At 33.7% G+C, this 43,964-nt stretch carries 42 protein-coding genes, 2 pseudogenes and 1 other annotated feature; of the genes and pseudogenes, 17 read left to right on the top strand and 27 right to left on the bottom strand.

Annotated features, from left to right (window positions below; all coding sequences use genetic code 11):
- Positions 1-441: 441 nt before the first annotated feature.
- Together ACHABW_RS18570 and ACHABW_RS18575 are read left to right on the top strand one after the other, a co-directional pair.
- The gene (locus ACHABW_RS18570; protein ID WP_435757467.1) at positions 442-1,050 is read left to right on the top strand and encodes a hypothetical protein; all 609 of its coding nucleotides are present in this window, start codon (positions 442-444) and stop codon (positions 1,048-1,050) included.
- Positions 1,051-1,501: 451 nt separating this feature from the next.
- On the top strand, positions 1,502-1,702 hold the full coding sequence (locus ACHABW_RS18575; RefSeq protein ID WP_435757547.1) for a GNAT family N-acetyltransferase: 201 nt from the start codon (positions 1,502-1,504) through the stop codon (positions 1,700-1,702).
- Positions 1,703-2,103: 401 nt separating this feature from the next.
- Here the strand turns inward: ACHABW_RS18575 and ACHABW_RS18580 are convergent, their stop codons facing one another.
- The 3 genes from ACHABW_RS18580 to ACHABW_RS18590 all read right to left on the bottom strand — a co-directional run bounded on the left by ACHABW_RS18580 (position 2,104) and on the right by ACHABW_RS18590 (position 3,650).
- The gene (locus ACHABW_RS18580) at positions 2,104-3,087 is read right to left on the bottom strand and encodes an HD-GYP domain-containing protein (RefSeq protein ID WP_435757469.1); all 984 of its coding nucleotides are present in this window, start codon (positions 3,085-3,087) and stop codon (positions 2,104-2,106) included.
- 95 nt (positions 3,088-3,182) lie between these two features.
- Positions 3,183-3,455, bottom strand: coding sequence for a hypothetical protein (locus ACHABW_RS18585; protein ID WP_435757471.1), 273 nt, complete (start codon positions 3,453-3,455; stop codon positions 3,183-3,185).
- 24 nt (positions 3,456-3,479) lie between these two features.
- Positions 3,480-3,650: a hypothetical protein gene (locus tag ACHABW_RS18590; RefSeq protein WP_435757473.1), complete on the bottom strand. Its 171-nt coding sequence runs from the start codon at positions 3,648-3,650 to the stop codon at positions 3,480-3,482.
- A 478-nt stretch (positions 3,651-4,128) separates the two neighbouring features.
- Here ACHABW_RS18590 and ACHABW_RS18595 point away from each other — a divergent pair, with 478 nt between their 5' ends.
- From ACHABW_RS18595 to ACHABW_RS18620, 6 genes are all read left to right on the top strand, one after another.
- Positions 4,129-4,497, top strand: a complete 369-nt coding sequence (locus tag ACHABW_RS18595; protein ID WP_435757475.1) for a hypothetical protein — start codon at positions 4,129-4,131, stop codon at positions 4,495-4,497.
- 1 nt (position 4,498) lies between these two features.
- The gene (locus tag ACHABW_RS18600; protein ID WP_435757477.1) at positions 4,499-4,633 is read left to right on the top strand and encodes a hypothetical protein; all 135 of its coding nucleotides are present in this window, start codon (positions 4,499-4,501) and stop codon (positions 4,631-4,633) included.
- A gap of 122 nt (positions 4,634-4,755) precedes the next feature.
- The gene (locus ACHABW_RS18605; RefSeq protein WP_435757479.1) at positions 4,756-4,962 is read left to right on the top strand and encodes a hypothetical protein; all 207 of its coding nucleotides are present in this window, start codon (positions 4,756-4,758) and stop codon (positions 4,960-4,962) included.
- Positions 4,962-5,342: a hypothetical protein gene (locus ACHABW_RS18610; protein WP_435757481.1), complete on the top strand. Its 381-nt coding sequence runs from the start codon at positions 4,962-4,964 to the stop codon at positions 5,340-5,342. Before ACHABW_RS18605 ends, ACHABW_RS18610 begins: the two co-directional genes overlap by 1 nt.
- A 298-nt stretch (positions 5,343-5,640) precedes the next feature.
- Entirely contained in the window at positions 5,641-6,114 is a 474-nt protein-coding gene (locus tag ACHABW_RS18615; RefSeq protein WP_435757483.1) for a hypothetical protein, read from the top strand.
- Complete coding sequence (locus ACHABW_RS18620; protein ID WP_435757485.1) at positions 6,111-6,599, top strand: hypothetical protein; 489 nt, start codon at positions 6,111-6,113, stop codon at positions 6,597-6,599. The genes ACHABW_RS18615 and ACHABW_RS18620 overlap by 4 nt, the downstream gene beginning before the upstream one ends.
- Before the next feature lie 517 nt (positions 6,600-7,116).
- On the opposite strand, the pseudogene sigK reads toward ACHABW_RS18620, so the two are convergent.
- From sigK to ACHABW_RS18680, 12 genes and pseudogenes are all read right to left on the bottom strand, one after another.
- Positions 7,117-7,683 (bottom strand): annotated as a pseudogene (gene sigK / locus ACHABW_RS18625) (RNA polymerase sporulation sigma factor SigK); the annotation flags it as partial.
- Complete coding sequence (locus tag ACHABW_RS18630) at positions 7,631-9,268, bottom strand: recombinase family protein (protein ID WP_435757487.1); 1,638 nt, start codon at positions 9,266-9,268, stop codon at positions 7,631-7,633. The gene ACHABW_RS18630 and the pseudogene sigK, both read right to left, overlap by 53 nt.
- Before the next feature lie 255 nt (positions 9,269-9,523).
- Entirely contained in the window at positions 9,524-9,775 is a 252-nt protein-coding gene (locus ACHABW_RS18635) for a hypothetical protein (protein WP_435757489.1), read from the bottom strand.
- Between the two features lie 265 nt (positions 9,776-10,040).
- Complete coding sequence (locus ACHABW_RS18640) at positions 10,041-10,388, bottom strand: hypothetical protein (RefSeq protein ID WP_435757491.1); 348 nt, start codon at positions 10,386-10,388, stop codon at positions 10,041-10,043.
- Between the two features lie 406 nt (positions 10,389-10,794).
- Positions 10,795-10,971 (bottom strand): annotated as a pseudogene (locus ACHABW_RS18645) (type I restriction enzyme endonuclease domain-containing protein); the annotation flags it as partial.
- 124 nt (positions 10,972-11,095) lie between these two features.
- A complete protein-coding gene (locus tag ACHABW_RS18650) occupies positions 11,096-14,254 on the bottom strand; it encodes a type I restriction endonuclease subunit R (RefSeq protein ID WP_435757493.1) in 3,159 nt (1,052 codons plus the stop codon).
- A 22-nt stretch (positions 14,255-14,276) separates the two neighbouring features.
- A complete protein-coding gene (locus ACHABW_RS18655; protein ID WP_435757495.1) occupies positions 14,277-15,452 on the bottom strand; it encodes a restriction endonuclease subunit S in 1,176 nt (391 codons plus the stop codon).
- Positions 15,442-17,034 carry a type I restriction-modification system subunit M gene (locus ACHABW_RS18660; RefSeq protein WP_435757497.1) on the bottom strand — a complete coding sequence of 531 codons (1,593 nt, stop codon included), beginning with the start codon at positions 17,032-17,034 and terminating at the stop codon, positions 15,442-15,444. Before ACHABW_RS18660 ends, ACHABW_RS18655 begins: the two co-directional genes overlap by 11 nt.
- Positions 17,035-17,382: 348 nt before the next feature.
- Positions 17,383-17,685, bottom strand: coding sequence for a hypothetical protein (locus ACHABW_RS18665; protein ID WP_435757499.1), 303 nt, complete (start codon positions 17,683-17,685; stop codon positions 17,383-17,385).
- Between the two features lie 184 nt (positions 17,686-17,869).
- Positions 17,870-18,439, bottom strand: a complete 570-nt coding sequence (locus ACHABW_RS18670) for a hypothetical protein (protein WP_435757501.1) — start codon at positions 18,437-18,439, stop codon at positions 17,870-17,872.
- 240 nt (positions 18,440-18,679) lie between these two features.
- A complete protein-coding gene (locus ACHABW_RS18675; RefSeq protein ID WP_435757503.1) occupies positions 18,680-19,606 on the bottom strand; it encodes a hypothetical protein in 927 nt (308 codons plus the stop codon).
- 322 nt (positions 19,607-19,928) lie between these two features.
- Positions 19,929-20,342: a hypothetical protein gene (locus tag ACHABW_RS18680; protein WP_435757505.1), complete on the bottom strand. Its 414-nt coding sequence runs from the start codon at positions 20,340-20,342 to the stop codon at positions 19,929-19,931.
- Positions 20,343-20,875: 533 nt separating this feature from the next.
- On the opposite strand from ACHABW_RS18680, the gene ACHABW_RS18685 reads away from it, so the two are divergent.
- From ACHABW_RS18685 to ACHABW_RS18695, 3 genes are read left to right on the top strand one after another with little or no spacing between them, the layout of a single operon-like run.
- Positions 20,876-21,565, top strand: coding sequence for a hypothetical protein (locus ACHABW_RS18685; protein ID WP_435757507.1), 690 nt, complete (start codon positions 20,876-20,878; stop codon positions 21,563-21,565).
- A 13-nt stretch (positions 21,566-21,578) separates the two neighbouring features.
- The gene (locus ACHABW_RS18690; RefSeq protein ID WP_435757509.1) at positions 21,579-22,550 is read left to right on the top strand and encodes a hypothetical protein; all 972 of its coding nucleotides are present in this window, start codon (positions 21,579-21,581) and stop codon (positions 22,548-22,550) included.
- Between the two features lie 4 nt (positions 22,551-22,554).
- Positions 22,555-23,631, top strand: a complete 1,077-nt coding sequence (locus ACHABW_RS18695; protein WP_435757511.1) for a hypothetical protein — start codon at positions 22,555-22,557, stop codon at positions 23,629-23,631.
- A 164-nt stretch (positions 23,632-23,795) separates the two neighbouring features.
- On the opposite strand, the gene ACHABW_RS18700 is transcribed toward ACHABW_RS18695, so the two are convergent.
- The 4 genes from ACHABW_RS18700 to ACHABW_RS18715 form a co-directional block, all read right to left on the bottom strand.
- Positions 23,796-25,142: a hypothetical protein gene (locus tag ACHABW_RS18700; RefSeq protein WP_435757513.1), complete on the bottom strand. Its 1,347-nt coding sequence runs from the start codon at positions 25,140-25,142 to the stop codon at positions 23,796-23,798.
- Between the two features lie 541 nt (positions 25,143-25,683).
- The gene (locus ACHABW_RS18705; protein WP_435757515.1) at positions 25,684-26,394 is read right to left on the bottom strand and encodes a hypothetical protein; all 711 of its coding nucleotides are present in this window, start codon (positions 26,392-26,394) and stop codon (positions 25,684-25,686) included.
- A 136-nt stretch (positions 26,395-26,530) separates the two neighbouring features.
- Complete coding sequence (locus tag ACHABW_RS18710; RefSeq protein ID WP_435757517.1) at positions 26,531-28,363, bottom strand: AAA family ATPase; 1,833 nt, start codon at positions 28,361-28,363, stop codon at positions 26,531-26,533.
- A gap of 398 nt (positions 28,364-28,761) precedes the next feature.
- On the bottom strand, positions 28,762-29,370 hold the full coding sequence (locus tag ACHABW_RS18715) for a hypothetical protein (protein ID WP_435757519.1): 609 nt from the start codon (positions 29,368-29,370) through the stop codon (positions 28,762-28,764).
- Between the two features lie 715 nt (positions 29,371-30,085).
- Here ACHABW_RS18715 and ACHABW_RS18720 point away from each other — a divergent pair.
- Positions 30,086-31,093 (top strand): ATP-binding protein, encoded by a 1,008-nt coding sequence (locus ACHABW_RS18720; RefSeq protein ID WP_435757521.1) that lies wholly within the window; start codon positions 30,086-30,088, stop codon positions 31,091-31,093.
- Between the two features lie 334 nt (positions 31,094-31,427).
- Here ACHABW_RS18720 and ACHABW_RS18725 read toward each other — a convergent pair whose 3' ends face one another.
- Both ACHABW_RS18725 and ACHABW_RS18730 read right to left on the bottom strand, forming a co-directional pair.
- Positions 31,428-31,595 carry a hypothetical protein gene (locus ACHABW_RS18725; protein WP_435757523.1) on the bottom strand — a complete coding sequence of 56 codons (168 nt, stop codon included), beginning with the start codon at positions 31,593-31,595 and terminating at the stop codon, positions 31,428-31,430.
- 286 nt (positions 31,596-31,881) lie between these two features.
- The gene (locus ACHABW_RS18730) at positions 31,882-32,421 is read right to left on the bottom strand and encodes a hypothetical protein (protein WP_435757525.1); all 540 of its coding nucleotides are present in this window, start codon (positions 32,419-32,421) and stop codon (positions 31,882-31,884) included.
- A 214-nt stretch (positions 32,422-32,635) separates the two neighbouring features.
- Here ACHABW_RS18730 and ACHABW_RS18735 point away from each other — a divergent pair, with 214 nt between their 5' ends.
- On the top strand, positions 32,636-33,706 hold the full coding sequence (locus ACHABW_RS18735) for a GGDEF domain-containing protein (protein WP_435757527.1): 1,071 nt from the start codon (positions 32,636-32,638) through the stop codon (positions 33,704-33,706).
- Between the two features lie 70 nt (positions 33,707-33,776).
- Here the strand turns inward: ACHABW_RS18735 and ACHABW_RS18740 are convergent, their stop codons facing one another.
- Positions 33,777-34,355: a recombinase family protein gene (locus tag ACHABW_RS18740; protein ID WP_435757529.1), complete on the bottom strand. Its 579-nt coding sequence runs from the start codon at positions 34,353-34,355 to the stop codon at positions 33,777-33,779.
- Positions 34,356-34,485: 130 nt separating this feature from the next.
- Here ACHABW_RS18740 and ACHABW_RS18745 point away from each other — a divergent pair, with 130 nt between their 5' ends.
- Complete coding sequence (locus ACHABW_RS18745; protein WP_435757531.1) at positions 34,486-34,797, top strand: AbrB/MazE/SpoVT family DNA-binding domain-containing protein; 312 nt, start codon at positions 34,486-34,488, stop codon at positions 34,795-34,797.
- Between the two features lie 702 nt (positions 34,798-35,499).
- On the opposite strand, the gene ACHABW_RS18750 is transcribed toward ACHABW_RS18745, so the two are convergent.
- The 3 genes from ACHABW_RS18750 to ACHABW_RS18760 all read right to left on the bottom strand — a co-directional run bounded on the left by ACHABW_RS18750 (position 35,500) and on the right by ACHABW_RS18760 (position 38,394).
- Positions 35,500-36,705, bottom strand: a complete 1,206-nt coding sequence (locus ACHABW_RS18750; RefSeq protein WP_435757549.1) for an ATP-binding protein — start codon at positions 36,703-36,705, stop codon at positions 35,500-35,502.
- A gap of 800 nt (positions 36,706-37,505) precedes the next feature.
- On the bottom strand, positions 37,506-37,772 hold the full coding sequence (locus tag ACHABW_RS18755) for a hypothetical protein (RefSeq protein ID WP_435757533.1): 267 nt from the start codon (positions 37,770-37,772) through the stop codon (positions 37,506-37,508).
- Entirely contained in the window at positions 37,765-38,394 is a 630-nt protein-coding gene (locus tag ACHABW_RS18760) for a hypothetical protein (RefSeq protein ID WP_435757535.1), read from the bottom strand. Before ACHABW_RS18760 ends, ACHABW_RS18755 begins: the two co-directional genes overlap by 8 nt.
- A gap of 634 nt (positions 38,395-39,028) precedes the next feature.
- Here ACHABW_RS18760 and ACHABW_RS18765 point away from each other — a divergent pair.
- A complete protein-coding gene (locus ACHABW_RS18765; protein WP_435757537.1) occupies positions 39,029-39,211 on the top strand; it encodes an aspartyl-phosphate phosphatase Spo0E family protein in 183 nt (60 codons plus the stop codon).
- Between the two features lie 137 nt (positions 39,212-39,348).
- On the opposite strand, the gene ACHABW_RS18770 is transcribed toward ACHABW_RS18765, so the two are convergent.
- Entirely contained in the window at positions 39,349-40,410 is a 1,062-nt protein-coding gene (locus ACHABW_RS18770) for a DUF3231 family protein (RefSeq protein ID WP_435757539.1), read from the bottom strand.
- A 349-nt stretch (positions 40,411-40,759) separates the two neighbouring features.
- Between ACHABW_RS18770 and ACHABW_RS18775 the strand changes: the two genes are divergently transcribed.
- Positions 40,760-41,770 carry a DUF3231 family protein gene (locus ACHABW_RS18775; protein ID WP_435757541.1) on the top strand — a complete coding sequence of 337 codons (1,011 nt, stop codon included), beginning with the start codon at positions 40,760-40,762 and terminating at the stop codon, positions 41,768-41,770.
- Positions 41,771-42,200: 430 nt separating this feature from the next.
- Here the strand turns inward: ACHABW_RS18775 and ACHABW_RS18780 are convergent, their stop codons facing one another.
- Positions 42,201-42,362 carry a hypothetical protein gene (locus ACHABW_RS18780; protein ID WP_435757543.1) on the bottom strand — a complete coding sequence of 54 codons (162 nt, stop codon included), beginning with the start codon at positions 42,360-42,362 and terminating at the stop codon, positions 42,201-42,203.
- Positions 42,363-42,971: 609 nt separating this feature from the next.
- On the opposite strand from ACHABW_RS18780, the gene ACHABW_RS18785 reads away from it, so the two are divergent.
- On the top strand, positions 42,972-43,358 hold the full coding sequence (locus ACHABW_RS18785; protein WP_435757545.1) for a hypothetical protein: 387 nt from the start codon (positions 42,972-42,974) through the stop codon (positions 43,356-43,358).
- A 300-nt stretch (positions 43,359-43,658) separates the two neighbouring features.
- Positions 43,659-43,878 (bottom strand) — a binding site (T-box leader).
- Positions 43,879-43,964 lie beyond the last annotated feature (86 nt).

The following is a 43,964-nucleotide window of genomic DNA, read 5'->3' on the forward strand; positions in this document are numbered from 1 at the left end:
CATTTTTTACTTGCCAAATACACGTTCGTGTCCCGCACACTTTTCAATCATTCCGTACTCTCCGCCCCTTTACATACATGCCTTCTTTTAGATTTATGACTTATCGCCAATGCAGTTACCCATGGGTAACGAGTACGCGTATTTACAACGTTAAGGATTTTGAAAGATAAAAAAGCCTAATCCCTCCGCATTTTTAACTTGGAATTAGGCTTATCATCTTCCACAAACGCGCCTTGATTGTTGAATAATTAAAATTTATATAACGCATACTAATTTGAAATTAATTGTGGTGAACCTTACCATCCCTTATTTTTAACCATAGATTTAATTAAATGTTTCCTTAAGTAAACTTTTTTTACTCATTGACATATTTTTTTCTGTAGACTAAAGTTATTACCAAATACAAAAGGAGATTCCTTCCTTTTTAGGATGGTGTGTTAAATGAGTAATTATTTTGTGAAGTCATTAGGATGGAGTTCAAAAGTTACAATCTTAACCATATTACTAGCTGCGGTCTTTTCAACACTTTCCACAATCTTCTTATCAAAGTCTAATATTATAATAGGTATTATTATTGTTTTATTTTTTATTTCATTTGGAATTATATCAGATACAATTGGATTGTCTGCTGCTGCGGCAAAGGAAGTACCTTTCCATGCGATGGCATCAAAAAAAATAAAAGGTGCACGGGAGGCCATTCATATATGTAAAAATGTAGAGATCTTTTCAAGTTTTTTTAATGATGTGGTTGGAGACATTGCTGGAATTGTAAGTGGAACTGTTACAGCGTCTGTCGTGTTACAGCTAACACTCATGGCTGGCCAAAGCGATAATTCAATTTATTATTCAGTGACTGCCGTCGCATTCACCAGTGTTGTAGCTGGATTAACGGTCGGTGGAAAAGCATTATGTAAAACCTTGGCAATTAGAGGCTCAACAAAAGTTATTTTTACGATGGGGAAAATGATTTATTTTATGGAAAATAGGTTAGGTATTCTAGTAATTGCTCGTTTAAAAAAGAGTAAGGCGAAATCAGGCCAAGTTATCTAAATTAGTTTTAAAAGAAACAAGACTGACCGCATCAAACAATGAGGTCTCGGACTTTCAATATAGATTAAACTATCATACAAAGCGTATCTTCACCAGCAGATTTAAGTTTCGCTTTTATAATAAAGTTTGATCATTTTCTACATACGTTGTTCCACAATCGCGCAGATTGTTGCAGATAGAATCGATAGGAGTTAGGTACTAAAGGGTAGCTTGCTTCTTTCTAACGGATTGCGTTAGTGCAAGAAGCCATCGCCCTGTTGATGCGCTATTGCGGAGGTCAATTGAACTAGGAAACTATATTTTCAAAGGGTGGTAGTGTGCAATTTGATGGCATTGATATTAAATAACATCAAGACCAAATAGTTAAATTTCGTAAAGATTCATTTAAAATAGCTTTGGTGATAATTTAAATTTTGACGAAGAGGAGTATCTAAATTGGTTAGAAGGGAAAATAAACGATTTCTCTAAAGGTTTTGTTTTAGTTGAAGAAGGTGGAGAATACATTGGCCGACTTGAATTATCCATTCGTGAATATGAAGACAGAAACATCAGGTATGTACATCTGTATTATTTAATACCTGAAATACGTGGAAAGGTTAAAGGAACAGAATTACACAATTATGCAAAAGAGTTTTTAAGAATAATAAAGTAAGTGAGTATCATCTAAGAGTATCCCAAAACAATACCCCTACAATTAAGTTTTATAAAAAAATCGGAATGAAAGAAGTAGGTCCAGAGAAGTTGTAGGGAAAGTTATAAGAATGAAAGGTTGTTTATTAATCCCCTATTGCGCTAACCGTCCGTTAGTTTAATTAGAGAAATTGAACACGTGAAAAAGCACCTGTACAAACATAGAGCGATAGCGAAAAACGCTTTCGTTGCTGTTGTCGTAAGAACGGGGGGAAAATTCTAAAAGAAAAAACCGAAGTTATTTGAACTGTAACCTATAAAATGGACAGTTTATAGGTTACAGTTCAGTTCTCCAAAGCCTTTTTATATGATTTATGCTATTTAATGAATCCCCGTTAGCACTAAACATGGTTTTATTTAATATTAATAATTCATCAATTTTTTATTAAACTTTGAGGGTATTATTTTCTTGTTTAGATTTATTCGTTTATTTGATATCCATATTTTTTCTTCTTGAATCAAATGTTCGAAAATATCCACCAACTTAGGATCAAAATGAATCCCCTTATGTGTCTGTATAAAATTGATGGCTTCTATTGGTGTCCATGCATTTTTATAGGGTCTTTCAGAAGTTAATGCTTCAAAGACATCAACAATAGATAGAACTCTTCCGAACAAAGGAATTTTCTCTTCTTTTAATCCATCAGGATATCCATCTCCATTCCATTTTTCATGGTGTGAACGAATGCCTTCCGCAACTAAGTCCATATCACTAGACAAAGAAGTAATTAATTCATGTCCAATAACAGTGTGATTTTTTACTTCTTCAAATTCTTCAACTGATAATTTACCAGGTTTTAATAGTATTTTCTCCTTAACTCCGATTTTTCCTACGTCATGTAATAATCCAGACCAGTATAGTGCTTCGATATTTTGTTCTTTTAAACCTAGAGCATGTCCAACTAAAAGAGCATTATATGCGACTCTCTCACAATGAAATCCAACTTGTTCATCACGAACCGCCACCATCTTTGCATAATTAATTAATGTTTTACCTTGAATAATTGACATTTTTTCTAAAGTTTCCTGAACTCTTATCAAATGTAATTTAAGTAACGTTGATATACTTCCAACTATCCCTCCAATTAATATAAAGAAAATTGTACGATATATGTAAGCGTGAAATGATTGACTTATATTCTTTTCAACGTCTAAAGGCATGAATGGGCCAAGGACAATTCCTCCAATAATTGCTGTAATAATTCCACCTTTTACACCAAAAAGAAAGGCGGAAAAGACAATAGGAATATACATTAAATGAGGATATACAAACAAAGTACCACCTGTCAAATACACAATTAACCAAGTAAGGCCAAGCATCAATACAACAGATAAAATTGAAATCATCGAAAAGACCATGCTTGGTTCTCTCCACCTATCAAATAATTTTTGTATGACATTACTGATTTTATATGACACCTACCTTTCTGAGAATACTAATATTATAGAAATTGTACCATAATATTCAAATGATTCTGTGATATTCCATCTAAAAATGATAATTTTACCGAAACTTGGGTTAGGAACTCTTGCGTATTACTGATCGAAAAGTCAGAGCCATTTACTCCTCGGAAAGAAGCTGTGCCACATTCACTAATAACTATAGAAGGCTTTTTATACTTTTCCGCAATTCTTGAAGCAATAATCCCCATAATGCCTTTAAAATAATTACCGTGTACGACAATGATAGGTTGGTTTTGAGGCTTATTCTCCATAATTTGCTTCTCGCCAATGGAAAATTATTCTAATGTCATAGATTTACGTTTTGTATTAAGTTCAATTAAATCTTTAAAATCATTTACGATTGTTTCGTCACTTGTCAACAGTTTAACTGCCACATTCGGATCGTGAACTCGACCGATAGCATTTAAAATCGATCCTATGATAAATCCAGTCTTGGAACTACTCACATATTTTATATTTAATGCCTTTAAAAGTTTTTTAATGTTGATTTGTGGAGTTCTATGAACATTCTTTCTTCTATTCGCTATGAATTTTAAAACATTTAAAGAAAGAAATAACAGCAGAATATAAAGCTATTGAAATCGGTAAATTAAATACATAATGTAGTACAAAAGCTTTATTAAGAGCATGTAAAGAATAACACTTAAACAAGCGGGGGTGATAGTGGAAGAAGTCGTAGCTTCTATTATGGTGCTAACGGGGAGAATCCTTCCACAAAGGATTCCGTTCTTCTTATTGAACATACGCACCTTAGTGGAACAAGAATGATGAAAAACCAACTCACTTTTATGGTGGATTTGAAACATGATGCGACACAATAGGAATTTTATACGTAGTAAAGAAAAACAATAAATTTCAAGCAGATAGTATGAAAGTTTAACTCACTAATTATACTATCTACATTTTTAACATGGAGGTAAGCATTTGAATGATGGTTTAGTTGGCGCTATTATTGGTTACAGTCCTTTTGGATTTCACGCTTTACAATCCTACTCTCCCCCTGTAAGAGATATGGATCTTGAATCACAAGATATTATTTCTGATCATATTCATGTTCGTGAACGTACAGATTCAAGCATCGACACAACATCAGCATATACAGTAACATACGAAATTTTAGATAAATATGACTTTACAACAAATACGCAAGAGGTAATCGCAAACTATAATTCCTCGTTAAAATCATCATTTTATGGTGTGGTTAGTAAGCAGAGCGATATTGCTACTGGAGTATCCATCTTAGATAAACAAATGCTTGATGTTTTGGTACGTCTTGATGCAGGAGGCATATAATATGAATGAAATTAGAGAGCATTATAAGCGTATATTTAACTTATCGCAGTACCGACAATTAGTTGAACAGGCGAAAGTACGAATCGCTAACCCTACGTTTGATTACGCGGGGTTAGACTTAGATGAAGCGAAGTAGCTTAAAAAAGATGAAATGAATTACATGTGTGAAATAGCCATTGTAAAGGGGTTTACCTCTAGAAATAGCTATTTTTATAGAACGAATCGGGATGATCAAATTTAATATGGTTGGTCAGAAGGATGAGAGTTAACAGGAATACCACAATCACAAATATAATGTGGAAGACGGAAGACTTTGGTTATGTGGATCATACCAGAGATGAATGGCTTACAGTTTATTCAGAAGCTTTTGGACATAAGAAAGAACAATTGTTTAAGTATGACCAACTTAAAGAAATGACTAGTGGTTGCGAAACATTAGATGAAGTAAAAGGAGTTGCTTGGTAATGGAGATTATCTTTTCACGATCTGATGAATGTCTATCTAAAGTCATTCGTCAGTTCGACAAAGGTAAATGGTCTCATGTTTCTATTCGGATTGATGATAAACACATATTAGACTCACGCTTTCCAAGAGGGGTACAAGTACGAGAATTCGACCTCGAAGATTACGAGATTATCAGAGTTGACGGTGACGTTGAATTAGCGTTAAAACACGTAGGCAAGCGTTACGACTTGGTTAATTTTGTATGGTACGGATTTCGATATGGCGACAAGGCGTGGAACAATCCTAATGAGTACCTTTGTAGCGAGTTGGTAGCTGAAGCCATACACGATGAAAATGTAAAAGGAATGACCCCTAATGAACAATATAATTATTTAAAATGAGACTGAATAGACACATACTTCGCAGTAAATGTTCTCTTTTTTAGGATACTTTGTGAAAGAATGTACTTTACCTAATTACATACCGAATAAGTAAATCAAAAACTTTTGGAACATTATAATTGTTCTTCAACAAACGAAGATAAGAGTGGAACAAGGAGTTATCGATAGCGACAGCTCCTATTTTACTAAAGAGCAGGATAACTCAGTAATCTATGTTTAACGTTTTTAGGAAAGAATAGGAATAATTATTTACTCAGGACGAATAATAAGATTAAGAATATACGACTTGGAGGGTTTTATGGGGATTACAGTGTTTTTTTTCGCTTCTTGGCTAGTATGTGTGGCTTTTGCAGTTATGCCAAAAAAACTTTCGCTTGTAGAAAACACATTTGTTTACTTAATCATATTAATCGTAAGTATTAATTTTTCCTGGATAATTATTGAAGAATTTAAATTAATAACGCTTACGAAAAATGGTGTTGATTATACTGCGTATATTCTCAACCGCAGTGTAATAATTCCCATGTTAATAATAATGCAGTTGAATCTAATTCAAAAAAGTAATAGTGGCGCTAAGTCGGCTATAATTGTCATTTCTACTGTGGCAATAATGCTGGGGTTAAGTTTTCTCTCTACACAATTCAATATAACAACAAATAAAAAATGGAACTTTGGGTACGATGGTATATACTTTTTAACGCTTCACCTCATTGGATATTATGTTTTCAAAATGTTTAGGAAAATAGCCTATCATGAGGTGAATAACACATGATGTTATATTTGAATTTCGATAAAAACGAGATATATATCTTGTCAATGTTAATTATTGCATATGGTGCCTTTTTTCTTTTCCCTAAAAAACTACCTCGTGATGTTACATTAATGTTTTTGGTGTGGGGATTTGCCTATTCAACTTTATTTGACTTCACGATTGGTGGAAGTTTACTTGATTTCTATAAAGTAAATGACTCAAACAAGTACGAGTTATTTGACCTTTTAACTTATTTTTCATTTGCTACGTTCAGTTATTTTTTTATTTATTTTTATGAAAGACTTAAAATTGATAAAAAGAAATTTTTATTTTATGTAATTGGATGGACTATAATTGGACTGGTCATGGAGAGGGTATCAATATGGATGGAAGTAATCCAATATCAAAATGGTTATAAACAGTATTACTCCTTGATTGTTTTCCTGGTGGTTCAAACGGTTACAGGTCTTTATTATGAATTAATAAAGAGAAAACATAATTATTGACCACTTTATCTTGATTGTTATTGCACTAGAGGGAGCTTATGTTGATTAACAAAATCTAACAAAACGAAGCCATTTGCTGCGCAGTACAACTATACTGCGCATTCAAACAACATCTATTTGTACTAACTTTGTGAAAAAATGTACTTAAAGTAACGGGATAGTGTTAGTTCAATTACCTTTAATTTCAAAGAAGCCCAAATATGCATTATTTTATGCACATTTGGGCTTCGTATTTTATTCAGGAGTGCCTTTTATTTCATTGGTAAATGTACTGGCGATGTGTAGTAAATCTCTTGGCGTTCATTGGTAAAAAAGATGGCAAGGGTGGTAAAATCTTGTGTCCGTATTCAATATATGGAAGTTTCACAATCGAGGTATTTGAAAAACGTACAATGATGGTTTGTATAACTAAAATTGTTAGGGGCTAAGTATAATAGTATTGATCATTATCACCGTGAAATTTCAATCGAAAAGGATGGTAGATATCGATAACCGATATCTACCATCCTGTTTATTTCTAATCTGCTTCCCTCTTTAAAGCTGCACGTTGGTGTCGATAAAACTCATGGAATAACTTCATTAACGACCGTTTCTCAATTCGAGATACATAGCTTCTTGAGATTCCTAATTCTTTAGCTATTTCTTTCTGCGTTCTTTCTTTTTGTTTATCTAAACCAAATCTTCCTACGATGACCTCTTTTTCTCTGCCATCAAGAATATGAATATACTCATATATTTGTTTTTTCTCCATTTTTAACTGGATTTGCTCCGCCAAATCATCCGTGTCGGCCTGCAAAACATCAATTAAACTAATCTCATTTCCCTCTTTGTCCTGTCCGATCGGGTCATGAAGAGAAACATCCTTACGTACTTTCTTTAATGCTCTCAGATGCATGAGAATTTCATTCTCAATACATCTCGCTGCATAGGTTGCCAACTTTGTTCCTTTTCCAGAGGAATAACTTTCTATTGCTTTGATGAGACCTATGGTTCCAATTGAAATAAGATCTTCTGTATCTTCTTTCGTGTTCTCAAACTTTTTGACGTTGTGAACTAACTCCAACGTCAATTTCAGAATAAAGTTTATTAAATAATCCTACAGACGTTACATTTAGCTCTTCATCATCCCCAAATGTTAATATTATTTCATCGAAAAGCATTAAAATAATATCTCGCTTAGTTTTAAAGTCAATTCCGTTTACATCAGAGAGCATTTCTTTAAATTTTTCTATAACTTGCGTCATTTGCTCAACAGTAAGATCATGTAATTTCTGAGAATCAATTTTATCTTGATCATTTTTAACATTTAATTCGATTGCTTTAATTTCCTTTTTGTAATCATCTCTTCTTATTTTATAGCGTTCTAGATCATAATTGTCTTCGGCTTCAAAATATGCCGTATCAACTCTTTCAAGTGCTCTTTTTTTCTTTGTAAGATCTTTTTCAAACTGCAAAATCCGATCTCTAATTGCCTTTAAAGAGTCATCATTATTATTTTGCAGTCTTACTATAAACTTTTCTGGATCTGTAATGATTTCAACTGCTTTATCCCATAAATATCCTTCTATTTCTTCTGCTTTCACCGTAGGAACTTTACACTTAGAAATCTCAGGTCCATATTTTCTGGGGAACTTGTTGGGACACCGATAGCTTCTATATTTTTTTGATTCACCGGTCTTAGCATCTTTTCGACCACTGTAAGTAGTTGCATCATATGTTCTACCACAATGACCACACTTCAATATTGACTTCAAAAGATATTCATATTTTTTGCTGCCAACGTGCTTGTTCTTACTATTTTTATCTCTTTGTTGTTGGGCTTGATTCCACAGTTCTTCATCAACTATAGGTGGTATATCAATCTCCAACCACTCTTCTTCTGGTCTAAATTCATACGTTTTTTTGGGGTTTCCTCCAGCTGTTATTGCCCCCTTAACCTTTTTAGTAGCTCTTCGATTATAATAATATTTACCAATGTATATCTTAGAAGTTAGTATTCTACTGATACTGGATGCAGACCAATTTGAGCTTTCAGCTCTTTTTGGTTTCACCCCCATCTTATATAAACGACCTCCAATTTCCCGTAAGGTAAGTCTTTCAATTACGTACCATTCATATATCATTTGAACGTACTGTTTTTCTTGTTGATGGACGATTAATTGACCATCAACACTTTTATCATAACCAAATGGTGCGATTCTCATAGGCATTATTTTTTTCTCGTTCTTAACTTTTGAAAGTCTTCCACGAGTAGTTCGTTTCTTGATTAAATCTAACTCGTATTCAGCAATTGAAGAAAGTAAATTAAAATAGAATTTACCATTTATATCATTTTTAAACTCTGCATCTGTAAAAAACAACTCTACATTATTGTCTTTTATCTCTTCACAAACCGTTAATTTACCTAGCATACTTCGACTTAAGCGGTCTGGATGAGTACAAATAACAACTGAAAGTTTATCATTTGCCATATCTTTTCGCATTTCTTTAAATATTAACCTTGTATTAATATCTTCTCCACTTCTACCTTCTTCTCTATAAATTTTTATCTTTGACTTATGGAAACCTAGCTCGATTACTTTTTCCTTACATAACTTAACTTGCTCGTCTAAACTCGTATTGTCTGTTTGTTGAGAAGTAGAAACACGAGCATAAATTCCTATTGTCATTTTATCACCTTGTTTAATTAGAATTTATGTTGATTGTATACAAGGTACTAATAATTGTAAACCCTGTGAATTTTTCATCCAAAAGCATAATATTAAAGTGAAATAAAGCTAAAGCGCATATGATTTATAGTACAAATCACATACGCCTCTTTTCTTGTATAATAGTAGTCTCTGTATTTTACTGACTCTTAACTTCGATCATTCAACAAACTACTAGAATATATTCCAACTGAAAATATAAATTCATAATATTACTTATCCCTTAGAAGAAGATCTATTAATACTATTGAGTGATTCCTGAAAAATAGGCGAATTAATTAAATATTTAAAGAGTTCATCTTCTTTTTTACTAAGAAGTCTGCCAGAAGAATTTTCCTTGTCAGTAGGAATATAACTGATATTCAACTTTCTCTTCTTCACCTTGGTGACCACTCCCCCGTCACCCATTTTTATGCTACTTTGAGAATGTCCAATAACTTCTTTATTTATGTTTTTTACAGCACGCATGTTCGCTTCGCCCCTAACTTTAGATAATTGGGAGAACAACTCCATACGTCTTTAAAAATTCTCACGGTGCATGTGAGGAAATATATTTTTTATGGGACAAACTCAGCATGTTGAAAATTTTTCCAACCAAAACCCCTTTCCATTTAAAAAACTCCTCTTTAAAAACAAAAAAAGAGCACCTAATATTTCATCTCAACCTAAAAAAGGTCATTACTGAAATAATAAGTGCCAAATTTGAAAAATACCTCAACAGAGAAATTATCCCTCAGAGCGAAACAGGTTTCCATTCACTACATCTATCACTACTTCTAAATTCCGGATTACTTCCGTTTAGATTATATACACATGCAAATAGATAGCCTTGTTCAGCCATCAAAAGCGTTGAATCTAGATAACTGTTAATAACATCCTTGCGATTACCGATCTCATTATTATTGTTATTTAGTGCCGTCGCTTCAACATATATATCTTTCGGACCATAGAATAAACATTTACTAAGGGCGATACCATTAATCGATTCCGATGGCTTGCCAACCATAACGTATGAAATAAACACACAATAGACTTGTAAGCCAGCAAAATCTAAATTGGATGTAAACCCTATCTTCTTCATAAAGCCCTTCTAAGAGACTTGTGATGAGTTGTACGCTATATTTATTCAGAACCTTAACGTACTCGAAATTTAAAATCATACTTTTCATTATGCCGAGTGTTTTCATCACATTTTCTGCCAGTTTTTGATTTTGCTTTCGAATCGCTATTTTTACCGTATATCACTTTGATGCAACTCCTTCTATAAAAGACTTTAAGTGCTTTTAGGAGTGCATGATAACGTTAAAGGATTGGTATCACTACAAAATTCGTTCTTCAAATTAAATACTAAAAACACCTATCACATCGGTAAGCCTATAAAAAGGTCTTACTACGAAATGTAGGTGTGTTTTTAAAAAGTATCTCGATTAAGCGAATAAACCGTTGCTCTAAAATTCAGCATCAGAAAAAACTCTCATACCAAAGTTCTAGACCTCATTTTCCACCATCAACTCTGCTTGCTTGATTACCGTTTCAACTGCCATTTTTTGAAGATCTGGTGGATAGCCGTATTTCTTTGGCAACCTTTGAACTGTGACTCTCATCTTCGCTCTTGCTGATTCTTGTTTGTTCCAATCAATACTCATGTTCGCTTTAATGCCTTCCTATAGAATCCGAAAAAGCACCTACATTGTTTTACTGTAGGTGCTTCAGACTTAGTTTATGAAGAAACTTAATATGTTTACGTACTCTAACTCTTTCAAAAGAAACCATTAATTTCAAAACGATTTATCTTAACTCGTCATGCAAAGGTACAATGACTTCATTTAATGTTTCTCTCCACTGACGCTTCATTTCCGGTCCGTATTTCAACGGTATTGCATCTGGATGAACGGCTTTATACTTATCAAATTGCTTGCTGTTAATAATTCCTCCGATATTCGGAATAGGCTCTGTTCCTATCACATATTGAATAGCAGATGAATATAGCTCCCTTTCCTCCACAAACCAAGTGTTCGCAAATTCTTCAATCGCTTTATTATAGGATTCACTGAAGAAGAGTCGTTTCACTGCAAGAATATCTTGCTCCGAATCTATTTGTTCGGTATCAATAGCGTTTAACATCGTACGGTATACGTCTTTAACAATGTCTGATTTATTAAGTTTTTGAAGTGCTTTTTCGATCTCGTCACGGATATTCTGATTATTGGCTAAGTACGTTTCTAATAGGCGGTCAATATAGGTTGAGTCAATATCATAGATCTTAATCTCATTTTCTCCATAGAATTCAATATCTGAGAATCCTGGCTCCGTTCCACCTTGAACCCCTTCATCGACTAACGAACCTTTCACCGTGTTGTATACGCCAATATATTCTTCTAAGGTCTTCACCTGTTCTTGAAGTGCTTTTGATTTCTCCATATCATTGTTGTAATCATCATACGTAACTAAAGCTTCATAAGCATTATTTAGCTCTTGAAAAACTTTCACAAATTCAATCCGAGTTTCAAGCGGAGAATGCTCGTTCATATCGGTCGGGTTTGTCACAATTGTTTGCAATGTTTTGTGAGCCTTTTTGAAGCGTTTCTTCGATTTATCATACGTTGGATAAACAATCTTAGATTCCTCTTGTTCTTCAGAATATAACTTAGTGGCATAATTTACATTTTGTTCCATGGTCGAAGGTTTTCGGAATGTAACAATCAATCCCTTTGTCTTCCCTGGATACGTACGATTGGTTCGAGAAAAGGCTTGGATTAAATTAGCATAACTCAAATTTCGATCCACAAATAACGTTTGAATCATTGGCGCATCGAATCCTGTCAATAAGCGTTCTACGACAATGACAAGATCTATTTGATTCCCAGGTTCTTTAAACTCTGCTTTTTTACGTGCTAAACGATTGTTGATATCGCCATTGTATCGTTCAATATCTTCTATCGACCAAGCAGTGTCATAATAATTGTTATAGTCCTTGATAACTTCTTTCATTTCATCTTGAATTTGGTTGGAATTATCTTCGTTTTCTTGTGTCGAATAGGTGATGGCAATCCGTGGGAAATCTGGATCTTCAATCGTACGCCCCTTACGAATCGGGTGTCCAGCAAATTCTTTCGTTATCCATTCTGGATCTTTCGTCATTTCCTTGATTGTCTGATAGTAGCGTTTCGCCATATCAATGGAACTTGTTGTTAAAATGGCAGACTTTTGTGGGCGCCCATTTTGGAAATCAAATTTAGTATAGGCATTATCCGGTCGAAAAATTTTATGAATGACTTTTTGAATATGTTCATCTCTTTCATATGAAGATGGGTCAAGATAGGCTTCTTTTTCCATACCATCCATTTGATCGATCATATCGTTGATTTCATCATCACTAAAATGGGAGTATTTTTCCTTTTGGCGAAGTGTTTTATAAATATGATTATTTAATGAGGTTGATTCGATCGTATCTTCATGTTCTACTTGGAATCCTAAAACAGATCCATCTTCTAACGCATTTTTAATGGTATAGGTGTGCAACTCTTCTCCATATTGATCACCAGTGGTGCGAGCTAATCGGCCTTTAGCTTGTTTCTTATTTACATCAAATATCGGCGTGCCTGTAAACCCAAACCACGTCGAAGTTGGAAAGAAACCCTTAATCTCTTCCATCCCTTCTGAACTTAATGCTCTATGGCATTCATCAACGATAAAGACAATATGTTGTCCCATTAGTTTCTTAAAGCGCTGAGTGCCTTTTTGTTCTTCCACTCTTTGGGCATATCGTAAAGCAGATTCTAATTTTTGACGCGTAGTAATAATTACTGTATTAGAATTGGCATCAGATAGTAGAGTCTCACTTAATTCCCTCGCACTTCCGGTTCCGACAATCAAGCTATTAGACTTGGCATTACCAGAAGAAATACCCGTATTAAATTCTGAAGCAAATTTGGTGAATTCATTGGTCGTTTGATTGTCCAAGTCTTTTCGGTCAATCAGCATAATCGTACGATCTACACCTTGTTTCCGAGCTAATAACTTCGTAGAAACAAAACTTGTCAAAGTTTTTCCCGAACCAGTCGCATGCCAAACATATCCTGATTCATGTTTCATGGCAGATGTAAACAAGGCTTCAATCGCATGAATTTGATAAGGATGTAATACCATTAAGGCTTTGTTGTCTTGCTCTTCACTTACAATCGTATAATTGGCAATCAAGCGATGTGCATCTGGAATATTTAAGACTTGTTTCACAAATTCATAGAGAATTTCTACTTTTCGATTGTCTTTTGTTCGCCAGCTAAAGACAAATTTCTTATTCATGTCTTTTGGCATCGCATTGGCAAAATAGCGAGTCGTTTGCTCGTTGGAAATGACAAATAGTTGGACGGTAGAGAAGATATTATTTCTAAACATTCCCTCTTCTGTGTATTTCTTAATTTGATTATAGGCTTGAAATACACCGTCTTTGGCACTAACCTGTTTTAATTCAATCTGAACAATTGGCAACCCATTGATTAAGAGTGTCACGTCAAATCGGCGATCACGATCATCAACATTCGCTTTTTTTTTCGCAATTTGATGAACAACTTCATATGTAGAGATTCCGCCACCAATGTCTTGATTGGAGTACAACACCATCGACATTGAACCTAGAGACACATCATCACGTTCAATCGTAATACGAGCAATTCCATTTTCCCCTTTAAGCCATCTAGCAGCTTCAAAAGGTGTCTTCGTTTTCGATAATAATTCTGTTTTAATAGTGTCAAATTCTTTATAAGAAATGGGATGTTCCCCAATTTCTGATAAGTTATTTTGCGTGATTATTTTACGTAAGTTCTTCCATAGGTCTTCTTCTGATTTTAAATCAGGACGATAATTCCACTGATTATGACCTTCGCCTAACACTTCAATCAGCCGACGTTCCACTTCAGCTTCATCATTATATTTTAGCTTTGTCATGTTTTTCCCCCTTTCTATTTGGTTATATAAACATCTTTTGTAGGAATGCTTTTTTCGTTTCTATTAAGCCATCTAATTTACGTTGATGAAGTTTGATAATGTCGTCTAGTTGTTTGAAGAAGCTGCCGATTTTCTTTTGCTCAACTATATTAGTTGGAATATTTATTTTATATTTCCCTAATGCCGACTTTTGAATATTCGGCAACCCCGATCCAACTCTTAAGCGCATAATTTCTAGTTCATTAGCCTTTAACACTTGATACAAGTATTTTCTATCAACTACGTCTTCATCTGGATTGATTGTGTAACAATGACCGCCACTCCAAAAGTGTTCCTCAATATAATTAACATACCCACAAGAATTTCCACCTTCAGACAAAATGACAGTATTAGGCAAATTGTTATAAGACGTATGATACCCTGAAGGTTCTTTACCTCCGTTGTACACTGGAAATTTATTTTTGTCTATATCAGTTGCAAGATTCGCCTTATTTACCTGTTTCCCTTTTTCAATAGAACAAACTTTATTTATGGAAACCTCTTTCCATTCAAGAAACTCATTACCGTCTTCATCCTTAAACCGAATCTTCTTTGAAAATATTTTCTGTAAAAATCCTTGTTTTACTTGTTTGAGCATGGTTAGTTCTTGCTGATAAAGAGCGATAGTGTTGTCGAGGCAGGTGAAGAAAGCCGTAATTCTCTCCTGCTCAGGTATAGAAGGTATGCGACACAAAACCTTAATAAACGAGTCCCAATATAGTCTTTTTCTGAAGTCAGTGACTCCATAAGAGAGATTGTTCATCTGATTAATAGCTTCATCTCTACGTAAACAATAATCCATAAACAGAGGGTAAATCTGTGCACTGGGAAGAGCAGTAATATATGCAGGACTTACCATCCCTTCTGACTTTACGACTCCGATTGCCCCTTGCCACGCACGCATCATGTTAAGAACAAGATCACCGACATAAACATGTTTATATAGAGACTTATCTTCGCTTCTTCGCACTTTTTTCCCTAAAGTATCACTGTCTAATTCTTCGTTTGAAACACCATGATGGATGGAAACGGAATGGATCTGTAACGAACCGTTTCCTCGTTCTTTCCTCTCTGTGTATACTTCCCCCAACTTACGCTGTTCCCAATCATCTCCAGTAAATGCTGGAAATCGAATTTCAGGTGTACGATTATTTTTCACGATTAAACACCTCTAATGCACCTTTAATCCATTCAGCATTTTCTTCATCATATTGTAATGAAGAAATCATATCATAAAGACTAGATTCAAGTTCTGCCTTTTCTTTTCGAATTTCTTTGATCGTTGAGCCAATTGTAGCTATATCAACAGGTGCCTCTTCCTCAAAGGTCTCTACATATCGTGAGACGTTCAAATTGAAATCATTTTCTTTGATTACATCAAATGTAGCGACGTGAGCGTATCTCTCCACACCTTCTCGCTTTTTATACTTATCAACAATCTTATCAATAAGTTCTGTGGAAAGTTTATTTTGGTTCTTTCCTTTTATAAACTCTTTACTCGCATCAATAAATAATACATCACGAGTGGTACGATTTTTCTTCAAAATGATGACTGTGGTTGGAATCGATGTACCAAAGAATAAGTTTGCTGGCATACCAATTACAGCATCAATACTTCCATCTTCTAATAACTTCTTACGAATCACGCCTTCAGCAGCTCCACGGAACAATACCCCGTGAGGTAAGACGATTGCCATTGTTCCGGAATCTTTCAAATGATAAAGTCCATGTAAAACAAAGGCAAAGTCTGCTTTTGATTTTGGTGCTAATTTTCCGTAACGATTGAAACGGGGATCATCTAAGAAAGTCGCATCAGAAGACCATTTTGCAGAGTACGGAGGATTCATAAGTACAGAATCAAAGGTATAAGGTTCATCTGTCGGCCAATCTTGGTTCAATGTATCCCCATTGCGTAAGCGAATATCTTCTTTTTCAACACCGTGCAAGATCAAGTTCATCTTCGCTAAATTATAGGTTGTTGTATTTAGTTCTTGTCCATGGTACTTCACACTATCTGGGTAGTTGATATAGTTCCGAATATTCAACATCAAGGAACCTGATCCCATGGTTGGGTCATACACGCTAAACAATTTTTTGTCTTCTTGACCCATTGCGGCAATACGAGCCATCATAACAGACACTTGATGAGGGGTATAGAATTCTCCAGCTTTCTTACCAGCTTCTGATGCAAATTGACCAATTAAGAACTCATAGGCATCCCCAATGACATCCCCATCATGTCTTATCACGTCGATGTCATGTAGTTTCTTCAGGACATCTGTAATTGTAATATTACGCTGCTGATCATCTGATCCTAATTTTCTAGATTTCAAATCCAAATCATCAAATAATCCAGTGAATTGATCAAATTTGGTAGACAAATCGATAAAAGCTTTATTCAAGTCAGTCAACTGAAATGTGTTTTGTTTAGCTTGGTTGGCTAATACATTGAATAAATACTCTGGTTCAATATCATAGCCTAATGTATCTACTAATGTTTCAATCAAGTCATATTTTATCTCTTCATTTGTTAATAAACTCCTATACAATTGAGCTTGTTTTTCTTGTGTGTTGAACTCTACTGCCGATTCATCTGCTATTTCAACTACTTTTTCTAATACCTTATCAGATAAGTACTTGTAAAAGATCAATCCTAATAAATAGTTTTTGTATTCTGATGCATCCATTTTGCTTCGCAAGCTGTCTGCAGCACCAAATAATTTTGAGTTTAAATCAGCCATGTTGTAATTCCTCCATCTATCTATTGACTCTACCTAGCTAGTTTCTCTTATTTCTTATGTACAATCATATCACGAATTTACTTATCTTAGGAAAGCTCCTCTAGGTCACCGTGTCACCACTTTCGACTAGTCTTTAATTATTTTGACCAGCTACCGTTCAATTTAATAGTCTTCCATACTACCAACCAATAGTTATCAAGGTGATACAAATAAGGTTGCAGTTTATATTTATTATCCATCGTTTTTTACGAACCCATTCTTTATATCTTCATTCAGCTGCTCCGAGAATGACTTTCCCCATAAATAGCGATCCTTTTCGCATTGATAAAACATCTGGTACTGCTTCTTTTAAGTTTTGGCAGTATGATAAATAACCTTCCAAATATTATCAAAGTTGACTCGATTTTTTAATTTATGATGATCTCCGCCCAATTGTTCGCATACTCTCACATCATAAACAGTAAAATCATCTGGGTATAGGACAGTTAAAATCGCTGTAGCCATAGGTAATCTGAAATCCCACGCTTTCATCACGTAACGCAACTTCTCTTTTGCATTGCCTTTGCCCTTTATGCCCCCGATGCCCTTTATACCATTAGTTAGTGATAAGACCGCTTTCTCTAAATCACCTGACTTTGAATTATCTGTCAACTGGCTTGCTATTTTCGATTTGGCTCGATTGGCTTTCCAAATGACGATACAGAAAAAGTCGTAGGCCTATAAAAATCCTACCTCTTTATATCTGCTACTCACTGATTCAAAGAGGTAGTTTTCTAGGTGGTACTGTGTTAAATAATCCATAAGTATGCTCCTTTAATAGGATGTATCGTGGTCTTCAACGTTCATTCTCGAAATACATAAATAGGACCCCACCAATGGATGAACCATGAGCGATCTTGTTTGCAGTTACTTTATTTTGATTGATTACATATGAATGAATTTCGTCAAAATAAGCCTGTGCTTTACCCGTAGAGTTTGTTTTGAACACTAGCAGGGATTTCTCTACCTTATATGTATTTATTGCATAGGCGATCAGCTCTTCTATCCTGTCACGATCCTTTACATTCATAATACCAATAGTATTAATTGGAATGAATTCTCTTATTGAAAAAAGCTTATTTAAGGTTTCCTTGTCTTTAGTAAAAAGATTCTCCCGCTCCATATGTAATACAAAATCATGCCAGTAGTCATTTTCATAATTGCCCCACCATGTTAAGTCCATTGGTCTGTAAGTTCCATCGGATGTGTCCTCAGTAAAAGGATGAAACCCCAACATCGAGCCTAAAGTCGAAAAGTACTGAATTTCGGACATTGTAAATGAATTTTTACCATGCTGAACTGTCAGATTAAGTGTATGGTAGTTCCTGACGTAGCCTTCGAATAGCTTCATTAGATCTAGTTGCAATTTGGTCACCTCCAATAGATTTGATTCATACCCTGAGAGCCTTTCAAATCGATAAACGCATCGATGAAGATATACGAATGTATTATTAGCGCTTGCTTCTTTACCAACACTATTTATCAAGCTGAAACAAATAAAGTCGCTTTTTTAAAGATTTTTCTTGTGACGGTAATTGCTCTGTAAACACCAAATTTTTTAGAAAAATACTTCCTGAAAGAGAAGATATTGTTTAATTAATATGTTTTATATACCTCGATATTTTTCTACCACTTGCTTTCTATATGACGAATCATTTTTGATTTCCCTGAGATAGTCGACTTCTTTTCGATTTAGCATATCCCAAGCCATTTTACCTAATCTTTCTCCTAATAGATGGCTTATATATGAGGGGTCAACTCCTACCTCTCTAGCTAAATGAGAATAAGGTTTGTTAGTAGTTAGAACACCCTTTAATATTTTATAATCTCTCTCAGCACTAGTAAGTCTTGAAGTAGTTACCGAAGGTCTATTTCCTTTCTTACTCTTGATAGCTCCGTTAATCTTCCTAATCTCTTCGTTGGGTAATGAATCAAAAATATGTATATAACTTTGACCTTGCAATAAGGCTGCAATCACATGGTTATTAACAGCATACTTAATTGCGATTCGAGATATTATTATGTCCGTTTCTACAAACTCCTTGTAAATTGCTCTAACTTGCTCTTCTGTCAAATACCCCTTTTTTTCATGCGAGAAAGTACTTAAATTTTTCAACCTATATTCTTCTTCAGGAGTTAAATTAGGTTTTACATCTGCGTACATTCTTCCCTTCAGGATTGCTGTAGCAGTTTCCCTCGTCATGCCAAGTTCTTTCGCTATCTCAGATACAATCATTTTATCGTGCAATACCGCATGATAAAGTCTCTCTACATCATCATTTGAATGTTTTCTATTATTCTTATTGCGCTCTCCTATACTATTGTTTGAAGTCCTTCGTTTTTCTATCGCTTTCTTGATTTCGTCATCCAATTGTAAAGTGACTTTGGTGTATGTATAAAATACTAATATATCCCTTACCGCTGCTCCAGTTACTCCGTTTTCATTTGCTAACTCTGCCATGGATTTATCCCCGTTAGCATAATTCTTACACATGGCTAACACCTGCTCATCAGTAAATCTTTTTCTCCCCAATTTAAACCCCTCCATTTTAATATGATTTTCAGTCGAAGTTCCTACTCTAATAAATAGGTAACTTTATCCTAAATTTATCATATCCTATTAGGCAATAAGGCTCAATGGATATCTCTAATACTCGGTTGCTATTTATCAAAGTAAGACTTATTTCACTTTACTAGTTGGGATCTTTATGGAAAGCTGAGAGATTTTAATTCTACGGAGTCCATTTTTAGTCAAGTATTTACTTTGTGAAGCTATTTAAAAAGACAGAGCGTAAGCTCTGTCAGTTGTATATTCACCATACATTTTTACCACCCGGTCTCTAATTGATGGTGCTTTACTGATTTCCCTTATAAATTTCGCTTCTTGTTGATTTAGCATCTCCCAAACAGTCTTCCCCTGTTCTCTTTAAAAGGCTTATGTATAAGGGATCAACTCCTGCTTCTTTGGCTAATTGGGAGTAAGATTTTGTAGTTAATATACCTTTTAATATGTTGAAATCTCTTTCATGATCAGCAAGCGTTGTCGCAGTTACTGGCTCTTCAGTAGCACATGAAACTTCGCTTAATCCTTCCAGTCGATCTTCCTCTTCAGTTTTTAAATCTTGCTTTATATCTGCGTTCATTTTTCCTTTTAAAACAGCTGATGCCACTTGCCGCGTCATGCCAATATCTATTGCAGTTTTGGGATTTTCCCCGTGCGATACCGCAGATGAAGGCCTTTCTGCATGTTCTACAGTGTTACCTGCCAATGTTGCTTCCTTTATTTCTAATTATAATTGTGATGTGACTGTAAAGTACGTATAAAAGACCAGTATATCTCTTATTTCATATATTGTTTCTTCGTATTCTTTTGCTAATTCTGATAAAGGTGTGTCCAATGCGTATTTCATATAAATCTCTGAAACCTGTACTTTTGTTAGGTGTCTTTTTCCACATGACAGCCCTTCATCAAGTTTGTTTTTAATCCATTATTTGAACTGGTTGGTTATCAATTACTTGTCTTGTTTTATCATATCTTATTGAATATATGGGCTAAATAAGTTTCGGATTAGTTTGAATGATTTGAGTGGGAAACTAGTATTCTCGATTTGAGAGCGGAAGTGCGAGAAGATTAAACCCCAGAAGGGCGAGAGACCTTAGTCTTCAATGGGAATTATTTCTATAACTATCGCTTCTTTTCTCTACAAGTAAATTTGAAATGTTGTTGAGCGTTTACGGTATTTTTTGGAAAAAAGCATTGTAAATATGATAAAATAGTTACAATTAAGGGGGTGGAGATAAATTGATGCAAATAGAGCCATATGTTTATATAAATAAAGTGCTAATTCAAGATAAAGTAAAAGTTCAAGAGTTCTTTCAAAATCTTGAGGATGAGTCTGCAACTTCTAAAGAAAAAGAGGGGTACTATGGTTTTGAAACAACAGATGATCTATTATCATTAAATTACTATCGGATGAAAAACACATTTGACTTTTCAATAGATGATAAAACAAATGAAATTGTTTCTGATAAAACTCCCGAATTATTTAAAGCCGAAATCCAACTAAATTTTATAAAGAACATTTTAATAGTTTGGGGAAGACCATATATTATTAAATACTTAAATACACAATTTCAATCAGACAAGTACTTTAATATATTAAATGAAAAGGTAAACTTTTATGATTTCTATAAAAACTTTGATAGCAACGAATGTAATATTAATGAAGTTTCATTTAAAGATATTAAAGTTTTGGATAAGTACATATCGGTTGCAACCTTAACAACTGCAAGTAATAAAGATGCTCTATACCTCATTAAAGAGTTAGGTGCAGAGGTATCAACAGTAAAATTAAAGATTGTATCAGTTGAAAATGATATTGCAATGTTGGATATAAACTTAGAAGACGGTGTCATAAAGTTAAACATCCCAACTGCTAATAAATTCTTTATAGAGAATATAAAAGATCAAATTAATAATCTAGATATATAATGAGGTGCTAAAAATGTCAGAGCAACAACAGTTTGAAGGTGAAAGATGGACTACACAAACTATAAAAATTCTGAAAAATTTGGGATGGATACAAGTCGGGGATTCTAATTTTGATATTTCTTGTGTCAATAAGTCATCTCACAGAAGGGGAAAGAGCGAAGAAAGAAAAAATGACCACGGGGTAGATTCTTTATTTCGGTATCACGATCCTTATTTAAATGAAAACATAAATATAATTGTGGAATCAAAAAAACGTAACTGGGAGGGAATAAGTACTAGTAGTATCAAAAGTTTTGTTGACCAACTCCTAATGACTACTGAATGTGCAAACCTCTCGACAAAAATTCAAGAGTTAGGTTGTACGGGGGTTAACACAGGCTTATTGATGATCTGGTGTGATGAAAAAGATAACTATGAACATAGTAAAATAATAGAATATTTATCAAAATTGGAAGTCGTACAGAAAAGAAACCCAATTACATTATTTGTCGCAACTAACCACGAAATATTAAAGTGGTCTTCTCTCATTGAATACAAAAAAGAAATTGAAAATGAAAGTGAAACTTTTAACTTCTTTTATCCGAGTGATTATTATAGAAGTGGGAAAAGTATGAGCTCTCAAAAAAACTATGTGAATTTAATTCAACTGTTCTCAAGCTATATATTTGCCAAAAGCACCAAAAACATAACTATTGCTGGTCATACAATTGCACTATCTATTAATCACGTATTCTGTTTTGCTGAACCTACAAAAAAGGAATTAGATTTCATGTATCAATTATTAACTGATTTTCAATATGAAGATTCATTTCAATTACATATTCATTTTTATGGGGAACAAATCTTATACAGAGAAAATATTGCAGAATTTCTCCGACGAAAAAAAGAATATATTAAAGAGAATAAAAATCAACTTGAAATTGAAATAAAGTATATGAACGTATTAAATACTGTGCCAGAAAAATACAACGTTAAGGAGGAATAATACTTTGATTAAAAATTACCCGAAAAAATATAGCATTAGAAGAGTTATGAAAGACCACCTCTCTGCGAAAGATACAAAGGATTTTTTAAAGAGTCGCGGAATATTAGTTCACTGCATAAAAAAAAGCGATTTATCTAAAATTGGTGGAGACTTCTATTTAGATAGAGAAGGTTACAGTGATCTAAAACAAAGAATGGATGTAGAACAGAATTACGTAAAATCCGGTAGAATTTCATTCTCGAAGGAACATATGGGTGAACTTGAAGCTACTCTTATATCGTTAAACAACAAACTGATTAATCAAGAGGATAACACTAAATTATCAGTCTCAAAAGAAGGAAATGGTAATACAAACATAGTATTGAGTTATGACGAATATAAACCAAGTATGATTGATTTGTTGGACAGAACTACTCGCCATATAGACATTACTCTTAATAGTAACAGTGATGCTTGTAGTATCGATTACAATATACATTCTCCGAATGATTATAAAAAGGTTAAAGAATTGATAGCCTTTATCACATCTAATGATGATGACATAGAATATGAATTTGATGAAATCAACTTAAACAAATTAACTAAACCTAAAAGAATTGAACTGTTTGAACGTTTTTTTAATAGTATCAAAAGTCCATGGGAATTAGTTGAAATAAAAAAGCTTAAAGTCAAAAGAGATGAAAAAGAAGTGAAAGTTGCAGAAGACCAACTACAAGGTATAAATTCTGCTGTTCTTGATGGTGACAACCTTAAAGAAAACAAATTTGTAACTAGTACTTTAGATCAAGGTTTTTATTTTTCAATGGCATCAATGAGATTAGATCACATATCAGACCCATATTTCATTGATTTAGTTATAGATTTTAAAACAAGACCAGAAATGTGTGAAGTGAAAATTGTTAATTCGGGTGTCTACGCTTCTAAAGAGCATAATGAAGGCCTTAGAGAGCTAAAAAGTGTCATGGATGGTACAGAGCAAGATAGATTACTATTAGAATTTAAAAATACGTTACACGGGATTTTTGTCGAATTGTCTGGAGAAGAACTGTCTGAAATAAAAATTATAGAACCTAGTGAGTAAGTACTTTATGATTGAAAAAATACACTTAGCCTAGCATTATACTATTATGTTAGGTTATTTAATATAGTCAATCTATTGAATTTTCTTATGTGGAAGCTTCTATTCAATTTTCTACTAATATTTGTTGATTTTAAGAAAGCCATCAAAATACATCGCTAATATAATTAAATTTCATGTTTAGTAAACAAATCATCAAAAAACCCTCTCATCATCTCTAAACATTTTTTTCGATCCATAAATTCATACCCACCGAACCGATAGACATCATAACCATGCAGTTTAAGGTCTCTATCGGCAAAAACCATTTCTGCATACTTTTCAGGGCTGGATTTATCATCTATTGAATAGTGCTGTTTTCCATCGATTTCAATAACAACTCTCTGTTTGCTAGGTAGAATCATCAAAAAATCCATTCTTTGTCGTGGTAAATATACTTTTCCTTTTCTTTGCCACTTGGTGTAGGGGTCATAATGTAGGTAGACTTGTGGAATTAATGCAGGTAGGTTGTCTTTGTACTTTTTATTAAATAGATTATAATAATTTTGAAAGAATATCTTTTCAGGTGCAGAATCCAAAGACTCTTTCAATCTAAAATATAATGAACTTTGTAGTTCCTTTTTGTCTGCAAGGGAAGTGTTGGTAGCTCCCCACCAACTTACAAGGTCTTTCCAAAATAAACCTGATGTTGGTATAGGTTGATCATATACCAAACAATTTTCTTCATTTTTGACAATTTTAATATCATTATTAAGGGAATCACTAATCACAATATCAGGCTTTACACCAATAGCTGCGAAAATAAGATTCTTTACTGTCCCTCTCACACCTTCTTGAATTCTGTGTATTGTATAAATAGGATAACCTGATATCTCACTAGTTATTGAAACTTTATATCCGTCCTTTAGTAAATGTTTATTAAAAATATCAACTAGCTCCTCTTGTTCTTCTTGTTCTCTAACTGCAGGATGAACTAGTTCTTCCAAAAAACGAATAAACTTTCTATCATTTGCGGTCAATAACTCCAGGTACTCTTCGAACAAATATCTTTCATCATAGTCATCATTTCTCACCATGTGTTGCCATATATCTTCTGAAGCATTTTGATATCTGCCTGTTGATGGCATGTTATCTAGATCCCAAATTCTTGTTAGAAAAGGTATAATATCAACATTACCCCAAGTATTATTAAACTGGTAAAGATCATTCATGACATTTCTACGTGTTATTTCACTGATTGAAAATATACCTTGAGGATCAATACTGGCAACTAGTTTAGAAAGACCTTTTGCCTCTTCACCATAATCATCAATAATCCTTTTTGATAAATCAATTAGAAAAAGTTGACCTTTTCCTTTTAATCTCCTTTGAACATATACTCGTTTGCTATTGTTTGCTTCACTTTCATCTCCGATTTCTAACCCGTAACTAGTAGCAACTGTCGGTAAATCATAGGATTTCTCTTGTTTTAGAATAAAAGAAATTTCATCAATAATTTTATTTAAATTCGACATCTCTTCACCTCCAGAACTAGTCCACTTCTATTAACAAACATTTGCACTTTAACTAATAAATTTTCTTTCTTTCAATAAATCACACAATAGGAAGTCCATCATAGACACATTTAGTGCAAAAAATTCTGTAGGTCTCATCTTACCCCAATTAAAGAGTTAAAAGATCTGTATGCTCCTTATACACAAGATATTGCGCTCTAAAAATTAACCTCTTCTCCCAATGCTTTAATTACATTTGACCTGATAGGGATATCCTCAATACCATATAATCGATGAATCTCCTTGATAACCTTGTAGATCATGGAATTTTCGTCTTGTAAGGGATGGATATGAACCTCGTCAATAAATCTATTGATTTCATTACTAGTATCTCCAGAACCCATTTTTATTGGAACATTAAAACCATTTCTATCTGGTTCAGGATCACTGATCTTGTCGTATACCGATCTTTTGGGATAGATGATCCCTCGAACTTCTTTTTCATAACTATATTCTTCAGGTTTTATACTAAACGACGCTGAATTAGAACCTTTTCCATTCGTTAAGATATCCCAGGTTCGATCACTTGTTTCTTCTCTGGGTTTTTCAAGTTAGGTAAATAATGGACCTTTGAAACACCACTCTCATACCCCGATGCTTCTAGTTCATTTTTATTTTCACACAATACGGTTTCAAGCTTGGCTTTCGTCGTTCGAATAGCAACTGCCTCTACCCCACCTCCGAAAAGTTGCCACATAGCTAAGGACATCGCTTCGTTTGAATTCCAACAATTTATGTAAGTTGACTCTCGATGTGCTTTCACTTGAGACATTGTTTTTTCTTTACTCTCAGAGTGCATGTTGATTTGATTCGTCCATGCCTCAACATTACCTTCCAGTGTGTTTTGTGCATCGAATTTTCCCCTGTTCAGCGTAAAGTAAAAAATTAACCGATCTAGTGATTCTTTTAAAAGTGAGTTAATATTGCCATCTTTTAATACTTTCTCTACTTCTCGGTACATCGCTGATTCACTATCACCGGCTCTTTCTAATATTCCCTTAACAATTTTTGTGTTAGTCGGCAATTTCGTTAGTCTAGGTAGGTCTCGAACTAGTAATGAATGAGCTATCCATTGCCCTTCTGTTTCATCATCAAAACGAGATGCTTTCGGGAAATAAAGAGACTGGCTTCTTAATAACTCAACATACTTAGCTAAAGACATATACCGCCATATTGTCTGACTGATATAAAAACCTCCTTTGAATATGTCCACACGATTTATTCAACTAAAAGAGCTCGTAGTTCATTGAATAGAAGCAAATTCATTATAGCTTTCATATGATCCCCACCCCACCAAAACATTACAACTATTCAAATGGGAACTTTCTTGTTTGATATTATGAGTTAATTTATACCTCTATTAATTCTTTTATTGTCTCAAAAATTATCTCGAAATTCTTATGACCAACATCCTTAAATGGGGGTTCTTCATTTAAAATTAATTCTGCAAACTCGTTCTTAGATAAAGCAATGTTCCTCTCTTCATTTTCTATTGGAGAAACCACGGAATCTCTATCAATAATTGCAATAGAATCTTCTCCACATTTATCTTTTTTTAGACAAAGATACCGATCTGCGAGACTAAAACCAAACTTCCTAGAAAATTCATTCCCTATAAAAAGCCTTCTATCATCACTGTTTTCTAGTTTAATTTCACTATCTGAGTAATAATGTTCAATGCTTATATTATTTCCAGCTTGACTTCTATGTTCTGGAACAGGAATAACTAGTGAGTAGACTTGATTTCCCCAATGTTTATAAGTATCTTCTGGACTCTCTAAAACATCCTTAAGAATCTTCGGCTCATCTCTATCAAAAATACAAATTATTTTTTTCCCATGGTTTATTTTGCTGTATTGCTTACAAAATTTTAACAACTCTGGAGACCCCATCGGGATATCATCTTCATACTCTAAGAAATTAAAATCCATGTCATGAAATACATTATCTTCCACTTGGAATTTATGTAATGCTCTTTTTAGATGCTTCCAATCTGTTTTACCTTCAGTTACAACTAAATTTTTAGGAATACTATCTACTGCAGTATTTATCATTTCTAAATTAAATGCTTCTTTAACAATCTCCTCTTCAGTCCAATTAGGGAATAGTTTCTCATCTGGAATATAAATTTTACCGTTCTCATCTTTTTTTAGAATTATAACCTTAGAATTAATAATCTCACTATTATGTATAATGAAGGGGGAGTGAGTTGAAACAATCATTTGTGAAGTTTGTTTATCTGTATTATCTGTAAATAATTTTGTGTAGTATTGTAGTATTTTTTGTTGCCATGCCGGATGTAAGCTTATCTCCGGTTCATCTATTAATACCAATGACCCTTTCGTACTCTGTTGATCCTTTAGAAGGAATGCTCCTCTAAATACTATTTGTTTTTCACCAGAACTCAATTTTTCAAGAGGTATATCTTTATCAAACTCTTTAAACATTATTTTTTTAGATTTCTCGTGGTCTGTAATACCTGAATACTTTTTGTTCGGAAACATATATTGAAATGCTTCTACGAAACGATTCATTTTCAAGTCCAATTCACCTATATTAATAACTTCACCTGGGTTTTCACGTGCCGTTTTTGCAACTTTACTATCATCGGAAATTTGTATATCTACCAATAATTGAGCAATTTCAGTTGCAAGATTACCATTCGATCTGATGCTATTAACTCGTTCTTCGTCTAATTGACTTGATTGAATATTTTTAATTGGATTAGGATTGAAGTTTACTTCGATATCAGAAAAAACAGTACGGAATAATTTCCCGATCTGATTTATTTCTCCACTATGTAAACTTATTTCTGTAAAATCATTAGTATCTTTTATATACCCCCTAAATGCATCCCATCCTTCTTTGGAGTAATCAACTTCTATGATAATATCTATGTACTCAGAAAAGTTTTCAGTTTCTTTGAGATTTCCCTTAACTATCATAGTTTCTTGAATAGTTAATCTAGTTTCAAAGATTCTTTTTTCATTCCTAATATCTTTTGATTTCTCTTGCACAAATCCCGTAAACTCATAGATATAATTTTTAAGCGTAGATTTCCCCGAACCATTTTCCCCTGCAAGAATTATATTATCAATAACATTACCTGCCTCATCGCAGAAGTCGAATACCAAATCTCCAAAAATATCATTATTAATAAATTCAACCTTTTTAATTTTCACAAATATCACCTCATATGTAGATTCTAAAAAGTAAAACTCAAACATATTAATCTTCTTAACTGCTATCTTACTAGTTATTTTGTTCAACAACGTTCCTACTGCGCGGTAATCTATCAATTTCTTGTCTTCGAGTGCGACCAACCATTAATTAGTCAATCAACTCAAGTTTACTGCAAAATTCTAAAGAGCTCGCCTACCCCGTTTAGAGAAAGGAAGTACCGAAAATCTTGTCTTTATATTTGGTACTGAACTCGAATTGACCTTGGCAAACTGTGGACTATACAAAAGAATGAACATACATTCTTGCTGCAAGATTGAAAAATTTGGATGACTGAATACCAAAGGCAGAATACCCCGAGAATAGAGAGAAGTGATGATTACACTCATCTACTCTCCTTTTAACCGAGTAAATGGATCATGTCCTTTTCATACTGTGCGTATTCTGTCCAACCCAGTAAATCTATTATTTCCTTGGACAAGTTTTTGTCGGATAAATGGTACTTACTGCCGAAGTCCGCTTCTAACTGCTGGAAACATACTTGAACTGGTGGATGGTAACTTCCCATTTCATAATGTATGGACTGATTTCTTGCCCGCCAAATGACATTTTTCAATGCTTGATTACCGATTGCCCTGCCATCAGGACAGTCTTGTAGTCCAACGTAGACTGTTGAAATACCTTGTTTGGCAATTTGTAGGAGTGCTCCGCTTAATGCACCAATTGAGAAGTTCTTTGTTATTAATCTGGATTCCATCTCTTCTAAACTGTTTTTCAGTGGATATACTATACTTTCTCCAAAAGAGAAGAATTTACCGTATGCATGTTGAAGGTGCATTTCATCATTCATATCAAAATCTTTTTGTCTGAAAAGTAAATACCTTCGACTTAGTTCTTTTTCTTTTTCTCTAACCTGTAATCTTAACTCTGTTAGTTCTTTTTCCTCGTAGCTTATAAGCTTTATCAATTCTGATGACGCATACTTCGTTTCCTCAAGGTAGCTATGCATTATGCCTCCTTAATTGAAGTCGAGTTTTGTAATCTAGTAATTGACTCACCAATAAATGGTAGTCTCTACCAATATTATATGCTATTAATAGGGGGATCTCAATGAAAGTTGGGACATTCGAGTGGATGACTGGGTGAGTGAAGTGAGTGGATGTTGAATTATTATGAAGGAATCCGAGGTTGAAGCGAATCGATTGTTCTTCTTAATGTTTGATCTTTTCGTTTTCTTTTTTCATCTTCCTTCATGTATGGTATGATTCTTCTCTATTTTATTATCATCAAATTTATTATCTCAAATTCATGAATACTATTTCGCAAATAGATCAAATAATGGACTCTATAAACCTTTGTCTCTAGTGAAGTGAACATAAAGAGCAGGGGTTATAGACGAGTCACTTAGAAGTACAAAAAGCCAGTATCACAATAATAATCACGTAATTGTTCACTGTTATCGGAAATTTTGATATTTTTTCCCATTGAATTAAATAATAAAGTATCTAGTTATTTATATTAATATCAGTTAAAATGTGGTAAAAGTTACACTTAAACTGCTATCGAGGGGGTTAAAGTGTGGTATATGATATTCTTTGTCAAAATAGATAGTAAAATTGCTTCTAAAATACGTTCTATCATAATAATTATAAAGGTGATGATTCTAGAGAGAGTAGAAATGGAGTGTACAAATGCCATCAAAGTCGTTTGAAAGCAAATTAAGTATGAGAGAAGTATTAGAAAATATGTCTGAAGCCTGTTATTTCGTTAATTCTGATTGGGAATTTGAATTTATTAACAAATCTGCTGAACCATATTTAAAGGTAGAGGAACTATTTTTTAATAAGACAAAAGAAGAACTAATTGGGACAAGTGTTGGAGATGTTTCAGCTAAATACATCGATGCAGAAATATTTAAAATTTACCATAAAGCATATGAAAAACAAAAACCCCAAGTATTTGAGATGATATCTGAGTATTCAAAACGTTGGTTCGAAATAAAATTGTTTCCTAATATATATGGGATATTTGTCGCTTTTAGAGATATCACAGATAGGAAAGAAAGTGAAAAGCTAAAGACACACTATGAAAAATTAAATGTTATTGGAGAAATGGCTGCTGGGGTTGCCCATGAAGTGAGGAATCCAATGACTAGTGTTAAAGGATTTTTGCAATTGTTGGCTGAAAACGAGGAACTTGAAAAACAAAAACCTATATTCGATTTGATGATTAATGAGGTAAATCGTGTGAATGATATTATTACTGAATTTCTTGATATAGCGAAGGATAGATCCGAAAATTTGGAGAATTCTAGTTTAAATGATTTAATAAAAGCTGCCCTCCCCTTGCTTGAAACAAGAGCACTAAAAGAAGGCAAATTGGTTGAATTACAATTGAGTACTATCGCAGACTTACATATTGATAAAAACCAAATCCGACAGCTTCTATTAAACTTGATTAATAACTCCTTAGATGCTATGAACTCAGGAAAAAAAGTTCGAATTATGACATATGAAGCGAATGGTAAGGTAGTTTTATCTATTAGAGATGAAGGAAATGGAATACCTTCTGACATCATAGATACTATTGCAACCCCTTTCATTACAACTAAAGATAAAGGGACAGGTTTAGGGATACCTATTTGTTTTTCCATTGCCAAGAGAAATAATGCCAAAATCGATTATACATCAAGTCCTCAAGGAACGACTTTTAATATTCGATTTTCCAAATAGTCTGTCTTCCTCAATAAAAATGTGAGCTGTTGACCCATATTGACCAAAGACCGTCAAGACGGTCTTTAAAAAAATAAAAAGTATAGAATAGCGGCACCAGTTGCAAGACCAAGTATAGGTGATACAATTTCATTTCTAATAAAATTTATAAATATATTAATCAAATTAAAGTATCTCCTTCCAAATTTTTTTTATCTCATTATCAACTATAATGGGTTTATTTCAAACGTTCGGTCACTAAACAGATTTGGACATTTGGATGTAAGTAGAATTGGTAAGAGTCCTCCCCAAAAGTAAATTCAAAACCACCAAGAAGACTGTTTATCTGTATTATCTATTCTTTATCAGAGTTACGGTTGTGAATTTCAATTTCCAGCAACAATAAAAGGTTTTTCAATATACTACAATCTTTATCGTCATTTTGAGCCACAAAGTCTTTTGCGCTTTCATACATGCAATTAAGCTCATAATCAGTAAGTATTTTTAAATCCTTGAGATCCATTGTTGTCACCTCCCTTCAAGAAGGGGAGGACAGTCAAAATACTACACTTAAAATTAACAAAATAATGTCGAATTATGACACGATTTGACATTTGGAGGGATATACCTTAGTAATATGGTGAATTTTGTAATTAATTTCGAACAATGCAGGCCACATTGTATATGTAAAGTACAGTAATGAAACTATGTTTGAAGCAAACAACTCTCATGATCAGCCCAGCTCCTAAGATACCGAGTGCAATTTACCCTATTAAATGCAAGAGCAAATAAATAGTCCTTCCTACTGGCTATTCCATGACAATCGGATTCCCATTAAATACTGCTAGTTTTACTCTACCAAAATAACCGTCTTGCTTCTTAGGGAAAAAAATATAAGCCCAGACAAAATCTTCTCTTGCTGTATTTAATACCTCTATAATGTAGTCTTTAATTACTTCCTCGAAATCCCTATCATCAATGAATCTAAATGGTTTCAGTTCTTCAGCGAGATCGCTAGGTACAAATAAATAATATTTCACTTCCGTAACTGAATCAAAGGTGGATACCTCTACTTCACTCTCAATGATCGTCTTTTTGTTCATCATTTCCGTTGTTAAAATAACGTGATAAATCAGTAACCCCTCTTCACTTAATTCTGCAATGACCTCTTCATCCTCGTTCGATAAAACACCTTGACTCGTCCTAATCGGATTTCGGGCGTCTGTCTTTACAATACCTCCCTTTTTGAATCTTTCAATGGTACTGTCATTTAATTCCAGTGTTTTCATGATGTTAATGACTAGTTTGCGGCTTCTCGATACGAAACTATTGAAGTTGTATATTCTCATTGGATACCACCACCCCCTTCCTTCTACTAGTACATATTTATTCTCAGTAATTGATTGATTAATGGTAGTAATTTGCTATAATTGATACTAAAACACCATTTTAGATTGCTTAAAAATGTAAATACATGGTACAATTTCGGGTATATATTAGAAACTTTGATTGTTTTAAAAAAGAATATATAGGGTAAATGAACGAGATGGGGGAGGTGATAGAATGAAGATCATTAGGTTCATAGATACCAATACGATAGAAATAATATCATCACTACTCAGATGGTTTTTTCTTATAATAGTAATAGTTCTTTTTTGTTACCCTCCTATTGCGAATTACCTTAGTTATTCCTTTACAAATGCCCTTCCATTAATTATCTTTTCTTTTGTTTATATGTCCATAACCCAATTTTTCTTACATACTAAACAAGAGAATTCTAAATTATATATTTACTTTACACGATGCGGGGTAGTTTTTGACGGGATTGCAATCCTTTGGTTAATCGCAATTTCTGGTAATCCAAATAGTCCCTTCTTCTTAATCTCTCCATTATTTGTTATTCATGCTGCTTTATATTGGAACATTATAGGAGCAATTTCATCCGCTATAAGCATGATTATAGGTTATGGTGTATTACTTTATATCCTCCCTATCTCTTTTACAGGAATGGAATTATACGACTTTATTATGAAGTCAATCATGCTCATGGTAATAGCATTCTACGGAGGTATCATCGCTTCTAGAGAAAGGCAATATTATTCAGAGAAAAATTATTATATGCTTCAGTCTTTACAGGACGGATTAACAGGTCTGTCTAATCATCGATCATTTCAGGTTGATCTTCAAAAAAAGTTACAGGAAGGCACTCCTTTTTACCTGTTGATATGTGATATTGATCACTTTAAGCAAGTTAATGACCAATATGGTCATCCGGTCGGGGATGAGGTCCTTCATTCGATCGCTAGAATTCTAAAGACTAATCTACTTACGACAGATAGTCATGCATATCGTTACGGAGGTGAGGAATTTACTGTAATATTAGAAGAAAATAATGAGAGTCAAATGAAAGAATATATTCAAAAAGTGACTAATCAGTTAAAATTAGTTCCACTCAATTATGATCAAATACCAGTTAAGGTTACATTAAGCTTTGGTATTACTCGCAACTACCACGAAGACTCTTCAAGTGAGATTGTGAAAAGAGCAGATGAGTTACTTTATCTGGCAAAACATCGAGGTAGAAATCAATACGTCTTTGAAGAGAAAGGGCCAGTGATTAATCAAGGGTCATAATTATAATGGTAAAACCTTACCGCCCTAAGCTTCCCAATAGACTCCCCTCTAATGTATGAGGTCAAGCCAACTAATAACTTCTTAGCCTTTTTTCTCGAATCAACGTGCTTTTGCTTATTCCCGTAATTTCAACGACTTCTTTGTAAGAATAGTTTTTGAGCATGCCTATAGCATGGTTAAGTTGCTTTGGTGTGTAGCTTTTAGGTCGTCCTTCCCTGTAACCTTCTTTTTGCTTGGCGATGGCTTTACCTTCTGCTGTACGTTCGATGATCATGGTTCGCTCAAACTCTGCAAATGCTAAGAATATATTTCGCATCAAAATACTGGTCGGTGTGTGATCCAGGACACCCATATTTAATATGTGAATAGCAACCCCACGTTCTAATAAACCATCAATGATTTTGACCCCTTCTATTAATGACCTAGCGAATCTATCTAATTTGGTGACTATTAACTTGTCGCCTGGCTGCAATATACTCAGTAGCTTGGAAAACTCTGGTCTGACTACTTTCGACCCTGTATAGCTGTCAATGTATATGGCATCTTGGGATACTCCTAATTCCCCTAGTTGATTGATTTGATGCTCTAAACTATTACCTTGTCTCGACTGTCCAACCGTCGAAACCCTGACATATCCATATAACCTCATATTTAACACCCCTTTTCTTTTATACTTCCTGGTTTTTCATATTTTTCTCCACAAGCTCATCTTCTTCACTTACATATCTATTTTCTTGTTATATAATAACTATAGACATACTGTAGAAAGGAGAATTGGCATGGAGAATAACAATGATCATTCACATGAGCAAAATGCTAAATTACAATTAAAAGCAACTCTTAACTCCAAAGGCCAAGTCACAATACCCATAAAGTTAAGAAAGCAACTCAACATGAATACTGGGGATACAATTCTCTTCAAAGAAACAAATGATAATGAGTTGATCTTGAAAGTAGAAAAGAAGTACTCCCTTCTTTCTGTGATAGGTGCACTACCTGTAAAAAGAGAGTCAAACAAACCTTGGGAAGATATAATTCAGGAAACGAGAGATGAAATGGCAGAAAAAATCTCCAAAGAAGGAAAGAATTAGCCTTATTTAGATCCTAATTTGGACAATAGAGACCTCTAGTTATGAACCTAAGTTATGACACCGAAGGAACGCCCATTGCACCGTCAAAATTTCCCCCGATTATTAATGAACCAAAACTTAAAAGTTATGACACCAATAAGCCGAATTTCTATCCTGCACTCTTCATCTAATCTTCTTCATCACCTCTTGTTATGTCATCAATAACATGCTAAGGATCAAAATGATCATAGCCCCTTAACTTGAATTTCTTTATTTGTTCGTTTTTTCCCGCTTTATAATAATTAATATCCCGTTCTATTTGAGTAAATAATTATTCTCATACTAACAAACTAATTTCCACTTACTACGTCTTAACTAAAATCTCTTCCGAAACTCCACAGTCACTATAAGTCGCAAGCATGCTACCTGCCATTCGCATTGTTAGTTAGTTTTTTCACTAAAAAGATGAACGACACAATAATTGACTCTTCTAGCAAAGGTTAAGTGCTTATTTTTTTGCAAACCTGTACAAAAAATATACAAGTAATACATAGAATATTTTCATGACAAAAAGCACTGCAATCGCAGTGCTTTAATGTCCTTCTTATAGGCGTGTTGCGGGTTAAAACTAGCCCCTGTAAGGGGTGTGCAAGGCATCACTACTTAAGATAGATTCGCTCTTTTACTTTGTAGAACAAAACTTACGTTTTTATAGAATGATTGTTATTTTGAATCTTTTTCCACTATTGGCAATTCAATATAAAAATTTGTCCCCTCATTTAATTTACTTGTTACATTAAGTTTACCTTTCATTGTCTCAATAATTTTAAAAGCTGCCATCATACCAAGTCCCGTTCCTTCTCTCCCCTTTGTTGTAAAGTAGGGTTCACCTAATCGGGATAGTTGCTCTTTCGTCATCCCATTGCCATTATCAGTAATAATTATGATAAGTTCACTCTCCTTTTTTTTAGCTTCTACAGAAACCTTGCCCCCGTTCGGCATTGCCTCTATGCAATTTTTCATAATATTTATTAAGCATTGCTGAAAGATATGTTCATCACCCTCGAAAAAATAGTCATTTGTCATTTCAGTATCTACTATTACTGAGTTTATATTAGCTAAGGGGGTGATTATTGGAAGTGTGTTATGTAATAGTTGTTTAATACTAATTATTTTTAATTTTTCAGTTTCAGGTGAAGGTTTTGCAAATGTTAAGTAATTTTTTATTATATCATTCGCCCTATCAATTTCTTCAATTGATATTTTCAAGAATGCTCTTCTCTTATCTTCTGACAGGTCTTTCTGTTCCATCATTTGCAAGAAACCTCTTACGACAGTTAGTGGATTCCGAACTTCATGTGACACAGAAGCAGCAAGATGACTGACTATATCCATTTTCTCTGCCTTTATAACCCGTTTGTTAATCAACAAATTCTCTTGGAAAATTTCATACAAATAAATAATCAATGCAGTAGTGCAAAAAGATAACGAGAAATAAATAATAATAAATGTCCAAGAAAAGGTTGCACCAAAAATAATCGTCGAGTTTAATAAAGCCAATAGACCAGCGAATAATGAAAGAGAGCTACCTACTATTACCTTCTTCTGTCGTGAAGAATTGTGGAAGATTTTGTTCATAGAAATCAAGAATAATAAGAATACTGAAACCAAAATTAACGTTGCTACAGCTCCTATCCCACCGACTAAAAACCGAAAAATGACCGTAACTCCACCTAATATAATACTAGTTGAAATACCGCCATATAATCCTGCAATAGTAAGCGCAACTAATCGCAAATCCATAATGTAACCATCCATAACAGGTATTGGGAATAATATACAAAGTCCAATTGCTAATGATGCTGAGATAATATATACCGATCTCCTCAAACCGTTGGAAAATCTGAACTTACTTAATTCTAATAGCATTGGCGTAAAGAGTAAGAAAACAATTAAAAAAAGAACATTCAATAATAGTGGTTCTAAATCAATAATACTAACCCCCCCCCCTCTCCTGACAAAGCCCAAATATATATTTGAATAAACTTGGTCACTGATGCATTGTTTAGTCCACAAGAAGAATCATCTATACCAACACTAGTGATAGTCCCTCATTTTTTCCCCATCTGTATCGTAAAAAGATACCATATTAACCAATGTTTGTTCTGATGATATCGCTTTCTAGGTTTCTTAGTTCTCCCTCCAAGACTTAATCTAACCAATCTAAATGGCTTTCGTTGTTGCATGTGTCCGATTGAAGCCGGCAAATGATTGTGGATACGGTAGATGTAGCTAGACCTATAGCTACATTACATTGCCCATCTAATAGCATTTGTAAGACATCATGCTCTCTTTCAGAGAACACATTGATTACTTTTTGTTTGTTAGGTTAAAAATAGATTGAAAATGATGATAGAAATTCTCTTCTCTGATTAGGTCCACTTCCGACAAAAAATCACTACTTATGTTTAGATTATAATTAGAAGTAATTTTTTACCTCCAGTTCCATATATAACTATATAACTACAATATTCATCTTAATTACATTAAATATACACCAAAATACCCATTATTTCTATAGATTCAACAAAACATCCTGTATTTTTCGAATTTTTTCGTCGGTATTTTTATTAATTCCTCGATATTAGTTTTTATTACATCAGGCAACCAAAGAAGAGTTTCACCCCCCCCTATGTCATTAACTAGTCTTTTATTCTGCGAGCCTTTTTTTACTCTTCACTATCATACTGCGGATCAAAATAATCGAAGCCCCTCATGTTAAATCGTTTCACTGGCGTTATATTTTTTACTTGGTTGAAGCCAATATAAAAGAAGGTTAAATTATGGTTTGTGTAATCATCCAACGTAGATATGTCTTTGATTACGTTATAACGGAAGTTGAGATAGCCCACATCACCTAACTCGTGTATTGCCTCTATCTCCTGAATTAGGTTTTTTCGTAAACTTAAATGTGATAGACTTCTTAATTTAGTCATTAGTCAATACGCTCCAGTCGGTGATCTTGTTAGATGATAAATCAAGTTCGCTTAACCACTTGCTATGTATGAGTGGGGTGGGATCGGTTATTCCGCAATTAATTATTCTGAGGTTTGATAAGCCTTGGTAAAACATCGATACTGGCTTTGCTAAAGTAAGCTTCCTGTTCTCAAAGAATTGCCTTTGATTGAATGCTAAAGCATCCAGAGGTTGAAGATCGCTAAATTGACTATCGAAAACTGCTAAGTGTTTCAATTCAACAAGATTAGAAAGGAAAGACCAATTTCTGTTGCTGCTATTGGCTAACGCTAGTTCTTGAAGTTTGATAAAACCTGAAAGAAACGAAATATCTTCTGTTGGAATAGAAATATTCAAGAAGCTAATGTGTTTGAAAAACAAGATGTCTTGTTGCCACCCTGTGTGGTTCTCTTGAAGGTTCACCCCGATCACCAAAAGACTGTCTTTACCTTGCTCCAAAAAATGATGATCAACTTTGCCTTGGTGAATATGAATGCCTGTAATCATGAGTATGTCTTCTTTTGTTAGTTCACGTGATGGAACTCCTAAATTGTCTCTGACTGCCTGTTCGAAAGTTGAATTGTTAAACTTGATGTTGTTCATGTTATCCCTCCTCAATTGCATCTGTTTTTTGAACTTCATTATTCTTCGAATATTCCTATGCTTGTCGATTTATCCCTCGTAATAATAAATACTATCCCGTTCCATTTGAATAAATTGTTTTTCTCTAATTTATAGATTTATTCTGTCTATATACAGTCTCAACTGTCAATTTGCCCTGAGACCCCTGAGCTGCAAGAATGGTAGCCTTAACTGACACACCTCAATATATTGCCTTTTTTCACTGAATAAGAAATCGATACAAATATACAGCTCCTATTCCAAACATTAAGTGCTTGTTTCTTTTCATCCTGTACTAAAGTAACGTAATAAAGGTAATAATTTGACGACAAAAAGCACTGCCAAAAGGCAATGCAATGTTTTTTCGTTCATTTATTTTGTCTCAAGGTTCTAAAGTCTTACTCTCCAACCATCCCATCTCCATATTCAACTAACGCGCCTGATCGGAAGAACCTTTTTTTGCTGAACAGTATCGTTTAACTGTGTATTTAATGTCCTCTTAAGTCGAAATACTATAACCTTTGTCGATACACTTTTAAATTGTTTATACCTATAATAAAATAGCTCTTGTGTGATTTTTTAGTTCTATATTCCCATCCTTCAGGAGGACAATTATATGAAATCCCAAAATATAACAATTTTTTTGTTAGAATTTAAAATTAAATTATTACGTATGCGTATGATTTTTAATGGTCGATCAAAAGGGCTTACCCACCCTGCTACTATTAAAGATAGTCAAAAACTAGATGTTCTCTTGAATAGATACTATCGAATAACAATCCTTATAAAAAGTACTTGATATTAATGAACAGTATAGGACTATTACGCAATACGAGAGTTACTCCACAATCTGACCCTATACATAAAGAAAGGACGCAATTCTTATTACATATTTCCGCCTGATTGTTGCAGAAACAATCAATTTACAGGTTTATATCAAAAAGAATGTTTCGAAAGTTCGGTTCGGTCGGCAGCTGTTGGTGGTTCCTCGAACCAACCATTACCAATCGTAAGATTAACCCCTTCATTTGCATATTTACCTATATCTGCTGTGAGAATTGCCATTTGACCATGTAAATCATGTCGCATAATTTTGGCGAAAGCTATTCCATAATTTGAAAGTCCTATCGTATTAGCCAAAGATGTAGAATAAAGCATTAATTTATCTGAAAATGGCGGGATCGTAGAATCTGAAATATGCGCATCCATCAGATTTGGTGTCGGGAGATTTTCACTAATAAGAAACTTACCTAGTTCCTTGATTTGTCTATCTGCTACTTTAACTCCTTCTTGGAAATATTTTCGTAATTTATCGGATGATGCAACTTGGCTAAATCCTAACATCATTGACTTACCTAATATATTTGTATTGATATTAACTTGTAAGTGTTTAATTTCTAGTGCAGTTAACGGTCTAAACTTACCGCCTATCACGGAAATAAATGATTCTTTTTCTACGAAATCAACTTTCTGAGGATACGGAATAGTAGGAGCTGCAATGGGAATACCTTTATAACTTAATAAGTGTAGTCCTTTTTCGTAGATCTCGATGGTATCGTTCAAAGTCATTTTAAAGTAATCAACGACATCTTGTCTGGACGAAGTTGAAAGCGTATCTCCGTAAGTTAATAAAGCAGCTCTAGACATTTGTGTAATGTAAAAGAGCATAAATATATCACTAAATAGACGTGGCGCTTCCTTTCGAATATCCTGTTCTCCAAATCCTACGGGCATCGGTATGTTTTCTTTAGAATAAATTTCTTTTATTATCTTTAAATGTTTTTTTGAAGTATCTAATGCGAATTTCAAAAATTCTTTAATTTCGTCATCTTTAACAACTTGGAGATGATGTTCGAAAATACAACTGAATAAAGAATCCCCCAGGTAATTGGCAAATAACTCTCCTAACTCCGAGGCATTTAATATTTTGTTTTGTTGATGCTCTTTAAGTTGACCCAATACTTCCTTTTCATTTTCGGAAAATGTGTTTGTTTCCAATGATACTATCCCTCCTAAAATGATATAGGATTATCATTTCCGAACATTTTAAAATTATTAGGTCAGCTAAGATTAATTTTACTTAAAGTAATCTCCCAGTTAGCGTTATAACTGCAACTACAGCTTGTTCAACTCGCCCACGTCACTTTAAGTGTATTACTTCACATAGAGGAGGGGCAAAAAACCTTCAATCGTTTGTTTGTTTCTTTTTCTCTTACATCATAACGCCAATTTGTCGAAGTATAAAACTTCAATTAAGTAGAAATAAACATCTTCTATTACTCATAAATCATGCAAATTTAGGGTAGGATATTATCGTTGACATAAATTCATTTGGAGGACGACCAGAATGGAGATGAAAGGGAAATTGAGATTAACTTCTGCTGAAATAACCCATTTGTGGAATACGTATATGAATGATAGTGGTGCCATCTGTCATTTGGAACACGAATTGCATAATGCTGAAGATGAACAAATAAAACCTATGATTCAACATGCTTTAGCTATATCCAAATTACATATCAAAAAAGTAACAGAACTATTAAATAAAGAAGGTTACCCTGTTCCACATGGTTTTAAATTAGACGAAGATGTTCAAGCTACCTCCCCTAGATTATTTTCTGATGCCTATTCGTTAATCGCTACGAACCAATTAGGCAAAACGGGATTGAACGCATATAGTATGGCATTATCTGTTGCTGTGAGAGAAGATGTTTATACTTTTTTTAGTGACTGTTTACGTGAGTCAGATGATATTATTAAGAAAACCAACGAGTTATTACTATCAAAGGGATTATATATCAAGTCACCTTATCTTCCAACCCCTGAAAACTTCGATTTTGTCGAGAAAAAAAGCTTTCTTGCAGGGTACTTTGGAGAAAAAAGACCATTAACTGGAACTGAAATTACGAACCTTTACTCCAATTTCCAAAGAAATGCACTTGGATCAGCTACTATGATTGGGTATAGTCAAGTTGCAGAAAACAGTGATGTAACAGAATTTATTTTAAGAGGTAAAGAAATTGCACAAAAGCATTGCGAGATATTTGGGTCTTATTTAAACGAAAATGACCTTCCTAGTCCTATGACATGGGATACAGAAGTGACAGATTCGACCACATATACATTTTCTGACAGAAAGATGATGTTTTATTCTACAGCCTTAACTGCACTCAGTGTTGGTTATTACGGAGCCAGTATGTCCATGAGTCCTAGAAGAGATATCGGAATCACGTACAGCAGATTGGTAGGGGAGATCTTAAAATATGCGGATGATGGGGCTAAAATCATGATTAAATATGGGTGGTTAGAAGAGCCGCCACGTGCACTTGACCGTGATGAATTAGCAAAGAAGAAATAAGGTAAGGAGCATTAATGCTCCTTACCCATTCTATAACTAAATTCAGCATAAATAACTAACCAAATTACCTTTTAATCCGACCTTGAAATTTCATCGACTCTTCTCCAGAACAATAAAAACGCAGAATATTATCAAAGAAAACCTCTGCGTTTTATAATGTTTATTATTGTCCTTGGCTAAAATATGTGCTTTTGCCAACGGTTCATGTTTGATGTCGTTGTCTTGATATCCCATTAATAATTTACTAGCATATTTTCCACTGATTACGAGAGCGCTAGAATTATTCATTCTTCTATTAAACAATTATTGCTTATTAATTAGTAATTTCCGACTATCAACCCTATACGATGGAATAATTTCATTACAAAAAGCACCACAAATATGAAGTAATTTTTACTATGACTGATTAGACTTTTATGGAGTTAATAATTTATCTAACTAATTCTTTACTTTTAGTATTTAGAACAGAATATAATTCACTGATATCTTTACGAATTGCTACTATTACTGAGTAATCAATGGTTTTTTCCAGTTCAACTTTCATTTTGTCGATTTCATTTAGAATTATTTGTTTCTCGACGCTTGAAAGCAAGAAAACACCCCTTTCCATTTTTGTACAAGTCTATTTAAATGTAATATACCACAATTCCATGAAATTAAAACTTAATATATATTTAATCTATTTAAACAAATTGTTACAATTTGCTACTTGCATTCATCCTTCACAAGGTGTGTACTCAGTAACAGTTATATTTTCGTATGTTTCTTTACTTATTCCAATAACCTTAAATGGTTGTGTTAGTATTTCTTGTTTACGCCAAGAATGCCACATATATTTCCGCGATTCACCTTCTACGATAGGACCATACTCTCAATACGGAAGATGAAATCACCTGTAATTATTACTTCTTTAATAATTGTTGGACTCTCTTCCCAACTTTCTTCCGTTGTTTTTGATTTCTCATTTGAACACCCTATTAATAATAAGCCACATATAAAAATTAATATTCTAACTTTTTTAAAACCACATTTCTCATAACATTTACAGACCTCGCATTTCTTGTTTGAGGGTCCATAACTACTCGGTCTGCTTTTGTTATGACAAGCTTCTTCCGTAGAAACCTGTTTATGAAATGAAATTAAACATATTTTTGATATTAATGTTATGGTTAAATGGTAGGAATTTTAAAAGGAGAGGATAATGTTGAACAGAAACAATGCTGTCTGTGTAGAAATATTAACCAATAATGACAATCTTTTTGAAAGATTTGAAAATGCCTTTCGTTCGATTGCAAAAACATATATAGAATGTACTCCTGTTGATGTATCTAATATAGAATTCGAAAAGACAAAAAGTCATATAATCGTATCGTACAATTATAATAGTTTGGTATTAGAAATTGCTTTTAAATGTGAAGAAGGCTCTATACAACAAAAAGCTTCGCTTCCTAACGGTGAAATCGTAGATTCTTTCATGGAGTTCTGGATAAAATGGGCAGTGGAAGGCTTTTTTTTAGACGAATTGGAAGTTGAATCAAAACACACTGACATAACCTTTAGTGACAAGGATGTCATGAAAACGATTTAAAGATTAAAATGATTATGTCATTAGCTCAGAATAATTAAATATAGTGTTAAATAGGGATAAATACTCACAAAAATTGAATGAAACATTTCCACTGAAAGCAAATTTGCGCAGGGTTCATCAACCCCTTTATACGGGATACCTTATAAATATAGTTGCCCTCTGTAAATATCAGCACTTTTTCAGTGGCTTCCTGCCGTGCTTACGGAGTCTCGCGGAATCTTCCATCTTTTTTTAGCAGAACAACTTAAAATTCTCATTCTGAGCAAAAGGGATAATCATAATAATAAAAAACAATCTCTATAAAGAGACGAGATTGTTTTCACCCGCGGTACCACTCTAATAAACCTAATAAGGTTCTCTTAATGTTGTTAACGAGGGACTATGCTCCCCAACATACTCTACTAAGGGTTCAAGTATTTTCCTCAAAAGTGCGTTTCATTAAGTAAGTTTCATCAGGCTCACACCACCCCTGATTCGCTTAGCAAACTTAAATAATTACTCTCTTCATCTTTGGATTTCCATTTAATTATTTTTAACATCTTAATACATAAGATTTAACAATTCAACTTTTTTCGAATGATTTTAAATCTTTTTTCTTGAAGTAAA

It is taken from the genome of Salipaludibacillus sp. CF4.18 (assembly GCF_051262595.1).
GTDB classification, from domain to species: Bacteria; Bacillota; Bacilli; order Bacillales; family Salisediminibacteriaceae; genus Salipaludibacillus; species Salipaludibacillus neizhouensis.

Excerpts from the sequence above, each read along its gene's own strand:
- ACHABW_RS18570 (WP_435757467.1), top strand. The coding sequence starts at position 442 with ATGAGTAATTATTTTGTGAAGTCATTAGGATGGAGTTCAAAAGTTACA.
- ACHABW_RS18580 (WP_435757469.1), bottom strand. The coding sequence starts at position 3,087 with ATGATTTCAATTTTATCTGTTGTATTGATGCTTGGCCTTACTTGGTTA.
- ACHABW_RS18585 (WP_435757471.1), bottom strand. The coding sequence starts at position 3,455 with ATGGAGAATAAGCCTCAAAACCAACCTATCATTGTCGTACACGGTAAT.
- ACHABW_RS18600 (WP_435757477.1), top strand. The coding sequence starts at position 4,499 with ATGAATGAAATTAGAGAGCATTATAAGCGTATATTTAACTTATCGCAG.
- ACHABW_RS18605 (WP_435757479.1), top strand. The coding sequence starts at position 4,756 with ATGAGAGTTAACAGGAATACCACAATCACAAATATAATGTGGAAGACG.
- ACHABW_RS18610 (WP_435757481.1), top strand. The coding sequence starts at position 4,962 with ATGGAGATTATCTTTTCACGATCTGATGAATGTCTATCTAAAGTCATT.
- ACHABW_RS18615 (WP_435757483.1), top strand. The coding sequence starts at position 5,641 with ATGGGGATTACAGTGTTTTTTTTCGCTTCTTGGCTAGTATGTGTGGCT.
- ACHABW_RS18620 (WP_435757485.1), top strand. The coding sequence starts at position 6,111 with ATGATGTTATATTTGAATTTCGATAAAAACGAGATATATATCTTGTCA.
- ACHABW_RS18630 (WP_435757487.1), bottom strand. The coding sequence starts at position 9,268 with ATGACAATAGGAATTTATGCTCGTGTTTCTACTTCTCAACAAACAGAC.
- ACHABW_RS18635 (WP_435757489.1), bottom strand. The coding sequence starts at position 9,775 with ATGCGTGCTGTAAAAAACATAAATAAAGAAGTTATTGGACATTCTCAA.
- ACHABW_RS18640 (WP_435757491.1), bottom strand. The coding sequence starts at position 10,388 with ATGAAGAAGATAGGGTTTACATCCAATTTAGATTTTGCTGGCTTACAA.
- ACHABW_RS18650 (WP_435757493.1), bottom strand. The coding sequence starts at position 14,254 with ATGACAAAGCTAAAATATAATGATGAAGCTGAAGTGGAACGTCGGCTG.
- ACHABW_RS18660 (WP_435757497.1), bottom strand. The coding sequence starts at position 17,034 with ATGGCTGATTTAAACTCAAAATTATTTGGTGCTGCAGACAGCTTGCGA.
- ACHABW_RS18690 (WP_435757509.1), top strand. The coding sequence starts at position 21,579 with ATGTCAGAGCAACAACAGTTTGAAGGTGAAAGATGGACTACACAAACT.
- ACHABW_RS18700 (WP_435757513.1), bottom strand. The coding sequence starts at position 25,142 with ATGTCGAATTTAAATAAAATTATTGATGAAATTTCTTTTATTCTAAAA.
- ACHABW_RS18715 (WP_435757519.1), bottom strand. The coding sequence starts at position 29,370 with ATGCATAGCTACCTTGAGGAAACGAAGTATGCGTCATCAGAATTGATA.
- ACHABW_RS18720 (WP_435757521.1), top strand. The coding sequence starts at position 30,086 with ATGAGAGAAGTATTAGAAAATATGTCTGAAGCCTGTTATTTCGTTAAT.
- ACHABW_RS18725 (WP_435757523.1), bottom strand. The coding sequence starts at position 31,595 with ATGGATCTCAAGGATTTAAAAATACTTACTGATTATGAGCTTAATTGC.
- ACHABW_RS18730 (WP_435757525.1), bottom strand. The coding sequence starts at position 32,421 with ATGAGAATATACAACTTCAATAGTTTCGTATCGAGAAGCCGCAAACTA.
- ACHABW_RS18735 (WP_435757527.1), top strand. The coding sequence starts at position 32,636 with ATGAAGATCATTAGGTTCATAGATACCAATACGATAGAAATAATATCA.
- ACHABW_RS18740 (WP_435757529.1), bottom strand. The coding sequence starts at position 34,355 with ATGAGGTTATATGGATATGTCAGGGTTTCGACGGTTGGACAGTCGAGA.
- ACHABW_RS18745 (WP_435757531.1), top strand. The coding sequence starts at position 34,486 with ATGGAGAATAACAATGATCATTCACATGAGCAAAATGCTAAATTACAA.
- ACHABW_RS18750 (WP_435757549.1), bottom strand. The coding sequence starts at position 36,705 with ATGCTATTAGAATTAAGTAAGTTCAGATTTTCCAACGGTTTGAGGAGA.
- ACHABW_RS18755 (WP_435757533.1), bottom strand. The coding sequence starts at position 37,772 with ATGACTAAATTAAGAAGTCTATCACATTTAAGTTTACGAAAAAACCTA.
- ACHABW_RS18760 (WP_435757535.1), bottom strand. The coding sequence starts at position 38,394 with ATGAACAACATCAAGTTTAACAATTCAACTTTCGAACAGGCAGTCAGA.
- ACHABW_RS18765 (WP_435757537.1), top strand. The coding sequence starts at position 39,029 with ATGAAATCCCAAAATATAACAATTTTTTTGTTAGAATTTAAAATTAAA.
- ACHABW_RS18775 (WP_435757541.1), top strand. The coding sequence starts at position 40,760 with ATGGAGATGAAAGGGAAATTGAGATTAACTTCTGCTGAAATAACCCAT.
- ACHABW_RS18785 (WP_435757545.1), top strand. The coding sequence starts at position 42,972 with ATGTTGAACAGAAACAATGCTGTCTGTGTAGAAATATTAACCAATAAT.